This window comes from Bradyrhizobium sp. 27S5, from assembly GCF_037217225.1.
Lineage (GTDB): Bacteria > Pseudomonadota > Alphaproteobacteria > Rhizobiales > Xanthobacteraceae > Bradyrhizobium > Bradyrhizobium septentrionale.
The window spans coordinates 6,934,151-6,991,548 of record NZ_CP147714.1; the positions used below are offsets into that span (position 1 = coordinate 6,934,151).

Annotated in this window: 51 protein-coding genes and 1 pseudogene (2 of these 52 running past the window's edge); 27 read left to right on the forward strand and 25 right to left on the reverse strand. The window is 64.7% G+C overall.

The genetic code is table 11. The features are described from left to right. A protein-coding gene (gene putA / locus WDM24_RS32735) for a bifunctional proline dehydrogenase/L-glutamate gamma-semialdehyde dehydrogenase PutA (RefSeq protein WP_338828704.1) crosses the window boundary here: on the forward strand, positions 1–282 show its final stretch. Its footprint begins 2,724 nt before the window's first position; only the last 282 of its 3,006 coding nucleotides appear in the window; its start codon lies beyond the left edge, outside the window; the stop codon is at positions 280–282. A gap of 245 nt (positions 283–527) precedes the next feature. Continuing rightward, on the forward strand, positions 528–1,733 hold the full coding sequence (locus WDM24_RS32740; protein WP_338828705.1) for a CoA transferase: 1,206 nt from the start codon (positions 528–530) through the stop codon (positions 1,731–1,733). Positions 1,734–1,755: 22 nt separating this feature from the next. On the opposite strand, the gene WDM24_RS32745 is transcribed toward WDM24_RS32740, so the two are convergent. Continuing rightward, the gene (locus WDM24_RS32745) at positions 1,756–2,352 is read right to left on the reverse strand and encodes a TetR/AcrR family transcriptional regulator (RefSeq protein WP_338828707.1); all 597 of its coding nucleotides are present in this window, start codon (positions 2,350–2,352) and stop codon (positions 1,756–1,758) included. 105 nt (positions 2,353–2,457) lie between these two features. Between WDM24_RS32745 and WDM24_RS32750 the strand changes: the two genes are divergently transcribed. Next, a complete protein-coding gene (locus WDM24_RS32750) occupies positions 2,458–3,102 on the forward strand; it encodes a glutathione S-transferase family protein (RefSeq protein WP_338828708.1) in 645 nt (214 codons plus the stop codon). A 4-nt stretch (positions 3,103–3,106) separates the two neighbouring features. Here the strand turns inward: WDM24_RS32750 and WDM24_RS32755 are convergent, their stop codons facing one another. From WDM24_RS32755 to WDM24_RS32765, 3 genes are all read right to left on the reverse strand, one after another. Then, the gene (locus WDM24_RS32755) at positions 3,107–3,271 is read right to left on the reverse strand and encodes a hypothetical protein (protein WP_166298481.1); all 165 of its coding nucleotides are present in this window, start codon (positions 3,269–3,271) and stop codon (positions 3,107–3,109) included. Between the two features lie 97 nt (positions 3,272–3,368). Beyond that, the gene (locus WDM24_RS32760) at positions 3,369–4,916 is read right to left on the reverse strand and encodes a hypothetical protein (RefSeq protein WP_338828709.1); all 1,548 of its coding nucleotides are present in this window, start codon (positions 4,914–4,916) and stop codon (positions 3,369–3,371) included. 180 nt (positions 4,917–5,096) lie between these two features. After that, entirely contained in the window at positions 5,097–6,185 is a 1,089-nt protein-coding gene (locus tag WDM24_RS32765; RefSeq protein WP_338828710.1) for a hypothetical protein, read from the reverse strand. A gap of 204 nt (positions 6,186–6,389) precedes the next feature. Here WDM24_RS32765 and WDM24_RS32770 point away from each other — a divergent pair, with 204 nt between their 5' ends. The 4 genes from WDM24_RS32770 to WDM24_RS32785 all read left to right on the forward strand — a co-directional run bounded on the left by WDM24_RS32770 (position 6,390) and on the right by WDM24_RS32785 (position 9,849). After that, positions 6,390–6,764 (forward strand): Crp/Fnr family transcriptional regulator, encoded by a 375-nt coding sequence (locus tag WDM24_RS32770; RefSeq protein WP_029080332.1) that lies wholly within the window; start codon positions 6,390–6,392, stop codon positions 6,762–6,764. Next, entirely contained in the window at positions 6,761–7,570 is an 810-nt protein-coding gene (locus WDM24_RS32775) for an MBL fold metallo-hydrolase (RefSeq protein WP_338828711.1), read from the forward strand. The genes WDM24_RS32770 and WDM24_RS32775 overlap by 4 nt, the downstream gene beginning before the upstream one ends. Positions 7,571–7,698: 128 nt before the next feature. Next, on the forward strand, positions 7,699–9,012 hold the full coding sequence (locus WDM24_RS32780) for an MFS transporter (protein ID WP_338828712.1): 1,314 nt from the start codon (positions 7,699–7,701) through the stop codon (positions 9,010–9,012). Between the two features lie 222 nt (positions 9,013–9,234). Next, positions 9,235–9,849, forward strand: a complete 615-nt coding sequence (locus WDM24_RS32785) for a glutathione S-transferase family protein (RefSeq protein ID WP_338828713.1) — start codon at positions 9,235–9,237, stop codon at positions 9,847–9,849. An 84-nt stretch (positions 9,850–9,933) separates the two neighbouring features. Here WDM24_RS32785 and WDM24_RS32790 read toward each other — a convergent pair whose 3' ends face one another. The 3 genes from WDM24_RS32790 to WDM24_RS32800 are packed head-to-tail and all read right to left on the reverse strand — an operon-like array spanning position 9,934 to position 11,965. After that, positions 9,934–10,431, reverse strand: a complete 498-nt coding sequence (locus WDM24_RS32790; protein ID WP_166298486.1) for a TPM domain-containing protein — start codon at positions 10,429–10,431, stop codon at positions 9,934–9,936. A gap of 4 nt (positions 10,432–10,435) precedes the next feature. Further along, complete coding sequence (locus tag WDM24_RS32795; protein WP_338828714.1) at positions 10,436–11,335, reverse strand: YgcG family protein; 900 nt, start codon at positions 11,333–11,335, stop codon at positions 10,436–10,438. Positions 11,336–11,356: 21 nt separating this feature from the next. Continuing rightward, positions 11,357–11,965 (reverse strand): LemA family protein, encoded by a 609-nt coding sequence (locus tag WDM24_RS32800; protein ID WP_166298488.1) that lies wholly within the window; start codon positions 11,963–11,965, stop codon positions 11,357–11,359. Between the two features lie 157 nt (positions 11,966–12,122). On the opposite strand from WDM24_RS32800, the gene WDM24_RS32805 reads away from it, so the two are divergent. The 3 genes from WDM24_RS32805 to WDM24_RS32815 are packed head-to-tail and all read left to right on the forward strand — an operon-like array spanning position 12,123 to position 15,342. After that, the gene (locus tag WDM24_RS32805; protein WP_338828715.1) at positions 12,123–12,980 is read left to right on the forward strand and encodes an enoyl-CoA hydratase; all 858 of its coding nucleotides are present in this window, start codon (positions 12,123–12,125) and stop codon (positions 12,978–12,980) included. A 5-nt stretch (positions 12,981–12,985) separates the two neighbouring features. After that, positions 12,986–14,131, forward strand: a complete 1,146-nt coding sequence (locus WDM24_RS32810; RefSeq protein WP_338828716.1) for an acyl-CoA dehydrogenase — start codon at positions 12,986–12,988, stop codon at positions 14,129–14,131. A 14-nt stretch (positions 14,132–14,145) separates the two neighbouring features. Then, positions 14,146–15,342: an acyl-CoA dehydrogenase family protein gene (locus WDM24_RS32815; protein WP_338828717.1), complete on the forward strand. Its 1,197-nt coding sequence runs from the start codon at positions 14,146–14,148 to the stop codon at positions 15,340–15,342. A 101-nt stretch (positions 15,343–15,443) separates the two neighbouring features. On the opposite strand, the gene WDM24_RS32820 is transcribed toward WDM24_RS32815, so the two are convergent. From WDM24_RS32820 to WDM24_RS32855, 7 genes and pseudogenes are all read right to left on the reverse strand, one after another. Next, complete coding sequence (locus tag WDM24_RS32820; RefSeq protein ID WP_338828718.1) at positions 15,444–17,771, reverse strand: xanthine dehydrogenase family protein molybdopterin-binding subunit; 2,328 nt, start codon at positions 17,769–17,771, stop codon at positions 15,444–15,446. Positions 17,772–17,957: 186 nt separating this feature from the next. After that, the gene (locus WDM24_RS32825) at positions 17,958–18,833 is read right to left on the reverse strand and encodes a dihydrodipicolinate synthase family protein (RefSeq protein ID WP_338828719.1); all 876 of its coding nucleotides are present in this window, start codon (positions 18,831–18,833) and stop codon (positions 17,958–17,960) included. Beyond that, complete coding sequence (locus WDM24_RS32830) at positions 18,826–19,122, reverse strand: hypothetical protein (RefSeq protein ID WP_338691559.1); 297 nt, start codon at positions 19,120–19,122, stop codon at positions 18,826–18,828. Before WDM24_RS32830 ends, WDM24_RS32825 begins: the two co-directional genes overlap by 8 nt. 95 nt (positions 19,123–19,217) lie before the next feature. Continuing rightward, positions 19,218–19,780: pseudogene (locus WDM24_RS44560) on the reverse strand (NAD-dependent epimerase/dehydratase family protein). A 23-nt stretch (positions 19,781–19,803) separates the two neighbouring features. Continuing rightward, positions 19,804–21,444: a phosphoglucomutase (alpha-D-glucose-1,6-bisphosphate-dependent) gene (gene pgm, locus WDM24_RS32845; protein WP_338828721.1), complete on the reverse strand. Its 1,641-nt coding sequence runs from the start codon at positions 21,442–21,444 to the stop codon at positions 19,804–19,806. 123 nt (positions 21,445–21,567) lie between these two features. Next, a complete protein-coding gene (locus WDM24_RS32850) occupies positions 21,568–23,220 on the reverse strand; it encodes an acetolactate synthase large subunit (RefSeq protein WP_338691562.1) in 1,653 nt (550 codons plus the stop codon). 78 nt (positions 23,221–23,298) lie between these two features. Next, a complete protein-coding gene (locus tag WDM24_RS32855; protein ID WP_338828722.1) occupies positions 23,299–25,965 on the reverse strand; it encodes a M1 family metallopeptidase in 2,667 nt (888 codons plus the stop codon). Between the two features lie 233 nt (positions 25,966–26,198). Between WDM24_RS32855 and WDM24_RS32860 the strand changes: the two genes are divergently transcribed. Further along, the gene (locus WDM24_RS32860; protein ID WP_338691564.1) at positions 26,199–27,653 is read left to right on the forward strand and encodes a GH1 family beta-glucosidase; all 1,455 of its coding nucleotides are present in this window, start codon (positions 26,199–26,201) and stop codon (positions 27,651–27,653) included. Position 27,654: 1 nt separating this feature from the next. Here the strand turns inward: WDM24_RS32860 and WDM24_RS32865 are convergent, their stop codons facing one another. Continuing rightward, on the reverse strand, positions 27,655–28,722 hold the full coding sequence (locus tag WDM24_RS32865) for a maleylacetate reductase (RefSeq protein ID WP_338828723.1): 1,068 nt from the start codon (positions 28,720–28,722) through the stop codon (positions 27,655–27,657). Between the two features lie 20 nt (positions 28,723–28,742). Beyond that, entirely contained in the window at positions 28,743–29,723 is a 981-nt protein-coding gene (locus WDM24_RS32870) for a helix-turn-helix domain-containing protein (protein ID WP_338828724.1), read from the reverse strand. A 154-nt stretch (positions 29,724–29,877) separates the two neighbouring features. Here WDM24_RS32870 and WDM24_RS32875 point away from each other — a divergent pair, with 154 nt between their 5' ends. Next, positions 29,878–30,603, forward strand: a complete 726-nt coding sequence (locus tag WDM24_RS32875; protein WP_338691566.1) for an alpha/beta hydrolase — start codon at positions 29,878–29,880, stop codon at positions 30,601–30,603. 13 nt (positions 30,604–30,616) lie between these two features. Here WDM24_RS32875 and WDM24_RS32880 read toward each other — a convergent pair whose 3' ends face one another. Beyond that, positions 30,617–32,110 carry an NAD(P)/FAD-dependent oxidoreductase gene (locus WDM24_RS32880; RefSeq protein WP_338828725.1) on the reverse strand — a complete coding sequence of 498 codons (1,494 nt, stop codon included), beginning with the start codon at positions 32,108–32,110 and terminating at the stop codon, positions 30,617–30,619. 117 nt (positions 32,111–32,227) lie between these two features. Next, positions 32,228–32,677: a cupin domain-containing protein gene (locus WDM24_RS32885; RefSeq protein WP_166209191.1), complete on the reverse strand. Its 450-nt coding sequence runs from the start codon at positions 32,675–32,677 to the stop codon at positions 32,228–32,230. Positions 32,678–32,937: 260 nt separating this feature from the next. On the opposite strand from WDM24_RS32885, the gene WDM24_RS32890 reads away from it, so the two are divergent. From WDM24_RS32890 to WDM24_RS32905, 4 genes are all read left to right on the forward strand, one after another. Then, on the forward strand, positions 32,938–33,966 hold the full coding sequence (locus WDM24_RS32890) for an AraC family transcriptional regulator (RefSeq protein ID WP_338828726.1): 1,029 nt from the start codon (positions 32,938–32,940) through the stop codon (positions 33,964–33,966). Between the two features lie 97 nt (positions 33,967–34,063). Continuing rightward, positions 34,064–34,930, forward strand: a complete 867-nt coding sequence (locus WDM24_RS32895) for a S1C family serine protease (RefSeq protein WP_338828728.1) — start codon at positions 34,064–34,066, stop codon at positions 34,928–34,930. Continuing rightward, a complete protein-coding gene (locus tag WDM24_RS32900; protein WP_029080353.1) occupies positions 34,927–35,301 on the forward strand; it encodes a response regulator transcription factor in 375 nt (124 codons plus the stop codon). Before WDM24_RS32895 ends, WDM24_RS32900 begins: the two co-directional genes overlap by 4 nt. Positions 35,302–36,072: 771 nt before the next feature. Beyond that, positions 36,073–36,285, forward strand: coding sequence for a hypothetical protein (locus WDM24_RS32905; RefSeq protein ID WP_248114316.1), 213 nt, complete (start codon positions 36,073–36,075; stop codon positions 36,283–36,285). Positions 36,286–36,361: 76 nt separating this feature from the next. Here the strand turns inward: WDM24_RS32905 and WDM24_RS32910 are convergent, their stop codons facing one another. Further along, positions 36,362–37,723 carry a hypothetical protein gene (locus WDM24_RS32910; RefSeq protein ID WP_338828729.1) on the reverse strand — a complete coding sequence of 454 codons (1,362 nt, stop codon included), beginning with the start codon at positions 37,721–37,723 and terminating at the stop codon, positions 36,362–36,364. A gap of 149 nt (positions 37,724–37,872) precedes the next feature. Between WDM24_RS32910 and WDM24_RS32915 the strand changes: the two genes are divergently transcribed. After that, complete coding sequence (locus WDM24_RS32915; protein WP_338828730.1) at positions 37,873–38,964, forward strand: mandelate racemase/muconate lactonizing enzyme family protein; 1,092 nt, start codon at positions 37,873–37,875, stop codon at positions 38,962–38,964. Between the two features lie 17 nt (positions 38,965–38,981). Here WDM24_RS32915 and WDM24_RS32920 read toward each other — a convergent pair whose 3' ends face one another. Beyond that, the gene (locus tag WDM24_RS32920) at positions 38,982–39,413 is read right to left on the reverse strand and encodes a hypothetical protein (RefSeq protein WP_166209213.1); all 432 of its coding nucleotides are present in this window, start codon (positions 39,411–39,413) and stop codon (positions 38,982–38,984) included. A gap of 377 nt (positions 39,414–39,790) precedes the next feature. Between WDM24_RS32920 and WDM24_RS32925 the strand changes: the two genes are divergently transcribed. From WDM24_RS32925 to WDM24_RS32950, 6 genes are all read left to right on the forward strand, one after another. Continuing rightward, complete coding sequence (locus tag WDM24_RS32925) at positions 39,791–41,209, forward strand: M20 family metallopeptidase (protein ID WP_338691574.1); 1,419 nt, start codon at positions 39,791–39,793, stop codon at positions 41,207–41,209. A 465-nt stretch (positions 41,210–41,674) separates the two neighbouring features. Continuing rightward, the gene (locus WDM24_RS32930; RefSeq protein ID WP_248114313.1) at positions 41,675–43,468 is read left to right on the forward strand and encodes a peptide ABC transporter substrate-binding protein; all 1,794 of its coding nucleotides are present in this window, start codon (positions 41,675–41,677) and stop codon (positions 43,466–43,468) included. A gap of 28 nt (positions 43,469–43,496) precedes the next feature. Further along, complete coding sequence (locus WDM24_RS32935; protein WP_029080430.1) at positions 43,497–44,453, forward strand: ABC transporter permease; 957 nt, start codon at positions 43,497–43,499, stop codon at positions 44,451–44,453. Beyond that, positions 44,419–45,336, forward strand: a complete 918-nt coding sequence (locus WDM24_RS32940; RefSeq protein ID WP_029080358.1) for an ABC transporter permease — start codon at positions 44,419–44,421, stop codon at positions 45,334–45,336. The genes WDM24_RS32935 and WDM24_RS32940 overlap by 35 nt, the downstream gene beginning before the upstream one ends. Further along, positions 45,333–46,313 carry an ABC transporter ATP-binding protein gene (locus WDM24_RS32945; protein WP_338832490.1) on the forward strand — a complete coding sequence of 327 codons (981 nt, stop codon included), beginning with the start codon at positions 45,333–45,335 and terminating at the stop codon, positions 46,311–46,313. The genes WDM24_RS32940 and WDM24_RS32945 overlap by 4 nt, the downstream gene beginning before the upstream one ends. Next, positions 46,310–47,278 carry an ABC transporter ATP-binding protein gene (locus WDM24_RS32950; protein WP_176399233.1) on the forward strand — a complete coding sequence of 323 codons (969 nt, stop codon included), beginning with the start codon at positions 46,310–46,312 and terminating at the stop codon, positions 47,276–47,278. Before WDM24_RS32945 ends, WDM24_RS32950 begins: the two co-directional genes overlap by 4 nt. Positions 47,279–47,494: 216 nt before the next feature. Here WDM24_RS32950 and WDM24_RS32955 read toward each other — a convergent pair whose 3' ends face one another. Further along, the gene (locus WDM24_RS32955) at positions 47,495–48,469 is read right to left on the reverse strand and encodes a LysR family transcriptional regulator (RefSeq protein ID WP_338828731.1); all 975 of its coding nucleotides are present in this window, start codon (positions 48,467–48,469) and stop codon (positions 47,495–47,497) included. 106 nt (positions 48,470–48,575) lie between these two features. Then, entirely contained in the window at positions 48,576–49,196 is a 621-nt protein-coding gene (locus WDM24_RS32960; protein ID WP_248114311.1) for a TetR/AcrR family transcriptional regulator, read from the reverse strand. Between the two features lie 221 nt (positions 49,197–49,417). On the opposite strand from WDM24_RS32960, the gene WDM24_RS32965 reads away from it, so the two are divergent. From WDM24_RS32965 to WDM24_RS32980, 4 genes are all read left to right on the forward strand, one after another. Next, positions 49,418–49,825, forward strand: a complete 408-nt coding sequence (locus tag WDM24_RS32965) for an AraC family transcriptional regulator (protein ID WP_338691578.1) — start codon at positions 49,418–49,420, stop codon at positions 49,823–49,825. A gap of 78 nt (positions 49,826–49,903) precedes the next feature. Then, the gene (locus WDM24_RS32970) at positions 49,904–51,970 is read left to right on the forward strand and encodes an autotransporter domain-containing protein (protein WP_338828732.1); all 2,067 of its coding nucleotides are present in this window, start codon (positions 49,904–49,906) and stop codon (positions 51,968–51,970) included. Between the two features lie 175 nt (positions 51,971–52,145). Beyond that, positions 52,146–53,081 carry a class A beta-lactamase gene (bla, locus tag WDM24_RS32975; protein ID WP_338828733.1) on the forward strand — a complete coding sequence of 312 codons (936 nt, stop codon included), beginning with the start codon at positions 52,146–52,148 and terminating at the stop codon, positions 53,079–53,081. A 121-nt stretch (positions 53,082–53,202) separates the two neighbouring features. Continuing rightward, the gene (locus WDM24_RS32980; protein ID WP_338828734.1) at positions 53,203–54,117 is read left to right on the forward strand and encodes an ankyrin repeat domain-containing protein; all 915 of its coding nucleotides are present in this window, start codon (positions 53,203–53,205) and stop codon (positions 54,115–54,117) included. Positions 54,118–54,154: 37 nt separating this feature from the next. Here WDM24_RS32980 and WDM24_RS32985 read toward each other — a convergent pair whose 3' ends face one another. The 3 genes from WDM24_RS32985 to WDM24_RS32995 all read right to left on the reverse strand — a co-directional run. Further along, complete coding sequence (locus tag WDM24_RS32985) at positions 54,155–54,721, reverse strand: c-type cytochrome (RefSeq protein ID WP_338828735.1); 567 nt, start codon at positions 54,719–54,721, stop codon at positions 54,155–54,157. Between the two features lie 88 nt (positions 54,722–54,809). Next, the gene (locus tag WDM24_RS32990) at positions 54,810–56,519 is read right to left on the reverse strand and encodes a pyrroloquinoline quinone-dependent dehydrogenase (RefSeq protein ID WP_338828736.1); all 1,710 of its coding nucleotides are present in this window, start codon (positions 56,517–56,519) and stop codon (positions 54,810–54,812) included. A gap of 427 nt (positions 56,520–56,946) precedes the next feature. Then, positions 56,947–57,398, reverse strand: the 3' end of a protein-coding gene (locus WDM24_RS32995) for an ABC transporter substrate-binding protein (RefSeq protein WP_248114307.1). 1,039 nt of this gene lie beyond the right edge of the window; 452 of the gene's 1,491 nt are visible here — the last part of the coding sequence; its start codon lies beyond the right edge, outside the window — the gene reads right to left on this strand; the stop codon is at positions 56,947–56,949.

A 57,398-nucleotide genomic window follows, 5' to 3' on the forward strand; every position in this document is an offset into this window, starting at 1 on the left:
ATCGAGGCGACCGGTTTTGGGCTGACGCTCGGCATCCATTCCCGCATCGACGACACCATCGAGCACGTGATCGACCGCCTCCAGGTCGGCAACATCTATGTCAACCGCAACATGATCGGCGCGGTGGTCGGCGTGCAGCCGTTCGGCGGCAACGGCCTCTCCGGTACCGGCCCCAAGGCCGGCGGCCCGCATTACCTCACGCGCCTCGCCACCGAGCAGACGGTGACGATCAACACCGCCGCCGCGGGCGGCAATGCCGCGCTGATGGCGCGGGTGGAGTAGGATCATCACACGCACGTCATTCCGGGATGGTCCGAAGGACCAGACCTCAGATGCACAATTGTGCATCGGGGAATCTCGAGATTCCGGATTCGATGCTGCGCATCGCTCCGGAATGACTTGGGTTAAATGACTTGGTTGCATCGTGCCCCCGAGATGGGTCAAATGGCGGTCCGATCGGGATCATCGCCTGCGATAATTCCAGCTACCGGAAAAACACCGACAAGCGCCACGGGAGCGACGGCACGATGGAAAAAGGCATTTTTGACGGGCTCAAGGTCCTGGATTGCGCGAGCTTCATCGCGGCGCCGGCGGCCGCCACCGTGCTGTCCGACTTCGGCGCCGACGTCATCAAGATCGAGCCGCCGGGCGCCGGCGACCCCTACCGCAATCTGCCCAACCTGCCCGGCTATCCCTCGAGCGAGCACAATTTCGCGTGGATGCTGGAGGCGCGCAACAAGAAGAGCCTGGCGCTCGACCTCACCAAGCCCGAGGCGCGCGAGGTGCTCTACAAGCTCGTCGCCGAGGCCGACGTGTTCATCACCAACATGCCGCCGCAGGTGCGCCAGAAGCTCGGCATCACCCATGATCATCTCGCCCATCTCAACGACCGGCTGATCTACGCCTCCTTCACCGGCTATGGCGAAAAGGGCGAGGAGGCCAACAAGCCCGGCTTCGATTCGAACGCCTATTGGGCCCGCTCCGGCCTGATGGACCTGGTGCGCGCCGACGAGGACACCACGCCGGCGCGTTCGGTCGCCGGCATGGGCGACCACCCCTGCGCGATGGCGTTCTACGGCGCGATCGTCACCGCGCTGTTCCAGCGCGAGAAGACCGGCAAGGGCTCGCATGTCGCGACCAACCTGATGGCCAACGGCGTTTGGGCCAATGGCGTGCTGGCGCAGGCCAAGCTCGCCGGCGCCAAGTTCAAGAAGCGCAAGCCGCGCGAGGAGGCGTTGAACGCGGTCACCAATCACTACAAATGCAAGGACGGCCGCTGGCTGATCCTGTCGCTGCTCAACGAAGACCGGCAATGGCCGACGCTGGCGCGCTGCATGGACCGCGAGGACCTCATCGCCGATCCGCGCTTCGCCACCAAGCCGGACCGCCATTCGCGCTCGGTCGAGCTGATCAAGATCTTCGACGAGGTGTTCGCCGGCAAGGATCTCGCCGAATGGCGCAAGATCCTCGATGGCAACGGCCTGGTGTTCGGCGTCGTCGGCATCCTCGACGACATCCCGAACGACAAGCAGATGATCGAGAACGAGGTGCTGGTGCGCTTCGAGAACGACACCATGCTGACCGTCAACAGCCCGATCTTCATCGACGGTGCCAAAAAGGTCCAGCCGCGCAAGCCGCCCGAGGTCGGCGAGCACTCCGACGAGATCCTGCGTCAGGCCGGCTACGACGAGGCCACGATCCAGAAGCTGCGCGCTTCCGGCGCGGTGGCATAAGGGCGGCTGACACGACAGTTCGTCAGGCCTTTGCGCCGATCAGGCTCTTGATCAGCGCAAGCAGGCTCGCTGCCATCTCTCGCCGAAATCCGCGGCGGGGGATTGCGAGCTGCTGCAGCAACATTCCGATCAACGCGGACACGAACAAGTCCGCATGGCGGCGCGGCTCCGCGGAGCCGCCCGCGCGCAAGGCGAGTTCCGCGCTTTGCCGCCAGGTCTCGAACCATTCTCCGACCACGGCCCGGTAGCGCTCGTTGCGCGCGGCCGCAAGGAAGGCTTCGTAGCAGGCGATGTGGATCTCGCCCCGCGTCCTCAGCTCCTGATCGTACCAGCTCACCAGGGATTCGAGCCATGCCTCGACATCGAACGCTTTGCCTTGCAGGCTGAGCGCCAGCGCCTGCAGCCGCCCGGTCTCGCGGACCAAAGCGAAGCGAAGGGCGCCGTCGATCAGCGCATCTCGCGTCTTGAAGTGATGGGTGATCGCGCCGAGCGACAGGCCGGCCTCCGCCGCCACCGCCCGGTGGGTCACGCCGTCGAGGCCCTTGCGCCCGATGATCCGAAGCGTCGCCTCCATCACGGGACGTTCGCGGTTGCCGCTCCCAGGTTCAGTTCGCTTCATCAATTGTCGCTCAGTCCTGCTATGCAGAATCGGCAGAACAAATGTTCTGTTTTGCGAAGTATACGTACTGACGGCTAGATCGACAAGCATCTCAGGAACCCGATGATGGCCCGATATCGCCTGCATTACTTTCCGGAATCCGGCAACAGCTACAAGCTCGCGCTGATGCTGACGCTGTGTGGCGAGACGTTCGAGCCGGTATGGACCGATTTCGGCGGCGGCGTCACGCGGACCGCGGAATGGCGCGCGGATGTCAACGAGATGGGCGAGATCCCGGTGCTCGAGGTCGACGGCGAGCGCCGCACCCAGACCGCACCGATCCTGCTGCAGCTTGCCGAGCAATACGGAAAATTCAGCGGCGAAACGCCGGCGGAGAAGTTCGAGCTGTTGCGCTGGCTGTTCTGGGACAACCAGAAACTCTCGGGCTACATGGCGACCTATCGCTTCATGCGCACCTTCACGCCGTCAGCCGACCCGAAGGTGCTGAAATATTTCCGCGCGCGGCTCGACGACTTCCTCGGCATCCTCGACCAGCATGTCGGCAACAGCGCCTTCATGATCGGGGCGCGACCGACGATCTCGGATTTCTCGATGATGGCCTATCTGCATTATCCTTCTGACGAGACCGGCTACGATTTTGCGGCGAGCCATCCCAATATCAGCGCCTGGCTCGGCCGCATCGCCGCGCTTCCCGGCTGGAAATCGGCCTATGACCTGCTGCCCGGCCCGCGCCTGAAACACTACGCGTGAGGGATTATCGCTTCATCCAGGCCCAGACGATGGCCACGACGATGATGCCGATGATGACCGCAAGCCCGATCGCCCAGCTGCTGACGCGCACGGCGCTAACCGCCTGACGCTCGGCCTCGTTGGCCGCGATCTCGCGGTTGCGCTGCTTGTCCTGCTCGGGAGCATTCATCGGCCGGTCTCCGTCAAGGCTGGGCTGTTCGGGTCGTGGTCGCGAACCGCAATGTAGCATCAAGTAATGACGCCCGGGCACATCGGTTCCCGGGAAGCTACCGCCCCTTCACGAAGCACATGCCCATCCGCGAGGTCTTGCCGGCAATCTGGCAGGCGAGGCCCTCGGCACAGGTCCAGCCACGGAAGCTGCGGTCGGCCTCGGCCGGCCTCGTGCCCGGCAGATAGCAATGCGCACCCCAGCCGTCGCTGTACTCGGTGCCGGCCAGCTCGGTGCCGCCGCGCAGTTGCGGCCGGTTGGAGAAGCCGCGCGAGAAGTCCGGCGTCCTGCCGTCGCGGAAGCTCGTGAGGATATCGCGGCGACGGACCTGGTCGCCGAAGAAATGCGGCGAGGCCGGCACCACGGTGGAGTTCGATGGCTTTGCCGCCATCCAGTCGACGCCGGGGACATGGAAGCCGCCAATGCCGCGGGTCTGGTGGCAGCCGACGCAGGTGACGTCGTTGAGACGCCGCTCGAACCCGGCCAGTGACTGGATGTTCTGCAGCTTCGTTCCGTCAGCCGCGGCCTTCTGCAAGGCGCCGACGACGTCGCCGTCCGAGAACACCGCATTGCCGGCAGTCCCCTCGCCCTGCACCATGCCGAATTCGGGCTGCAGATCGCTGACATCGAAACCGATCGGGGTCGGCGCCACCGCCGAGCTTGCGAGGAAGCGATCGGGGATCAGCAGGGTGCCGCGGTCGAGCTCGGCAAAATGCGCAGGATTCAGCAGCCACGCCTTGAACTCGCGCCGCAGCGCCTCGTCGGCCAGAATGCGGTCGCGATCGATCTGGTTCTCCAGCGGCGCTTCGGTGAAGCGCTTCGCTGTGCCGTCATAGTCGAACACTTTCAGGAGATAGTCGGTGCGGAAGTCGCGCACCGCAGATTTCGGCGCGTGTGCGATCTGAAGATTGGTCTCGATGCGATCGATATTCGCGGCGCCGATCAGGTCGAGCGGGCCGTCCTTGCCGAACAGTCTCTCCATCGTCGGCGGCGCGCTGCCGGTCGCTAGCCAGCGCCGCGCGAGCTCGCGGCAGGTGAGCGAGGCATCGTTGCCGTCGCCCTTCGCCTTCAGCACTAGGTTCAGCGTCATCGGCAGCCGCTGCGAGACTGCGTTCTCGCCGATCAGCGGCACATCGGTCCGCGTCAACCGATAGATCAGCCGGATCTCGCCGCAGTCTTTCGGCGCGACATAGGCGCGGTCCATGCGGTTGACGATGCCGGCCAGCACGAAGCGAACGTCGGGAGACTCAAACAGCGCGCGGTCGAACAGCTGAAAGGCAAAGCCGTCGCCGACGCCGATGCTCTCGTTCGGCAGGCTTGCTTTATGCTTTGCGACATAGCGATCGAACTCACGATCGAGCGCCTCGCGCACCGGCACCATCGAGGGCAACGCAAACAGATCGCGGTTGGACAGCGGCGTGTCGGCGGAACGCTCCGGCGCAAGCATCCGGCCGAGGCCGAAACGGTCGTGATCGAGCTGGCGCAGGATCGCGGGATCGATGATCGCTGTGCCGCGCTCGAGCGCGCGATCCTCGGCGGCGCGTGCAGGCACCGCGCCGCAGAGCAGAACGGACATCAGCAGGAAGCATTTCAGCGCGCGGCTCATGCCCCCACTAACACCGCGCGGCAAACCCTATTCAAGAAAAAAGGCGCTTCACATCGCGGTGAAGCGCCCTGGTGTTGTCGTGTTTCGGCGAAGATAGCGTTTTCGAGCGAAGTGGACGCCGGTTCGCGCGTCCGAACAACAAACTAGAGCTTCGGTTCTGCTTCAATCAGAACCGAAGCTCTAGCGCGAAACGATCAGGCCCTTGCTGGTGACGACCACCCAACGGCCGTCCTGCTTGCGGATGGCGTCGACGCGGCCGAGGCCGGGGACGGGATCGCCGGCGTACACCTCGTAGATGCCGCCGCGGCCCTCGATCAGCGCGCCGCCATTGCCGACGTCGCGCAGCGACCAGCCGTCGACCACCGGCATGCGGCCGACCTCGGGCTTGGGGGCGGCCGGCACAGCCGCGGCAGTCGCAGGCGGGACCGAGCCCGTGACCTCGCGGACAGGCGTCGCAGCGGCGACGGTCGTCTGCGGCGTGGCGCGCAGCTTGTCGACGGTCTCGGTGAGCTTGGCGAGCTTGGCGTTCGGCTCCGCCTGGGCCTTCTCGACCTTCTCGATCCGGTCGTTGGCCTTGCTGAACTGGGCCTGGCCGGCCTTGGCGGTCTGCTCGACGCTGGCCTTCAGCGCGGCGATTTCGGATTCGAGCCGGGCGAGCGAGGCGTCGGCCGCTTCCTTTGCGGCGGCGTCCCTGGCAGCCGTATCCTGGGCGGAGGCAATGGCGGGGCTGGCGAGATGGCCGAGGCCCGCGGTCGCGAGCGCACCACCGATGGCCCCTGCCACGGTCGCCAGCGCAATCACCGCGGCCATCGCCCCGAACCGGCGCGTGCCGGCCGGCTTGGCTGCTGTCTTGGCCGCCTGCTCGGCGCCCGGCTTGGAGGCGGTCGCCTCATGGTCCCAGGTACGGTCACCGGGCGCCATGATCATCAGCTTGCCCGGGAAACGCGGCTCCTCACGCTTGCCGGTCTCGACCTTCGGCACGTCCATGTTGGTCGGCTCGACCTTAGGGTCGATCATGGGATCGATCTTGGGCTCAACCATGGCATCAACCCGGGGCTCGACCTTTGCCTCGACCTTGGGCGGCTCAACCTTCAGGGACTCGATCTTCGACGCGTCCATCCTGGGCGCGTCGGCCTTTGGCGACGTCTCTTCCTGCCCGGGCGCAAGCCGGGGAGCCTCGGCCGCGGCCATCACGGGCTCGGTTTTCGCCGCCGCTTCGACGCCGGTTTGACCGCTGACCGGCTCGCTCTGCTGCTCACTCACGTTCAAAGTCTCCAGACTAGGTTGACAATTCGGTAACTTTTATTGCTTGCGAAATGGTTACCCGGTCCCGGCATTACCTAAATTTTAGGGAGTTTTCCGGGCCGGATTGGGGCGGTGCCGCGCTGCGGCAATCTGCGCGGGCTCCGTTTGCGCGCGGCGCTTTCCCGACTAACATACCGCCATCTTCCAGCCAGAAGGCAGGAGAGCGCCATGACGATCGAGAAATGCATCAAGGAATTTGGTGTCGATGACGTCATTTTCGAGGAAGGCTCGACCGGCCGTGAGCTGTTTGTCGTGCTCGACGGCAAGGTCGACATCGCCAAGATCGATGGCGGAAACAAGACTGTTATCGTCAGCCTCGGCAAGGGCGAGTTCTTCGGCGAGATGGCGGTGATCGACGGCTCGGCGCGCTCGGCGACCGCCATCGCCTCCGCGCCTGCGACGCGGGTGATGCGGATCAACCACGCCCGCTTCGTCTATCTGGTCAGCCAGCAGCCGGCGTTCGCGCTGATGGTGATGGACGCGCTCTCGAAACGACTGCGCGCCTCCAACGCCGTCACTTACCGGTCGGCAGCCACCCCATGAGCGAGCGCAAACCAAGCCCCTTCAAGACGCTGTTCGAGACCGACGTCGCGTCGCTGATCCAGGCCGCCGACGACGTTTACCAGATCCGCTTCAAGAACCGTGCGGCAAATGCCTATTTGGTGCGCGGCAGCAAGCGGACCATCATGATCGATGTCGGGCTGTCCACCAACTATCCCGCGCTCGTCGCCTGCCTCGATCATCTCGGGGTGACGCCCGAGATGATCGACATGGTGGTGCTGAGCCACGAGCATCTCGACCACATCGGCGCGGCCTATCATTTCCACGGCAGCGCCTATATCGCCGCGCACCGGCTCGCCGCCAACAAGATCATGCTGCGCGACGACTTCTCGATGCTGCGCAAGATGTTCAACGAGCCGAACGTGCCGATCGATGTCGACATCTGGCTCGAGGAAGGCAATCTCATCGACCTCGGCAATTTCCGCCTCAACGTGATGTACACGCCGGGCCATACTTCGGCCTGCATCACGCTGTTCGATCCGGACAAGGGCTTGCTGTTTGCCTCCGACACGCTGATGCCCGGCGGCGTGATGGGCGGCGTGTTCGGCTCCGGCTCGATTGCCGACTACATCCAGTCGCTGGAACGGCTGAAGGGCCTCAATTCGAAGATCCTGCTGTCGGGTCACGGCCGGCTGTCCGACACGCCGCAGGACGACGTGCGGATCGCGCTGCAGCGCTCGCATGCCCTGCTCGAGGACACCGCGCAATTGTTCGATGCGCTGGATGCGCGCGCGAATTTCGAACCGATCATGCAGTCGGTGCGCGACCTCAACAAGCTCGACGACTGATGCCCGACCCCAGCCAAAGCCGCCCGTTGTGGCCTGCCATGACTTTGCACTAGGATCGGCTCACAACGATAAAAATCATGGGCTCGGCGATGCAGCCGTTGCTTGCCGACAACGGGGAGACGAAACGGATGCAGGTTGACGCGATGGCGCAGATGCGCCGCCGGGTGGTGATCTCCTCCACGATCGGCAATGCGCTGGAATGGTTCGACTTCACCGTTTTTGGCCTGTTCGCCGGCATCTTGAGCAAGCTGTTCTTTCCGGCGGACAATCCGCATTCCTCGCTGCTGCTGACCTTCGCGACATTCGGGATCGCCTTTGCAGCCCGGCCGTTGGGCGGTCTGGTGTTCGGGCTCTATGCCGACAAGCACGGCCGCAAGAAGGCGCTGGTCGTGATGATATCGCTGATGGCTGTTGGCACCGGCCTGCTCGGCTTCCTGCCGACCTATGGCGCGATCGGAATCGCGGCACCGCTATTGCTGCTGCTGGCGCGGCTGATCCAGGGCTTTTCCGCCGGCGGCGAGTTCGGCAGCGCCAGCGCGATGCTGATCGAGTTCGCGCCGCCTGGCCGGCGTGGCTTCTACGGCTCGTTCCAGATGGTGTCGCAATCGCTGGCGTTTGGCCTCGGTGCCGCGATGGCGATCGGTCTCAATCTCGGCCTGTCGCCCGACGCCTTCGCGAGCTGGGGTTGGCGCGTGCCGTTCATCCTCGGCATTCTGATCGGGCCGACCGGATGGTATCTGCGCCGAAGGTGCGACGAGTCGCCCGAATTCCAGGCGTATCTCGCCGAGAAGGCCGCGACGGCGCAACCGCGCAGGCAGACCACGCTCGGCCAATTGTTCTCCGAACATCCACGCGAGTTGATTGCTTCGTTTTGCCTGATCGCGGCCGGTACGGCGATCAACTATGTCAATGCGATCTTTCTGCCGACCTATGCGGTCGCCGAGCTGAAGCTGCCGCTCCTGAACGCACAGCTCGGCCTGCTCGTCGTCAGCGTCGTCAATGCAGGGGTGGCGGTGGCCTGCGGCGCACTCTCCGACCGGATCGGCCGTCGCGCGGTCCTCGTTCCGGCGCTGATCGTCTACAGCTTGCTGTTCTATGTGATCTTGCAGCGGCTCGTTGCCGCCCCGACCACCGCGAACCTCTGGGAGTTGCAGATCGTCGCGGTGCTGCTCGGAGCCTTGGCCGGGCCGATGCCGGCCTTCATGACCGAGATATTTCCCGTCGGCGTGCGCTCGACCGGAGCATCGCTGATGTACAATCTCGCCGTGATGCTGTTCGGCGGGCTGGCGCCGTTCATCAACACCTGGCTGGTCCAGGTGACGGGCGACAAGGCTGCTCCGGTCTACTACATCCTGTTCGCCGCGGCGGTCGGTCTCGTGGGTCTGTCGGTCTATCGCGGGCGACCGTTCGTGCCGGGAATCGCAACTCAACCGGCGCGATGACCCTTGCTTGGCCGGCGGCGAGCTGATCATGCAGTCGGCGCGCGACCTCAACAAGCTCGACGACTGACGTTCACGTGTGACCGGATTTGTGACATCACCTTTATTCCAGGCCTCAACCTGACATCCGCGTGAGCCCGGCGCGGCAGCAAGTCATTTGACAAATCCGCGCGCGGCCTGTTCAAACAGCCGCAACAACAACGCTGAAAAACAGGGAGCGAGGACATGAAGCTGTACGACTCGATCGGACCCAACCCGCGCATCGTGCGCATGTTCATGGCGGAGAAGGGCATCGAGATCCCCAGGCAGGCCGTCGACCTGCGCAAGGGCGAGAACCGCGAGGAAGCGCATCTGAAGCGCAATCCGCACGGCCAGATGCCGGCGCTCGAACTGGACTGCGGCAATTATCTCTCGGAGATCACCGCAATCTGCGAATATCTCGAGGAGAAGCACCCCTCGCCCGCGATGATCGGCACCACGCCGGAGGAGCGCGCCGAATGCCGGATGTGGACGCGCCGCGTCGATCTCAACATCGCCGAGCCGCTCGCCAACGGCTACCGCTTCGGCGAGGCGCTGAAATTCTTCGAGAAGCGCATTCCGGTGGCGCCCGAGGCCTCGCCGGGGCTGAAGATGATCGCGGCCAACCGCATCAAATGGCTTGATGACCAGATGGCTGACGGCCGCGACTACATCTGCGGCAAACGCTTCACCCTCGCCGACATGCTGCTCTATTGCTGGCTCGATTTCGGCAACCAGGTCGGCCAGCCGCTCGACCAGTCGAACGGCAACATCGTCGCCTGGTTCAACCGCATGGCTGAGCGGCCGTCGGTGAAGGCGTAGGCCTTCCGCTCCACTATCATTCCGGGGCGCGCGAAGCGCGAGATTCCGGGTTCGATGCTGACGCATCGCCCCGGAATGACGGGCTCAAATCACCACCGGCTTGTCCGGCAGCTCGTTCGGGCCGCCCTCTGCATGAGGGAAATGCTTCGCCAGCTCCCGCGACACCGCCGCGACGCCGTTGATCACGCCCTGCTCGAACCGGCCTGATCGAAAATCCGCTTCCATGGCGCGGCAGATCGCTTCCCAGCCGGCGTGACCGACCTTGGCGTCGATGCCGCGGTCCGCGACGATCTCGACGTCGCGGTCGGCGAGCAGGAGATAGATCAGGACGCCGTTGTTGTGATGGGTGTCCCAGATCCGCAAATGCGAGAATACGTCCAGCGCCCGTTCGCGCGCCGGCTGGTTGCGGAACAGCGGCACACCGTCGAGCGCGCCCTCTACGACGAAACGGATCTGGCCCGAATGGGTCGCCTCACCTTCCTTGATCGCGCGCTCGATGGCGTCGAGCACGCGCGGCGGAAAGTCACGCCGCACCCGCCAGCGATGTTCGAGCAGATGCCTCCCGATGCGCTTGATGCTCATGTGCCTACCAGCTCCCCGAGGCGCCGCCGCCGCCGAAGCTGCCGCCTCCGCCGCTGAAGCCGCCGCTGTCGCTCGAGCTCGAGCCGCTGCTCCAGCCACCGCCGCCGCCGGACCAGCCGCCGGAATAACCGCCGCCGCGCCGGTACGGTCCGGAGCCCGCCGCCGGGCCGCCAAAATTCAATCCGCCGAAGATCAGCGCCGCGACACCAGCGAACAAGCCGACCACCACGGCGGTGGCGAGCGAGCCGGCCAACAACCAGGTGAAGACACCGACGATGCCGCCGGTTGCGGCCGAGCCCAACAGCCGCCCCAGCATCGCGCGCAGCGCGCTCGCCACGATGATAACGACGAAGATCGCCACCGGATTGGCGAAGTCGACCAGGTTCGGCGCCTGCCAATGCTCGGCCTCCGGCGCCGGCAGCTGCTCGCCATTGACCAGCCGGATCATCCGGTCGACGCCGGCCGAAATGCCGCCGGCGAAATCGCCGGCCTTGAATTTCGGTGTGATGTCCTCGTCGATGATGCGGTGGGTGACGACGTCGCTCAGCACGCCCTCGAGGCCGTAGCCGACCTCGATGCGCAAATGTCGGTCGATCTTGGCGACCACGAGCAGCGCGCCGTCGTCGACCTTCTTGCGCCCGATCTTCCAGGCCCCGGCGACGCGGATCGAGAACTGCTCGATCGTCTCCTCGCCAGTGGTCGGTACGATCAGGACAGCAATCTGGCTGCCTTTTCGTTTCTCGAGATCCTCCAGCTTTCCGTTGAGCGCAGCAATGTCGCCCGACGACAGCGTCCCGGTCTGATCGACGACTCGGCCGGTGAGCTGAGGCACTGCGACCTCGGCCCGCGCCGGGCAGATGAGGCCCAGCAGGAAAGCGAACAGGATGACGCGAATGGCGGCCATTGCGGTCGGCGCGCGCCGCCGCTACTTCGACGGCGCCGGCGTTGGGTTGAAGTCGACCTTCGGCGCGGTCGAAATCTCCTTCTCGTTCTCGACCGTGAAGTTGGGCTTCTCCTTGTAGCCGAACACCATCGCGGTCAGATTGTTCGGGAAAGTGCGGATGCCGACATTATAGTCCTGCACCGACTTGATGTAGCGGTTGCGCGCTACCGTGATGCGGTTCTCGGTGCCCTCGAGCTGCGCCATCAGGTCGCGGAACAACGCGTCTGATTTCAGCTGCGGATAGTTTTCGGTGACGACGAGCAGCCGCGACAGCGCGCTGGTGAGCTCACCCTGCGCCTGCGTGAACTTCTGGAACGCGGCGGGGTCGTTGAGCACTTCCGGCGTTGCCTGGATGCTGCCGACCTTGGCGCGCGCGTTGGTGACGCCGAGCAGCACGTCCTTCTCCTGCTGCGCAAAGCCCTTCACCGAGTTGACCAGGTTCGGCACCAGATCGGCGCGCCGCTGGTACTGGTTCACCACCTCCGACCAGCTCGACTTGACTTGCTCGTCATTGGTCTGGATCGCGTTGTAGCCGCAATTGGTCAGGCTCAACGTCGCCAGCGCTGCCAGCACGGTCCAAAGCTTGCGCATGAAATTGGTCCTCCCGGTGGATTCTTCGCCAGCGTAGCAGATTTTCGTCCGTTAATCCCGTGTGGCGGTTTTCGCGCCACCTTTTGCGGACGATGGCCCTTGCCTATCCCTCCCCGCGCCGTTCATCATGGCGAAAAAATCGATCCGGGGAGGATCCATGACGTCTGAACAATTCGAGACGATTGTCGTCGAGCGGCCGGAGCCCGCGATCGCGCGGATCGTGATGAACCGCCCCGAGGCCCGCAACGCCCAGAACCTGCAAATGACCTACGACCTCAACGCCGCCTTCGACCAGGCGGTGCAAGACGACGCGGTCAAGGTCATCATCCTCGCCGGCAATGGCCCGCATTTCTCGGCCGGTCACGATCTGCGGCCAGCCGGGAAGAATCAGGCGGGGGTCGATTTCCCGCCAGTCGGAAATTGGGGCGGCTTCGCCGAACCGAACGCGCACGGCCGCTTCGCGCGCGAGCAGGAGATCTACCTGCAGATCACCCGGCGCTGGCGCAATCTGGCAAAGCCCATGATAGCCGAGGTGCACGGCAAGTGCATCGCCGGCGGGCTGATGCTGGCCTGGGCCTGCGACCTGATCGTCGCCAGCAGCGACGCCGAATTCTGCGATCCCGTGGTGACGATGGGCGTCTGCGGCGTTGAGTGGTTCGTACATCCTTGGGAGCTCGGCGCGCGCAAGGCCAAGGAGATGCTGTTCACCGCCGACGTCTGGAGCGCCGAAGAGGCGCATCGTCTCGGCATGGTCAATCACGTGGTGCCGCGCGGCGATCTCTCGTCGTTCACGCTGGCGCTGGCGCGTCGGATCGCGACGAAGCCCGCCTTTGCGCTGAAGCTTTCCAAGGAGGCGGTGAACCGCTCGATCGATATCATGGGACAGCCCGCCGCAGTCGATCAGGCTTTTGCGCTGCATCAGCTCTGCCATGCACACAATCTTCAGCAATTCGGAATGGTGGTCGACCCCGCCGGTCTCCATCCCTCCGTCAAGAAAACCGCCAATTTGAAGTAGACCAGATGGACCTTACCCTCAGCGACGAGCAGCGCCTGCTGCGCGAAAGTGCCGACCGCTTCGTGGCGGAGACTTTCACCGCCGACCATCGCAAGAAGACCGCGAACGAGCCGCTCGGCTTTTCGCCTGCGATCTGGAAGCAGTTTGCCGAGCTCGGCTGGCTGGCGCTTCCGATCAATGAGGCCCATGGCGGGCTCGGCGGCGGCGCGATCGAGATCGGACTATTAATGGAGGCCTTCGGGCGCGGGCTGGTGTCAGAGCCGTTTCTCTCCACGGTCGTGATCGGCGCCGCGTTGGTCGCCGAATGCGGCACCGAGGCGCAGCAGCAGGCGATCCTGCCCAAGATTGCCGAGGGCGCGCTCACGCTCGCCTTCGCGCATTCCGAGCGCGCCGCACGCTTCGATCTCGCCCAGGTCGACACCACGGCCACGAGGACCGCTGACGGCTGGCTCTTGAACGGCAGCAAGATTGCGGTGCTCGACGGTGCATCGGCCAACCAGATCGTCGTCTCGGCCCGCATCGCCAATGCCAATGGCGCGTCCGGCAAGATCGGCCTGTTCCTGGTGCCGGCAGGAACTCCCGGGCTCACTGTGCGCGATTACGCGCGGCTCGGCGGCGGACGCGGCTGCAATCTCGATCTGAAGGATGTGCGACTGCCCGCCGACGCGTTGCTCGGCGATGGCCAGGACGCGTTGCCCGCGATCGAAACCGTGGTCGACCGCGCGATGACCGCGCTCGGCGCCGAGGCGGTCGGCATCATGCAGACGCTGCTCGACACCACGCTCGAATACACCAAGATCCGCAAACAGTTCGGCCGGCCGCTGTCGGCAAATCAAGTGATCCGCCATCGCCTCGCCGACGTCGCGATGCAGGTCGACGAGGCGCGCTCGATGGCGCTGCGCGCCGCGCTGATGGCCAATGCCGAACCCGTGGCGCGCGGACGTGCGGCGTCCGGCGCCAAGGCCAAGATCGGCAAATGCGCGCGCTTCGTCGGCGAGCAAGCCGTGCAGCTGCACGGCGCCATGGGCGTCACCGAGGAGCTCGACATCGGCGCCTATTTCAAGCGGCTGCTCGCCTTCGACACGCTGTTCGGCAGCAGCGCCCATCATTATCGCCGCCACGCCGCGCTGAGCGGCCGCGCCCACGCGTAAACGGAGAGCGCAACATGGATCTCACCTTCAGTGCCGCGGAACGCGCCTTCGAGCAGGAAGTCCGCGACACCATTGCCGAGAGCCTGACGCCGGAAATGAAGCGCGCCACCACGCTGACGCCGTCGGTGTTCTCCGATCCTGATATCGGCATGGCCTGGCAGCGCGCGCTGCACAAGAAGGGCTGGGGCGCGCCGGGCTGGCCAGTGGAACATGGCGGGCCGGACTGGACGCCGGCGCAGCGCTGGATCTTCGAGGCCGAATGCGCCCGCGCCGGCGTGCCCAATGTCAACGTGATGGGCGTGAAGATGGTCGGCCCCGTCATCATCGGCTTCGGCTCGCCCGAGCAGAAGAATTTTTATCTGCCGCGGATTCTCTCCGGCGAGGACTATTGGTGCCAGGGCTATTCCGAACCCGGCTCGGGCTCGGACCTCTCGTCGTTGAAGACGCGCGCGGTGCGCGATGGCGACGACTACATCATCAACGGCACCAAGATCTGGACCACGCATGCGCATCACGCCAACCGCATGTTCGCGCTGGTGCGCACCAATGAGGGCGAGCGGCAGCAGGACGGCATCAGCTTCATCCTGATCGACATGAAGACGCCGGGCATCACGACACGCCCGATCCTGACCATCGGCGGCGACCACGAGGTCAACCAGGTGTTCTTCGACGACGTCCGCGTGCCCGTCGCCAACCGCGTCGGCGAGGAAGGCAAGGGCTGGACCTACGGCAAGTACCTGCTCGAATTCGAGCGCGGCTCCGGCATCGCATCGGCCAAGCTGCGCGAGGCGTTGAAGACGATCTCCGATCTCGCTGCGTCCGACGTCACCGGCCGCGCCATCGAGGACCCCGATATCGCGATGCGGATGTCGGAGGTCGAGGTCGACATCGACGCGCTCGAGATGACCGAGCTGCGGGTGCTGTCGGCGCTGCAGACCGGGCAGAATCCCGGCGCGGTGTCGTCGCTGATCAAGTTGCGGGTCAGCGAGATCCGCCAGGCGGTGACCCGGCTCGGCGTCGACGTGATCGGCAATGACGGACTTGCCGTCGAGCCGGCGCGGCCGTTTTACCGGCTCAACCACGAGCCCGCGATCCCGGAAGAGCTGCTGCCGGTGGTGCCGGAATATCTCAACGGGCGGGCGTATACGATCTTCGGCGGATCATCGGAGATCCAGCGCGATATCATCGCGAAGATGGTGCTGGGGTTGTAGGCCGGCCGTCATTCCGGGACATCGCAGAGCGATGAACCCGGAATCTCGCGCCACAACTTCGAGGTTCCGGGTTCGCGCTCGCGCGCGCCCCGGAATGACGGCTAAGCAGCCGTCACCTTCGCGTCCTGGATCGCCTGCCAGATCTTTGCCGGCGTCAGCGGCGTGTTGAGCTGGGTGATCCCGACCTCGCTCAGCGCATCCATCACGCCGTTGGTGATGCAGGGTGGCCCGCCGATCGCACCGGACTCGCCGCAGCCCTTGGCGCCCAGCGGATTGGTCTTGCAGGGCGCGGAGGGATCGAGCGTCACCGTGATCGGCGGAATGTCCGAGGCGCGCGGGATGCAATAGTCCTGATAGCTCGCGGTCAGCAGCTGGCCTTCCTCGCTGTAGGACACGCCTTCATACAGCGCCTGGCCGATGCCCTGCACAACGCCGCCATGCACCTGCCCCGTCACCAGCATCGGATTGACCGCAACGCCGACGTCGTCGACCGTGGTGTAGCGCACCACCCGCGTGATGCCGGTCTCAGGATCGATCTCGACCTCGCAGATATGGGTGCCGTTCGGCCAGCTCGGCCCGTCGACCTCACCCTCGCTCTCGACCGAGAGCTTGGCACCTTTTTCCTCGCTTGCGATCTCGAACAGGCTGATGCGCCTGTCGGTGCCGACCACGGTGAGGAAGCCGTCGCGATACTCGATGTCCTCGACGGAGGCTTCCAGCAGATGGGAGGCCTTGTCGCGCGCCTTGTTGATCATGTCGTTGCTGGAGACCGCGACCGCGGTGCCGCCGACGAACAGCGAGCGCGAGCCGACGCTGCCGAAACCGGTGGCCAAATCCGTGTCGCCCTGCACGACGTCGATCTTGTCCATCGAGATGCCGAGCGTGTCGGCGACCATCTGGGTGTAGGTGGTGGCGAGGCCCTGCCCCATCGCCATCGTGCCGGACCACAGGATGACGCGGCCCTCGCCGGTCGCGTGCAGCGAGACCTTCTCGGTGTGGGCGCGGCCGCCGGTCCACTCGATGTAGCTGGTCAGGCCGCGGCCATAGAGCAGGCCCTTCTTCTTCGCCGCCTTCTTGCGCGCGGCAAAGCCGTTCCAGTCGGCGAGGTCGGAAGCACGCTCCAGCATGTGCGCGAAGGCGCCGGAGTCGTACACCTGCCCAACCGCGTTGGTGTAGGGCAGCTGCGCCGGCTTGATGTAGTTGACCTTGCGGATCGCGCGCGGGTCCATGCCGATCTGTCGCGCGGCGGCATCGAACAGCCGCTCGACGATGAACACGGCCTCGGGCCTGCCGGCGCCGCGATAGGCACCGACCGGGGCCGTGTTGGTCATCACCGACTTCACCTCGAAATGCACCAGCGGCAGGTCGTAGACGCCGGTCTGCACGAACGGGCCGAGCACCAGCGGGATGATGTTGGCGGTGCCCGACGAATAGGCGCCGGTGCCGCCGATCGAGCGCACCCGATAGGCCAGCACGCGGCCCTTGGCGTCGAGCGCGAACTCGCCGGTCGAGGTCAGGTCGCGGCCATGGGTGCCGCCGACGAACTCGTCGGTGCGGTCGCCGCGCCAGCGGATCTTCTCATTCAGCTTGGCCGCCGCATAGGCGACGATGCCGTCTTCCGGATAAAGGCTGGTCTTCTGGCCGAAGCCGCCGCCGATATCGCCGACCAGCACGCGCACGCTGTCCTTCGGCCGCTTCAGGATGGATTCCGCGAGCAGGTCGCGGGTCGAGCCCGGGGTCTGCGACTGCACGTGGAGAATCAGCCGCCCGGTCTTCTTCTCGATCTCGGCGATCGTCGAGCGCGGCTCCATCGCCGACGGCACCAGGCGCTGGCTGACCAGATCGAGCGACACCTTGTGCGCGGCGCTGGCGAAGGCTGCCTCGACCTTGGCGGCATCGCCATAGCTCATCGCGGCCACGATGTTGTCGGGCGCCTCCGGCCAGACCGCCGGCGCACCGGGCTTGATCGCCTCGACCGGATCGACCACCGAGGGCAGCACCTCGTAGTCGATCTCGATCGCTTCGGCCGCGGTCTGCGCCAGCACGCGCGAGGTCGCGACCACGGCCGCGACACCCTCGCCCGCATAGCGCACCACCTCATGCGCCAGCAAGCGGCGCGGCGGCACGGTCATCGGCGAGCCGTCGGGCCGCTTGAAGATCGCGAGCGTCGGCAGCGTGCCGATATCGTCCTTCACGAGGTCGGCGCCGGTATAGACCGCCTTGACGCCGGGCATCGCCAGCGCCGCCTTGACGTCGATCGACTTGATGTTGGCGTGGGCATGCGGCGAGCGCAGCACGTGCAGCCAGAGCGCGCCGTCGGCCGGCTTGTCGTCGATGAAATGCCCCTTCCCGGTGAGCAGCCGCTGGTCTTCGAGACGCTTGACAGGCTGGCCCGCACCAAAACGCATATTGCCGGGAAGAATGTTCATCAGAGGGTCCTTGGATTGCAGAAATTTCGGCGGGTTTTAACGGATTTTCGGCGCGAGACAACACGTGGCCGTCATTCCGGGGCGATGCGCGAGCATCGAACCCGGAATCTCGAGATTCCGGGTTCGCGCTGTCGCGCGCCCCGGAATGACCAAGTGGTGAGAATCAATGCATCGCGCAAGCCAGTTTCAGCCGAGATCGCGCAACGCTGCCTCGACCACCTGGCGCTGCTCGGCCGTGAGCGGCGCCTGCGGCGGCACCGGGTCGCCGACGTCGTAGCCCTGGATCGCAAGCCCGGCCTTGATGCAGGCCGCGAGGTTGAAGCGGGCGAAGGCCTCGTTGATGCGCCAGAGCTTGCGCTGTAGCGCCATCGCCTCGTCCCAGCGGGCGCGGCGGCACAGGTTATAGAGCTCGACGCTCTGCCGCGGGATGATGCAGGCCGGGCCCGCCATCCAGCCATGGCCGCCGATCAGCATCACCGCGGCCGGAATATGGGCGGAGGCCGAGAACACTTTCAGGCTGTCGCCGCAGCGGTTCATGATCGACAGCAGCCGGCCGGTGTTGGTCGAGGCGTCCTTGATGTAGCCGATCCGCGGATGCGCGGCGAGGCGCGCGATGACGTCGAGCGTGAGGTCGGAGCGCTGGAAATTCGGATTGGTGTAGATCACCACGGGAATATCGACCGCATCGGCGATGGCGCGGAAATAGGATTCGACCTGCGCGTCGCCGACCGGGAAATACGCCTCCATGATCGCGAGAATGCCGGCAGCACCCCGCTTCTGATAGGCCTTGGCCTGCGCCACCGCATCGGCCGTCGAGGTCGAGGCGACGCCCGCCACTACCGGCACCCGGCCCTGCGCGGCCTCGATCGTGGTCGCCACCACCTGCATGCGCTGCGCGTTGTTGAGATAAGCGAACTCGCCGGTCGAGCCGAGCGGCGTCAGCCCATGGACCCCGGCCTTGATAAGATCGTCGCAGAGCCGGCCCAGCACCTCGGTGCGGACATGGCCTGCGGGATCGACCGGGGACACCAGATAGGGAAAGACGCCGTGAAAATCAGCCATTTGCGAGCCTCGTTGACGGCGAGACATAGTCGGGATCGTGCGCAAAGGGAAGCGGCTCGCCGCTGCGCAAGGCGCTGAGCACCGCTGCAAAATCGGCTTTCGCGCGGAAGCCGAGCAGCCGTTCGGCCTTGGTGGAATCGTAGATCCGGCCGATCGATCGCGGCAGGCGCCAGCCGCGCTGCGCGAACAGCGCCGGCGCATCGGGGAAAGTGCGCGCGATCACGCCGGCCGCGTCCGTCTTCAGGTCCGCGACATCGCTGCGCGCAAACGGCGTCGGCGCGCTGATCACGAACACCTCGAAGCCGCGGATCCGCTCCAGCGCCGCGACATGGGCATCGGCGGCATCCTCGACGGTAAGTCGGCGGTAGAGCAGCTCGGTCGCCTTCAGGTTCTACCATGGATGTCGCGGATGGTGTCGTCGTCCTCGGGGAAGAAGCGGCCGGTGCGCAGCACCGCGCAGTTCAGCCCATGCTCGCGACTGTACAGCCGGCACAGCCCCTCGGCGGCAAGTTTTGTAACTCCGTAGATGTTGCGCGGCTCGAGCGGCCCCGAGGTTTCGTCGAGCCGCACCGCCGCATGGCCTTCGTCGTCGCGGATCGCCTGCGAGATCATCAGCGACGTGGTCGAGGTGAAGACGAAACGATCATGGCCGGCGGCGGCTGCCGCCTGCAGCAGATGAGCGTACCGGACACGTTGACGTCGACAAAGGCCTGCGGCGAGAACCGCGCAATGTCAGGCTTGTGCAGCGCGCCGCCATGAATTACGGCCTCGATATTGTGATCAGCGAACACACGGTCGACCACCGATCGGTCGGCCACCGAGCCGACGACATCGGTCGCCTCGCCCAGGACGACGTCGAGGCCGACCACGTCATGGCCGGCCTGTCGCAGCCGCGGCGCAAAGAAACGGCCGAGCCAGCCGGAGGAGCCGGTCAACAACACGTGCATGAATTCCGCTCGGCCCCGCGGCTTCAGAACACCTTGGCGATCGCAGCCTGCGCGTCGCCCTGGATCTGCTTCAGATGATCCGGCCCGCGGAAGCTTTCGGCGTAGATCTTGTAGACATCCTCGGTGCCGGATGGACGCGCCGCGAACCAGCCGGCCTCGCTCTCGACCTTGATGCCGCCGAACGGCTGGTCGTTGCCAGGTGCCTTGGTCCTGACCGCGCGCACGGGATCGCCGGCGAGCTCGGTCATGTTGAGCTGCTCGGGCCCGAGCGCCTTCAATGCGTTCTTCTGCTTCGGCGTCGCCGCCACATCGATGCGCTCATAATAGGGAACGCCGAGCTCGGCGGTCAGCTCCTTGAACAATTCGCTGGGATCGCGGCCGGTTTTGGCGATGATCTCCGCCGCCAGCAGGCCGAGGATGATGCCGTCCTTGTCGGTGGTCCAGGCCGAGCCGTCGCGCTTGAGGAACGAGGCGCCGGCGCTCTCCTCGCCGGCAAAGCCGAAGCCGCCGCTGCCGAGTCCGTCGACGAACCATTTGAAGCCGACCGGCGTCTCCACCAGCTTGCGGTTCAGCTTCTTTGCGACGCGATCGATGATCGAACTCGACACAATGGTCTTGCCGATCGCTGCGCTCCCGCCCCATTGCGGCCGGTGCGCGAACAGATAGGCGATCGCGGTGGCGAGAAAATGGTTCGGGTTCATCAACCCGTTCGAGCGGGTCACGATGCCGTGGCGGTCGGCGTCGGTGTCATTGGCAAAGGCGACATCGAACCGGCCGCGCATCCCGATCAGGCTCGCCATCGCGTAGGGCGACGAGCAGTCCATCCGGATCTTGCCGTCCCAGTCCGCGGTCATGAAGCGGAAGGTCGGATCGACCGCCTCGTTGACGACGGCGGCGTTGATGCCGTAACGCGCGATGATCGGCTGCCAGTAATGCACCGCCGCGCCGCCAAGCGGATCGATGCCAATCTTGACGCCGGCGGATTTGATCAGCGCGAGATCGACGGTGTTGCCGAGATCGGCGACATAGGGCGTGATGTAGTCGTGCAGATGCGTGGTCGCGGCCTTGCGCGCGCGGTCATAGGGCATCCGCGCGACGCCTTTGAGGGCGGCCTCGATATAGCGGTTGGCGTTTTTCTCGACCACGGCGGTGACGTCGGTGTCGGCCGGGCCGCCATGCGGCGGATTGTATTTGTAGCCGCCGTCCTCCGGTGGATTGTGTGACGGGGTGATGACGACGCCGTCGGCAAGGCCTGTGCTGCGTCCCTTGTTGTAGCTCAGGATCGCATGCGAGATCACCGGCGTCGGGGTGTAACCACCCTGCGCGTCGATCATGATCTCGACGCCGTTGGCGGCGAACACTTCCACCGCGCTCGCCAGCGCCGGCTCGGCCAGCGCATGGGTATCGATGCCGATGAACAGCGGACCGGTGAGCCCCTTCTCGCGCCGGTAATCGCAGATCGCCTGCGTGGTGGCGAGAATGTGGTCCTCGTTGAAGGAATTCTTCAGCGACGAGCCGCGATGGCCCGAGGTGCCGAACGCAACCCGCTGCGCGGGATCACTGGCGTCGGGCTTGCCTGCAAAATAGGCCGTGACCAGCCGCGGCACATTGGCGAGCGAGGCGGGATCGATGGGTTTGCCGGCGGCGGGATTTGGTGCAGTCACGTGACCTCTCAGATCTGGTATCGCCGATCATCAGCACAGGAGTGATGCACTGGCGTGCTACCATGATGGCTTGCGTTCAATCAAGCCGAGCGCTTTTCGTTCCTTGCGAAACGCAGCACTGCGCTACGACACGTCGATCTGCTGCACCCTCTCGCGCAATTCGTCGACCAGCACGCGCTTGTTCTCGGTATAGTCGATCGGCACCACGACGAGATGCACGCCGCCGCCGGAGAAGGCCCGCTCCAGGGTCGGGACGATCGCTTCCGTGCTCTCGATCCGCGAACCCTTGGCGCCGTAGCTCTCGGCGTATTTGACGAAATCCGGATTGCCGAACGTCAGGCCGAAATCCGGGAAATTGTCGACCGCCTGCTTCCAGCGGATCATGCCATAGGCGGAGTCCTCCAGGATCAGGATCACGAGATTGAGCTTGAGGCGAACCGCGGTCTCGAGCTCCTGCGAGTTCATCATGAAGCCGCCGTCGCCGCAGACCGCGAGCACCCGGGTCTTCGGATAGAGCATCGCCGCCATCATCGCCGACGGCAGGCCGGCGCCCATGGTCGCAAGCGCGTTGTCGAGCAGCAGCGAGTTCGCGAGCAGCGTGCGGTAGTTGCGCGCGAACCAGATCTTGTACATGCCGTTGTCGAGCGCGACGATGCCGTCTTCGGGAATGACCTGCCGCACATCGTGCACGATGCGCTGCGGTGTCGGCGGCCAGCGGCCCTCGGTGGCGCGATCGGTGATCTTCGCCAAAATGCTCTCGCGCAGGCTGAGCAGTGCGCTGGCTTGCGGCAGCTTTCCTTCGACCCGGTCGGCCAGCAGCTCGAGGCTCGGACCGACATCGCCGATCACCTCACATTGCGGGAAATAGACCTGCTCGACATTCGCCGCGGTGTAGCTGACATGGATCACCTGCGGCCCCTTCGGGCCCATGATGAAGGGCGGTTTCTCGATGGTGTCGTGCCCGATCGCGATGATGAGATCGGCGCGGTCGATCGCCTCATGCACATAGTCGCGCTCGCTCAGCGCGGCGGTCCCCATGTACTGATTGGTGCCGCCCGACACCGTGCCCTTGCCCATCTGGGTCGTGAAGAACGGGATTTTGGTTCGGCGCACGAAGTCGCCGATCCCGGCGGTAGAGCGCGGGCGCGATGCCGCCGCGCCGAGCATGATCAACGGACGCTGCGCCTTCAGGATCATCTCGGCGGCGCGGTCGAGCGCGGCGGCATGCGCGATCGGAATCTCGATCGGATGCGGCGAGATCATGTCGACCGGCGCGGTCTCCTCGCGTGCGATGTCCTCCGGCAGTTCGAGCAGCACCGGCCCCGGCCGTTCCTGCGTCGCGATCCGGAAGGCGTCGCGGACCAGCGTCGGAATGGTGGCGCCGCTGACGATCTGCAGCGAGAGCTTGGTCAGCGGGCGGAAGGTGTTGACGATGTCGACGATCTGGAACTTGGCCTGCCGGCTGCTCAAGATGCCCTTCTGTCCCGTCAACATCACCATCGGCATCGCGCCAAGCAGCGCGTAGGCCGCGCCGGTGGTCAAATTAAGCGCGCCGGGGCCGAGCGTCGTCATACAGACGCCGGGCTTTCCGGTCAGCCGGCCATAGGTCGCCGCCATGAAGGCCGCCGCCTGCTCGTGGCGCGTCACGATCAGCTTGATCGAGGATTTGCGCAGGCTCTCGACGACGTCGAGATTCTCCTCGCCGGGGACGCCGAACACCCGTTCCACGCCCTCATTCTCGAGGGCCGCGACCAGCAAATCGGAACCTTTGACCATGTCAGCCTCGCATCGTTGATTGCATGCCGCCCACGGAGCATAGCCGCATCGCGCGCCGCCGGAAACTCCCTCGCCAGCTCACGGCTTGTGCGCCCTGATCCAGGCGTCGGCGGCGGGTAGCACGCGCGTGGTCAGATCGGCCGAGATCGCGATTGCCTGCAAGGCTCGCGCCACCATCACCCGTCCGCCGCTGGTCGATTTCGACGGGGCGAACGCAGCGAGCTCCGCCGCGTGGGCCTGATCGGTAAAATTGGTCATGAAGTTCGGCACGAACTGGTCACGAAAGTTCGGCCCCTGCCTTGCCAGCAGCGTGTCGAAATTGGTCTGGACGAAATCCCAGGCCAGCTGCGGCTGCTCGCCTGCGGACGCAACCGTGCTGATCATCCCGGTCACAATCGTGTCGGGCAACTCATTGGTCAGCGTCAAAGCCAGCGTCGCGCGCGCCAATTCGGCGTCGCGGGCGCTGGCCGCGGCGAAATAATAGCGCAGCCGCTCATTGGTCGCCGTGCTGTTGCGCGCCAGCGCCAGCAGCCTGTCATAGGTCGCCCGATCCGCCGTGATGCCGACGACATGGGTGACGGCATCGCGCAGCGTGGTTGGAAGCGCGTTGGGATCATCGAGGAACGCAGCAAAGCGCCGCTTCGCCTCAGTCACAACAGCGGCGTCACCGAGGTCGCCAAGCGTCGAGATCAGGCTCGCGCGCAGCAGCGCAGTGTCGTCGTCGCCCGATCCGCCGCCATCCCATCCGATCCGCTCGAACACCGGGCGCAGCTTGGCGCGGGCATAGGCCTGGATCACCCGCCGCTCGGCGCGATCGCGCGACAGCCGGTTGAGCGCGGCGAAGGTCGAGATCACCTGATCCCAGACCGCGCGATGATCGCCGGCATCGAGCGCATCGAGCAGCGCGAGATAGGATGCCGGCTCGGCGCGGCCGGCCTGCACCAGCGCCCAGCTGTCGGTCACGACATTGAGCCGGTCATCGACTTGCATTTGCGGGAATGCGTTCAGCAACGCCGCACGGTTCTTCGGGCCATACTCGACCCTGTAGTATCCGATGTCGCCGAGATTGACCTTGATCGCATCGCCGCATGCGCCTGCCGGAATATCGGCGCTGCCCTGCAGCAGGATCTCGTCAAACGGCTTGCCGCGCGCGGGTCCGACCGCAACAGGGATCTGCCAGATGCGCGACGCCAGCGGCGCCGTATCGGCCGGCGCGATCACGAAACGGTCCTGTCGCAATGTCAGGTGCTGCGCGGCGCCATCGCAGGCGGTCTCGGCCACGACTAGCGGCACACCGTCCTGCGCAGTGAAGGAGGCAGCGATGCCGGTGATGGTCTTGCCGCCGGACGTCTCGAGCGCCTGCCAGAGATCGGCGGTGGTGGAATTGCTGTAGGCATGCGCGGCCATGTATTTTCGGATGCCGTCACGGAACGCCGCTTCGCCGAGATAGGTCTCGAGCATGCGGATCAGCGCCTGGCCCTTGTTGTAGGTGATGGCGTCGAACGCCGTGACCGCTTCGCTGTGATCGGCGATCGGCTGCTGCACCGGATGCGAGGTGCGGCGCGCATCGAGCGCCATGGCAAACTGCTTCGCGCCGTAGCCGTTCAGCCAGCTCTGCCATTGCGGATAGAACTGCTGCGAGGCCTTGGTCGCCATCCAGCTGGCAAAGCCTTCGTTGAGCCAAAGATTGTCCCACCACGCCATGGTGACGAGATCGCCGAACCACATATGCGCCATCTCGTGCGCGATGATGGCGAAGATGCCGCGCCGTGCGGTCTCCGCAGAGGTCGCGGGGTCGAACAGCAGCCGGCTCTCGAAGAAGGTGATGCCACCCCAGTTCTCCATCGCGCCGCCGAACCCACCGGGCACGGCGATCAGATCGAGCTTCGGCAGCGGATATTTGACGCCGAAATAGTCGTTGTAGTAGGCGAGCAGCTTCACCGCGCTATCGAGCGCGAACCGGCCCTGCCCGCTCTTGCCCTCCGTTGTCACCACGCCGATGGTGACGCCGCCGGCATCCGCCGTAACGCGCTCGAGCTCGCCGATCGTAAGCTCGAACAGATAGGTCGACATCTTCGGCGTCGGCGCGAACGTAACTTTCTTGAGATCGCCGGCGGCCGGCGCCTCGCTTGCGATGGGCATGTTGCCGACCGCGAGCAGATTGCGCGGGATTACGACGGTCAGCGCAAAGCTCGCCTTGAACGACGGCTCGTCCCAGCACGGAAAGATCCGCCTTGCATCGGCCGGCTCGAGCTTGCTCGAGATCAGCCGCTTGATCCCGGCCTTGGTTGGATAATCGACCGAGAACAGACCGGTGCCGAATTTGTTGATCTGCGCCGTGAAGGCGATACGCAGCCTGTGGCGGCCGGCCGCGAGCGGCTGGGCAAAGGTCAGCGTCGCCGTCTGCGCCGTGGCGTCGGTCGCGACTTCCGCGCGCTGCGTACCGTCGTCGATCGTAACCTCGGCGAAGGTCGTGCTGATCGCATTCAGCGTCACCTGCGCAACCGGCGCGCGCAGCTCGATGTCGACGGTCTCGACGCCGGGCAAGGCGAGGCTCGTGAAATCCGGCGTCAGCTCGATCGCGTAGTTCAGCGGGACGACCGTCTTCGGCAGCTTTCCGGGTGTGCTGTCGAATGAAAATGTCTGCTCGGCCTGTGCGCCGGCGGCCATTGCCAGCAGCAAGCCGATCGCCGTGGCAAGACGACGCAGCAGCGCCGTTTGGACGTGGGTTGCAGGCTTGTTCATCGCGCGCGGCTCACGATATCGGAAATTTCGGGGTGGCATTGCGGAAGGACCTGACGGGCAATCTAGAGCAGAAAGTGTCGCCACAGAACTGACAACTCCGCGACATTGACATCACAACGGTTCGCATCGATTGGTGCGCGCTCGCTTCGGCCTGCCGTGTTGCTCATCGGCGGGGTGGAAGGTTAACTTACGGCCGGCATTCCAGCCGCAGCGACCGGCGACGGGAGATAATCATGTTCGGTCAATTCTCGCGCCGGCAGTTTGCGGGCCTTGCAGGCCTCTCGGCGCTCGGCCTGTCGGCGCCTGCCGAGGCCGCAAACCGTGCTCCGCGGCCGAATGGCACCAGCTTTCCGGCGGGCTTCGTCTGGGGCACCGCGACCTCGTCCTACCAGGTCGAAGGCGCGGTCAACGAGGACGGCCGCGGCCCGTCGATCTGGGACACATTCACCCACACGTCGGGCAAGATCGAGGACGGCTCGACCGGCGACCGCGCCAACGATCATTATCACCGCTACAAGGAGGACGTCCGCCTCATCAAGGAGCTCGGCGCCCGGGCCTATCGCTTCTCGATCGCCTGGCCGCGGGTGTTTCCCGACGGCACCGGCGCGCCGAACCCGAAGGGCCTCGACTTCTACAACCGCCTGGTCGACGAGTTGCTCGCCAACGGCATCGAGCCCTACGCCACGCTCTATCACTGGGACCTGCCGCAGGCGCTGCAGGACCGTGTGGGCGGCTGGCGGTCCAGCGATACGTCGAAGGCCTTTAGCGACTACGCCGGCCATGTGGCGCAGCGCTTGACCGACCGGGTGAAGAACATCTTCACCCTCAACGAGGTCGGGCGTTTCCTGCCGTTCGGCTACGCGCTCGGCGTCGACGCGCCGGGGCTGAAGCTGCCGCCGGCCGAGGTGAACCAGGCGCGCCACAACGTTGCGCTCGCGCACGGCCTCGCGGTGCAGGCGATCCGCGCCAAGGGGCGCGCCGGCACGCGGGTCGGTCCCGCCGAGAACATCACCGCCTGCGTGCCCGCGATCAACACGCCCGAGAACATCCGCGCCACCGAGATCGCGACGCGCGAGTTGAACGCGGGCTTCCTCGGCGTGCTCCTCGAAGGCAAGTACACCGATGCCTTCCTGCAATATGCCGGCGCGGACGCGCCCAAGTTCACCGCGGAGGAATTGAAGATCATTTCGCAGCCGAACGATTTCGTCGGGCTGAACATCTACGCGCCGCACTGCTATGTCCTCGCCACCGACAGTGCCCCCGGCTGGAAGCCGCTGCCGATGCCAGCCTCGTTCCCGCATATGAGCTCGGATTGGCTGCGGATCGCGCCGGAGACTATCTACTGGGCGCCGCGGATTGCCGCCAAGCTGTGGAACATCAAGAGCATCTATATCAGCGAGAACGGCACCTCCGGCGAGGACAAGGTGCATCCGGACGGGCAGATCTACGACCTCGACCGCATCATGTTCCTGCGCAACTACCTCGCCCAGTTGCAGCGCGCGACCGCCGACGGCGTCCCGGTCCACGGCTATTTCCTGTGGAGCCTGATGGACAATTTCGAATGGATCTTTGGCTACGAGAAGCGCTTCGGCCTGTACCGGGTGGATTTCGAGACCCAGGCGCGCGTGCCGAAACTGAGCGCGGCATTCTACCGTGACGTAATCGCGCGCAACGCGATCGGGGTGTGATCTATCCGGCCTGCGGCCGCGCGCCGGACCACGCGCGGCTGAGAAGGTCGCCGATACCGCGCTCCTCGATCGGCCGCGGATTCCAGTAGGGATTTTTGGTGGCGAGCGCAGCGGCCTTTGCGATGCCGTCTTCGGGCATCCCGATCTCGGCGAGCGAGCGCGGCGCGCCGAGCTTTGCCGACAGATCGAACAGGCCATCGGCGGCGTCAGCGCCGCCAAGCGCCCGGGCGGCACGGCCGATCGCCGCGCGTGCGGCCGGCGTGTTGTAGGCGATGGTGTGCGGCAGCAGCACCGCGTGGGTTTCGGCGTGCGGCAGGTCGAACAGCGCGCCGACCGTGTGGCAAAGCTTGTGGTGCAGCGCCATGCCGACGGTGCCGAGACACACCGCGCACAGCCATGCGCCATAGAGCGCATCGGAGCGCGCGTCGAGATCGCGCGGTTGCGCCACGACGTCGGGCAGCGATGAGGCGAGCTTTGCGATCGCCTCCTCTGCCATCAGCGAAGTGATCGGGTTGCCGTCCCGCGCATACAGCGCCTCGGCCGCATGCGCGATCGCGTTGAGGCCTGATATCGCGGAGAATTTGGCCGGCATCGAGACTGTCAGGTTGACGTCGTAGATCACGGCCTCGGGCAATATCTTCGGCGACGATTGCGTGGTCTTGACGCCGTCCACGGTCTCGCCGAGCACCGGCGTCATCTCCGAGCCGGCATAGCTGGTCGGCAGGATCAGTTGCGGCAGGTCGGTGCGCAGCGCAATCGCCTTGCTCAAGCCGGTCGCGGCGCCGGCGCCGATCACGACCACGCCGTCGGGCTTCACATCGCGCACCGCCTGCATCGCCTGGTCGGTCACCGCGACCGGCGTGTGCACCACGGCACCATCGAACACGCCAGCCACGCGGCCGCCGGTCAAGACAGCGAGATCGCCGAGCTCGGCCTGCTGCCGCCGGCTTGCAAGCACCAGCGCGCGGCTGATGCTGAGCCGGCCGAGTTCGTCTGCCAGCGCGGCGACCGTGCCGACCCCGAACACGACCCGCATCGGGCTGACCTGATAGGTGAAGGATTGTGCCATCGTGAATTCCGAACTCTGCGTCAGTTCCGGCGCCAGTCGCGCGGCGTGCAGCCGAAGCGATGCCGGAAGCGCCGCGTGAAATGCGACAGATCGGAAAAGCCCCAGTCGAACGCGATGTCGCCGATCGCGCGTCCGGCCATCGCGGGCTCCTTCAGGTCGCGCGCGGCGCCGTCGAGGCGGCGGTCCATCAGATAGCTGGCAAACGTGGTGCCGGCCCGCTCGAACAGCTTGTGCACATAACGCTCGCTGATGCCGATCCCGGCCGCGATGGCGGCAACGCCGAGCCCGGGCTCGCGCAGCCTGCGATCCATGGCGCGGCGCAGCGCAAGCCAGGTCGCATCGGCAAGACCGGCGCTCTCGGCAACCCCGGCGCGGCCGCTGCGCGACAGGCTGAGCGCGACGAGATCGAGCAACACGCCGAACAGCCGGGCGTTGTCCGTATCCGATGCGCGGAGCGCCGACGTGTTGAGGACCTGCGCGGTCTCGGCGATCAGATGGCCGACGAACGGATCGTCCGAGACCCGCGCCGGTGCGACGTCCGGCGCCGACGGCAGCCGTTCATCGAGCGCCTCGGCCGGTACCCAGAACGAGGCGACCTGCAGCGCGGGGCCGCGGTCGTGCAGCAGCGAGAACCGCTGCCCGCTGTCGAAGATTCCGACCTGGCCCGGCGACAGGCTGATCTCGCGCCCTGCCTGCTGGATCCGGCAGCGGCCGGCGAGCTTGAGATTGAGGTAGTAGCAGCGCCGGCTCGACGCCGCGATGTCGGCCGCCGAGCGCCGCACGACATGCTCCGGGAAGCTGACCCGGTTGACCGCGCCGTCGCCGAGCGCAACGGTCTCGACGCGGGCGAGGAAGCCCGGGGTCGCCGGAGGTTCCGGCGTCAGGTTCATGAAGGCCTGGCAGATTGCCTCGCGATAATAGGCGAACTGCTCGCCCGGCCTGGTGTCCGCGGTATTCCAGCTCAGCCTGCGCGAGCGATCCGCGGCGGCGATTTGCTGCATCAGTTCACTCCGAGCCCAATCCGGTTCGGTTACAGCCAAGCGCGTTCCGTAGGCCCGGGTCAATATCCACCAGGAACTGCTTGAACTCGGCGCGTATCCCGGGCCGTCCCGGACGCCGCAATCGATCTAACCAAACCACTCAGGGAGGTACAACATGTCGACCTATGTTCTCGTCCATGGCGCCTGGCATACCGGCGCCGAGTTTGAGCCGGTTGCGGCTGCCATCCGCAGGGACGGCCATGTCGTCCACACCCCGACCATCAGGGGCAACCGCCCCGGCGACAGGAAGGATTCGGGCCTCCCCGAGGCGATCCGATCGATCGTGGATTATCTCGCCGAGCATGACCTCAAGGACATCGTGCTGGTCGGCCACAGCTATGGTGGCATGATCATCACCGGCGTTGCCGACGCCGCGGGGGATCGCATCCGCCGGCTGGTCTACTGGAACGCCTTCGTGCCGAACAATGGCGAATGCCTCAACGACATGGTGCCGCCACACTATCGCGGCCTGTTCGATGCCATTTATGCCGAACGCGGCGACGGCTCGGTGGTGCTGCCGTTCCCGATCTGGCGCGAGGCCTTCATCAACGACGCCGACCTCGAAACGGCGCAGCGCGCCTATGACAAGCTCAACCCGCATCCCCTGAAGACCTTCCAGGACAAGATCGCGCTGAAGACCAATCCGGCCGAGATGCCAATCGCGAAATCCTACGTCAACTGCACCGAGGATACGGCGATGCCGCACAGCCTGCCCTGGCACCCGCGGCTATCGGAGAAGCTCGGGCTGTTCCGCCTGGTCCAGGTGCCGGGCAGCCACGAGCTGTGCTTCTCCAACCCCGAGCGCCTCGCGCAAGCCTTCCTCGACGCCGGCCGCGACTGAACAACATCATGCTTTAGGCCACCGCCCTGTACTCCGGCGCGGTCGCCAGGAAGCGCGCATAGGCGTCCGCGTCCGGCGGCGTGAATTTTTCGACGAGCGGGTTGCGGCGCGACGCCTTGGTGCCGATGTCGGCCAACAGCTCGTCGAAATGCTTGAAGTGGTAGGGCGCGACGCACAGCCCGCCATAGACGCCTGCCGCCGGACGCTCGACGCGCTTGAAGTTCAGCATCATCGCGATGTTGTCGTTCATCTCGGCCGCGCTCGGCTGCCGCGCGAGCTGGCCGTCGGCATAGCGCACCAGCCAGTTCGCGGCGAGATCAGCGCACAGCACGGTGCAGAAGCTCGAATTGAAGCCGACGAATCCCATGTCGGGCAGGTCGGGATTGGCGATCAGCCGATAGAGCCGGTACTGCCCGTCGGGCTCGACGAGCTTGTTCTGATACTCCTCGGGCAGGAACGGCACCCCGAGCTTGTAACCGATCGCGAGCACCGCGACGTCGGCCGCGACACGCTCGCCGCCGCTCATCACGATCGTGTTGCCGTCATAATGACCGAAGGTGCCGCGCACCGCCTTGATCCGGCCGTCGGCGACCATCGGATAGAAATCGGGGGTCGCGATCGGCACCGCGCAATTGACGCCGTCCTCGATCCGCTCCTTCGGTACCATGTCGCATTGCTTCAGCTTGAGCTGCATCTTCAGCATGCTCTCGAGCCCGCGCCAGTTCGCCCAGACCAACGGCTTTGCAACAGCATGCGCAAGCCGCGCCATCGGGCCGATGCCCCAGCTCGCGAACATCTGCTCCTGCGCGCGGATGTAGAGGATACGCTTGAAGTTGACGAGGCCGCCGACGAAATAGGGGATCCGCCAGACCGGCTCGCGAAACACGATGGTGACTTGGCTGGCGCCGGAATTGACCGCATTCACGGCGATGTCGGTCGCCGATTTCGAGCCGCCGAGCACGACGACCTTGCAGCCCTTGGCCAGCGCCGGATCGCTGTATTGCGACGAATGCAGGATCTGGCCGCCCTGCGCCTTGAAGCCGTCCTCGCCGGCGAGCGGCAGCGTCTGCGGCTCGTTGAACTGCCCGGTGCAGACCGAGACGAAGTCGAAATCCTCATGGCCGGTGGCGCCGTCGGTCGAGCGCAGTTCGAGCGTCCAGCCCGGTCTGCCGTCGGCGCGGCGCTTCATGGCCTCGACCCTGGTGTCGAACCGCATCGCGCCGTCGAGCCCGTGGCTGCGCGCGTAGTCGCGCAAGTAAGCATGGACCTGCGGGCCCTTCGGCCATTCCGGATAGGCCTCCGGCATCGCTCTGTCGGTGTAACGATAGAGATCCTTCGGGCTCTGGGTCTGCACGTCGGGATAGGAGCGCGCCGGCTCCCAGACCCCGCCGAGATCGCCGCTGCGCTCGATGATGGTCACCTTGTGACCGCGGCCGGCGAAGGCCTTGCCGGCGGCGAGCCCGGAAATGCCGGCGCCGATCACGCACACATGCTTCTGCTTGACCATGAAACCGCTCCGAATTGAATGAACAGGTCTGCTTTCCGAGCGCACGCCCTCCCGTCATCGCCGGAGCCAACTCCGGCGATTGCCGCCTTGCGCGCGTATGTCTGTTCGGTCGTCGTCCTAGTCGTTGGCTTCCGGTGGCAGAAAGTCCACCTCGTGCTGGGCGGAGATGCGCACCACCTCGGTGGGGTCCTGCAGATTGTGCAGCTTGTCGAACAGCGCCTCGAGCTTCTGCATCGGCGACACCCAGAACAGCGCCCGCGCCGGCTTGTCGGACTTGTTGAAATAGCCGTGCGGAATGCCGCGCGGCATGCGCACGAGGTCGCCGGCCTTGGCCTGCACCCAGACGCCGTCGAGCTTGAGGTCGAGCACGCCCTCCTGCACCAGGATGAACTCGTCCTGGGTCGGGTGGACGTGCACCGGCACGAACTGGCCGGGATCGCTGTTGGTCTCGAACGCGAAGGTCGAGTCGGTGACCGCCTTCGGATAGTAGACTTGGCCCAAAATATTCCAGGTCTTGCCGCCGTAGCCGGTGCCGGTTCGGGTAATGCCTTTCTCGAGCGTGCCCATGTCAACCTCTCCAGTTTTGATGCGTCTTGTGGACACGGAGCCTGTCGCCAGCCAGAAGGGCTGTCTAGCCGATAAACGAATCCGGACCCGACACGATCATGCTGCAATGCGGGAGCGCCGAGCCGGGCGTCTGCCCAATGCCGCCGCATCGGCCTGCGCGCCGATCGGGCAGATTGCGCGACGAAACGGCGTTCCCCTTTGCCCGCGAATGCACTAGGCTGCATAATGTTTTAGACCTCAAACAACTCCGGACGGCCGGCGTGACAGCGACGGGCAACGAGGTTTCGGCAAGGGCAAGTTCGACAAGGACGAGGCTCACTGGCTTCGCGCGCGTCGCAACGGCGCGCGTCGACGACGCGGCCGAAGCGATCGGCCGCATCTTCTGCCCGCACGAGCTGACGCCGGTCGATCACTCCGAACGCGATTTCTCCGCGCACCATAATTGCGCAGGCTTCGACGGGTTTTCGGTCAACTATGTCTCCTATGGCGGATCGGTCGCGATCAATCCCGGCTGCCTCGACCGCTTCTTCCTGTTGCAGATGCCGCTGTCGGGCTCGGCTGCGATCCGCACCGCTGCGCGCGAGCTCACCACCGGACCACGGCACAGCGCATCGCTGCTGTCGCCGACCGTTCCGACCGAAATGACCTGGCGCGGCGACTGCGCCCAGCTCATCGTGCTGCTCGACCGCAAGCTGGTCGAGCATCGCGCCGCGGCGCTCGGCGGCGTGGCGGTCCGGCCGGTCGAGTTCGATCCGGCCGTCGCGCTGGGTGGGCCGCTTGGGCAGACGCTCTCGGCCAGGATCGAGCAACTCGTCACGGTCGCCGAGCAGCTCGGGCCGCGCAAAACCTTGTCCGCGATCGCGGCCGCCGATTGGCGCGAGTCGTTTCTCGATGTCCTGCTCAGCGAGCAGCGGCACAGCTTGAGCTCCGCGATCGATGTCTTCAACGGCCGCACCGAGGCCCAGCCGGCAGCGTTGAAGCGCGTGCGGGCCTATCTGGAGATGCGCGCGACCGAACCGCTTGACCTCGCCGAGCTCGCGGAGATCGCCGGCACCGGCATCCGCGCGCTGCAACTCGGCTTCCGCCGCCACTTCGGCACCACCGTGTCCGAGATGCTGCTCGACATCCGCCTCGCCCATCTCAACGCCCGGCTCAAGACGGCGCGGCCGGGCGAACGCATCGTCGATATTGCATTCGACCTCGGCTTTACCCATCTGAGCCGGATGGCGAGCGCCTACCGCGCCAAGTTCGGCGAGAGCCCGAAGGCGACGCTGCAGCGGCTGAGCTGAGCGGCGGTTCCGAACGATGTGGCCGGGCCCTGCCCATCCGGCCAGTATCGCGGTCAGCCGCGACATCCCAGATTGCGGGAAGCCAACGGAGTTTCCCATGACCGAACCGACCACCCTCGCCTCGCTGTCGTCAGCCCTTTCGGAGACCATTGCGCGCGCCGCGCCCGCGGTCGTCTCCGTGCATTCGCATCGCGCGCGCGCATCCGGCTTTGTCTGGAAGACGGGCCTCGTCGTCACCGCCGACGAAGCCCTTGCCGACGAGGGCGAGGTCGAAATCCAGTTCGCCGACGGCAGCCGCAGGCCGGCGACCGTCACTGGGCGCGACCACACCACCGACGTCGCGCTGCTGCGCGTCGGCGGCGATGTCGCGCCGATCAAGCTCTCCACAGAGATCCCCGCGCTGGGATCGCTCGCGGTGATCGTCGCCGCCGACCGCGGCGCGCCGTCCGCTCGGCTCGGCATGGTCTCATTATCAGGCGCGCCCTGGCGCAGCCTGCGCGGCGGCGAGATCGACGCGCGGATCGAGCTCGACGTCCGGCTGCGGCACAGCCAGCAGGGCGGAGTTGCACTGAATGCCGCGGGCGAGCCGTTCGGCATGGCCGTGCTCGGACCGCGCCGCGTGCTGACGATACCGGCCGCGACCATCGAGCGGGTCGCGACGCAGCTGGAGAAAAGCGGCCGCATCGCGCGCGGATATCTCGGCGTCGGGTTGCAGCCGGTCCGTCTCGACGACGGCCTCGGCGCGATGGTGATGAATGTCGACAAGGCCGGGCCCTCGGCCGCCGCCGGCATCCGCCAGGGCGACGTGATCGTTGCCGTAAACGGTGAGAAACTGTCGGGCGTGCGGGCGCTGTCGCGCGGTCTCGGACCGCAAAGCGTCGGCACCGTGGTTGAGCTCACCGTGCACCGCGGCGGCGAGCCGCTGAACGTCAAGGTCACGGTCGGCGAGAGGCCCGAGACGTGAGCAGTGAGCCGGCCTCCGACATCGTCATCGCGCTCGAGATCGACGATCCCGTGCTGGCCGACCGGCTGGCGACGCTGCTCGGCAGCGTCGCCGGTCTGCGGTTGGCCGCTCCGGGCGAGCAGGCAACGGCTGCGATCGTCGCCCGCAACCGGGAGGCCGCAGGCGCCGGCGACTTCGAGCTGACGCCGCGCGAACTCGACGTGCTGGCGCTGCTGGCCGAAGGCGCATCCAACAAGATGATCGCGCAGCGGCTCGGGATCTCGGTCCACACCGCCAAGTTTCATGTCGGCTCCCTGCTGGACAAGCTCGACGCGACCGGCCGCACCGACGCCGTCGCCCATGCCGCGCGGCGCGGGGTGATTAATTTGTGAATTCCACGTTTCCGTCGTTATTGCGAGGAGCGAAAGCGATATCCGCAACCGCGGTGTCATCACTCGCGCATGCGGGTGATCCAGTATTCCAGAGGCTTCGGTGCTTGAGCCGAGAGGCCGCGGCGTACTGGATCGCCCGGTCGAGCCGGGCGATGACAGTTAGGGTGGGGACATAGCTTCGCATTCTCGCGACATGATTTGTCCGAGCTTTGCTCTTCGTTCCGCCCTCTGTTGAACAGAGGGCGCAGGGAAAGCCGGGTGCCGATCGCACCCATGGGCCCCGAGCAAAGGTAGAAGGCTCGGGGGTAGGACCACAGGTGTAACCGGGAACATCCCGGCTTTCCCTGCGCGATGGGTTACGGCTTACTTCGTGCTCTCCCCGGCGAGACTGGGCTTGCTTGTCACCGCCTCCGCAACACGCCATCGCGTGTTGCGACGAGACACCTGCCGCTAGGGCGTCAGGACCACACGACTTCACCGTCCACTTCATGGGCACTCGTCAGTTGCCCATTCAGCGTCCACCACATCTCACCGCAACACCCGTGACGATGCGCAGCGCCCCTCGATCGGGTGAGACCGGCAGACCATACACCGAGTTGTATTTCTGATAAAGCGAAATATTTTTCACGCAGCCACTGGACAACGACCCCAACTCAGTGATTTGCGAAAATTCCGTGATGCGGACGCTTAGACCAATTGCGTAAGTAGTCGTCCGGATACAGACGCCGTCGCGATCTGGCTATGCAGGCTCAGCTCACAAAAAGAAACGGCATGAAGAAGCTGATCGATCGTCATCGGGACATTGAATACACGCTCATCAACATCGAACCTGACACCTGGAGTTGGTCGTTCGACATCAACGGCAAGACCAAGCGAGGGATCACGCGCGCCAGACTCGACCTGTTGGCGCAGCGCCGGGTCTGCACGCTGATCGATCGCGAATTGAAAAGCGCAAAGCGGACGAAGCCGAGAGAGCCCGGCTAGGCCGCTCGCTTTGTCAGTCAGCGCATGCTGAAGCTTTGCTCTCCTCCTCCCACAGAGCTGAAGCCACCGCATCCGCTCAAGACGATGCGATGACGGCAGCCGCAATCTCGAGCCGCGGCCCGGCATATCGCCGGTCGTCCGGCCCGCCCTCGCCGCAGCCGACGCTCCAGACTGCGGGCCAGGAAAAGCGCTCAAGCCCGGTCGCCGAAATCGCCGTGCACGACGTCCAGCGCGTGTCGCCGCTGCGTCGCCACAGCACGCCGCCCGGTCCCATATCGGGATAGAAGGCAACATCGAGCGCGAAATCGGCGTCCGCGCCGAGATCGGGACCGATCCAGTAATGAGGACTGCGCCCCTGCTCGCGTCCCAGGATCAAGGTCAGCGTCTGTTTCGGCCCGCGCAAGCCTAGCCAGAGCGGTGCGATCATCCCGGGCGCGGGCGTGCAGAGCAGCGTTTGAGGCGCAGCGATGTCGGCTGCGGTGCGGCCCGACAATTTCAGGGCGATCATCGTTGTGGGCGCCGGCGTTCCCGAGAGTGGCGCAGGGCTCGTCCCGCGCGGCGGTGGCGACCACGAAGCCTGGTCGAGCGACGGCAGCGGCCATGCGAGCCGCTCGCGCACGACGCCTTCGGTGTCGAGCACCTGGTAGCGAAGGCCGCTCTGATCGAGCGCGGCCTGCACGCAATGCAGATACTCGACGCCTTCGGGCATCCGGTGCGCGGTGCCCGCGCCGGCCGTGCAGAGCTGCAGCACGCCGCGATGGACCTGAACGTCGAAGGCGAGGATGTGGCTGCACAGATAGGCGGTCACATCGGCGCGCACGAGGATATCCCAGAAGCGCGCACTGTATTCGTGGCCGATCTCGCGCTGATAGGCGCCGCTGTAGCCATTGATGGGGAATACCGGATGATGGCCCAGCACCAGTTTGTGCCTGGCATCCGCGTGCTGGGCGAGAACCGCCTCGAGCCAGTCGGTCTCGACATGCCCCTCGCCACCGAGCCCGCTCCACAGCGTGTGGACGAACACCATCAAGAGATCGTCGCGGCGAACCCAATAGGACAGCCCTTCCTGACCGGGCGGGCCGTTGCGCGGCAGCTTCAGCACCTCGCGAAACACCGCCTCGCTCATCGCATCATAGGTGGTGTGGTTGCCGGTGGTGTGCCACATCGGCGTCTCGCGCCGGTCGAGCCAGCCCATCTCGGTCTCGAGCCAATGCCGCCATTGTGCGCGCAGCGCGTCGGCGTCCGCCGTGAGGCCGATGATCTCGTCGCCGGGAAAGAGGATGAACTCGGGCCGCGGATGCAACCGGCGCACCACATCATTCACCGAGGCAAAGGTCCGCTCATGCAGCGCGCCCGCTACCCCCGAGCAGGAATCGGCATAGAGCACGAACTGGTGGCCCGGATTTCTCGGCAACAGAGACGGAATAGCATCATGCATGGTCGGGCCACGTCCTCGCGAGCTGCATCATAGAGGAAGGCAGACTGATCGCTCAAGGCAGACATTCGCGCGCGCGAGGTTGCGGCCGGCAGGCGGTTTTGGGATCGTGTGCCGCGCAGTGCATCCATCCGACGATAAGGAGTTCCGGCGTGGCCATCCTCAAGGATTTCACCGTGGGATTCTACAAGATCCCGCTTCCGGTCGTGCTGAGCGACAGCACGCATGGCGAGATCAAGGCGTTCGAGCTCGTCACGATCCGCGCCCGCGACGCCGACGGCGCGGAAGGCACCGGCTACACCTACACGGTCGGCCGCAATGGCGGCGCCATCGCCAATATCCTGCGCCGCGAAATCCCCGAGATCGCGCGCGAGATGGAGGCCGACGACACCGAGCAGCTCTGGTACAAAGTATGGTGGGCGCTGCATTATGGCGGCCGCGGCGGGCCGGCGGTGCTTGCGCTCTCCGCGCTCGACATCGCGTTGTGGGATCTCAAGGCGCGCCGCGCGTCGCTGCCGCTGTGGCGGCTGCTCGGCGGCTTCGACCGCCGCGTGCCCTGCTATGCCGGCGGCATCGATCTCGATCTGCCGCTCGATGGATTGCTCAAGCAGACCGACGACAACCTCGCCAAGGGTTTTCGCGCCATCAAGATGAAGGTCGGCCGTGCCAGCCTCGCATCCGACGTGGCGCGCGTGAAGGCGATGCGCGGCCATCTCGGCGACGAGTTTCCGCTGATGGCCGACGCCAACATGAAGTGGACGGTCGAGGAGGCGATCCGCGCCGCGCGCGCCCTGCAACCGTTCGACCTGACCTGGCTCGAGGAGCCGACCATTCCGGACGACGTCGCGGGACACGCCCGCATTCTGCAGGCCGGCGGCGTGCCGATTGCGGCCGGTGAAAATCTGCGCAGCCTGTGGGAGTTCAAGTCCTATATCGCCGGCGGCGCGCTGTCCTATGCCGAGCCGGACGTCACCAATGCCGGCGGCGTGACCAGCTTCATGAAGATCGCGCGGCTCGCCGAGGCCTTCAACGTCCCGGTGACCAGCCATGGCGCGCATGACATCACCGTGCATCTGCTGGCAGCCTGCCCGAACCGTTCGTATCTCGAAGCGCACGGCTTTGGCCTCGACCGCTACATCGCAAACCCACTGGTTCTGGAGCACGGACTGGCGATCGCCCCGGATCGGCCGGGGCACGGCATCGCCTTCGACTGGAAGGGACTGGAGCGGCTCAGCGCGGGATGATGGGACAGCTGGCTCTGCTATCGGTTGCAGTGGCGGATGAATGTTACATTCCTGGCGTACAGGTAAGTGTAAGGGTCCACCTGTTCGAGCGCGTGGTGCCGCATCACCCAGTCGCGAACCTCGGGCGCATAGGCCGACATCATTAATTGGGTCTCGCCGGGGTTAATGCTGCGATCGCCGTGATGTGCAGCGTGAAACATGAAGTAGCCGCTCGGGGTAATGCAGATCTTGTTGAGGGGAACGGTCCCCAGGACCGTCGTGCAGGACGACTTGCAGCGACCATCGATCACCACGCGATCATACTCCGCATTGACTTGCGAGTACTTGTAGATGTGCGCGGCGGTGTTCCCGCCAGGGTCGTGAAGATAGTAGATCTTCTCCGCGTAGGCGGAACCGGCCATTACCAACGTGAAGATGGTGATACTGACCACGGCGAGCATCCGATACATATTACTTCCCCTCTTGCTGTCCCCTCTACTTCAACGGGCATTTCGGGATGAGTACTATGCGTGGGTCGCTTTCGCAACTTCCGCCGTAGGACCCTTTGTTGGACCCTTCGCGGACACGGTTGGGCAAGCCGACGATATCCGCTCTTGAAGCCAAGCCGGAAGACATAGCTTCGAGTCGCGGATCGGGTCTGCAAGCAAGTGCCCTAGTCGCGCTCGCGGCAAGCTGCTAGCCTTTTGTGCTTCAGATTGCTCAAAGCGCGATGAGATTGGGTTGAATCGTCATCGCGCTTTGAGCTCATTGTTTGAGCATGATCTTTTCGGAAAACCGCTTCACACTTTTCCGGATCATGCTCTAGCGAGTTAAGGGACCGAAGCAAATGGACAACCGTAGTGATGTTTGGCGCAGCGTCGACACGATCAAGCCGCGATTCATCGAATTGAGCGACCGGGTCTGGGCGATGCCCGAGGTCTGCTACACCGAGGCACGCTCCTCCGCCGAACATCTGGCCGAACTGCGCCATCAGGGCTTTCGCATCACCGAGAATCTCGCCGACATTCCGACCGCGGTGATGGGCGAATGGGGTGAAGGCGGACCTGTGATCGCCTTCCTCGGCGAATATGACGCCCTGCCCGGCCTCAGCCAGGAGGCCGGCGTCGCCGAACCTCGCCCGGTCGAGAGCGGCGGCCACGGCCATGGCTGCGGCCACAATCTGCTCGGCTCTTCCGCTTTGCTGGCCGCGACCGCAGTGAAGGACTGGCTCGCCGCCAACAAGGTGCCGGGCCGGGTGCGCTATTACGGCTGCCCCGCCGAGGAAGGCGGCGCGGCAAAGGCCTTCATGGTGCGCTGTGGCGCCTTCGAGGATGCCGACATCGCCATCACCTGGCATCCGCACAGTTTCTGGGAGGTGGCGGTGACGCCATCGCTCGCCAACACAAGGGCCGATTTCAGCTTCACCGGGCGAACCTCGCATGCCGCGGCCTCGCCGCATCTCGGCCGCAGCGCGCTCGACGCGGTGGAATTGATGAATGTCGGCGTCAACTACATGCGCGAGCACATGCCGAGTGACGCGCGCGTGCATTACGCCCTGCTCGACACCGGCGGCATCGCGCCCAATGTGGTGCAGGCGCATGCCCGCGTGCGCTATTCGATCCGCGCCCGCGACCTGCCCGGCATGAACGAGCTGGTCGAACGCGTGCACAAGATCGCGCAGGGCGCGGCGCTGATGACCGAGACCAAGGTCGAGATGAAGATCATCTCCGCGGTCTCCAACATCCTGCCCAACACGCCGCTGGAGCAGACGCTGCACCGGATCATGGAAGATCTCGGCCCGCCGCATTTCGACGATGCCGACAAGGATTTCGCCGGTAAGATCCGCGCGACCCTGACCGACAAGGACATCGCCTCGGTGTATTACGCGATCGGCATGGAGCCGACCGACCGGCCGCTCGCCGATTTCCTGGTGCCGATCGACGCCAAGCGCAATCCGCTGATCGGCTCGACCGATGTCGGCGACGTCAGCTGGGTGGTGCCGACCGTGCAGGTCCATGCACCGACGGTTGCAATCGGCACGCCGTTCCACACCTGGCAGGTTGTGGCGCAGGGCAAGACGCCGGCCGCGCACAAGGCGATGGTGCAGGCCGCCAAGGCGATGGCCGGCCTCGGCGTCAAGGCGCTGCTGGAGCCGGAGCTGATCGAAGCCGCCAAGGCCGATCTCAAGAAGCGGACCACCCGAACTCCTTATATCAGTCCGCTGCCGGCGAATGTTGCACCGCCGTTGGACATGTCGGTCGCCTGACGCGCCACATTTGCTGGCCGGGCTCCTCGGGGCCCGGCCAGAGCGCCGTTCCGACTGGATCGGAACAGAGCTGGATTTTGTTTTGACGCGTTTTCTTCGCGCCAACCGGTATCGCTATCCACTTCGCTCGAAAACGCTCTGGATTTTGTTTTGGCGCGTGTTCTTGACGCGAACCGGTATCCACTTCGTTCGAAAACGGGCCTGCGTGACAAAAAAGCATCTCGGAACAAAGGATAACGAACAAATTTTCCGCACTGCGAGGCGCGCAGAGACGGGCTTTGGCACCGAAATGCCGAACCGATGTGCGGCCGCGCGAGGTTCTGCACAAGCGATAGCCAAAAGACCTATGCGCCGAGCCCCGGGAGGCGTTGACCTTGGCGGTCATTCGGTGTGCCATCCTGCCGCCAAGACGGCGGCCGGTTCCCCGGCCCGCCGCAATCACACGTGAGCCGGACCGAGGGGACTATGTTCGACAAGAATCTGCGTGGCATGATCGACGACGTAAGGGACGGGCGGATGGATCGCCGCGCCTTCGTCAAGCGAATGATTGCCGTCGGCCTCACCGCTCCGATGGCGAACCAGATCCTCAGCCTCGGCGGCGTTGCGATGGCGCAGAGCCCCAGCCCCTACAAGCCGACCAAGCGCGGCGGCGGCGGTCCGCTGAAACTGTTGTGGTGGCAGGGCCCGACCCTGCTCAACCCGCACTTCGCCACCGGCACCAAGGACCAGGACGGCTCGCGCATCTTCTACGAGCCGCTCGCGAGCTGGGATACCGAAGGCAAACTCAACCCGATCCTTGCCGCGGAGATCCCGTCGATCCAAAACGGCGGGCTGGCCGCCGACGCCAAGTCGGTGGTCTGGAAACTCAAGCCCGGCGTCAAATGGCACGACGGCAAGCCCTTCACGGCAGATGATGCCGTGTTCAACTTTGAATATTGCAGCGATCCCGCGACGGCGGCCGTGAGCGTCGGCTCCTATGGCGATGTCAGCTCGGTCGAGAAGATCGACGACCTTACCATTCGCGTCGTGTTCAAGAAGCCGACCCCGTTCTGGGCCAATGCCTTTGTCGGCGCCTATGGCTGCATCATCCCCAAGCATCTGTTCGCGGAGTACAAGGGCAGCAAATCCCGCGAGGCGCCGAACAATCTGAAACCGGTCGGTACCGGCCCCTATAAATTCGTCGAGTTCAAGCCGGGCGACCAGATCCGCGGCGAGATCAACCCCGACTACCATATGCCGAACCGGCCCTATTTCGACACGTTCGAACTGAAGGGCGGCGGCGATGCCGTCTCGGCGGCACGCGCCATCATCCAGACCGGCGAATATGACTACGCCTGGAACATGCAGGTCGAAGACGAGGTGCTGCTGCGTCTCGAGAAGGGCGGCAAGGGCAAGACCGTCTACGCCCCCGGCGGCGACATCGAGTTCATCGCCATCAACTTCACCGACCCGAACACCGAGGTCGACGGCGAACGGTCGTCGTTGAAGACCAAGCATCCGATCCTGTCCGATCCGCGCGCGCGCCAGGCGCTGGCGCTGCTGGTCGACCGCGACTCCGTCAAGAAGGCGATCTACGGCCGCGCCGGCCGCACCACGGCCAATTACCTCAATGGCCCCGAGGAGTTCGCCTCCAAGAACACCAAATGGGAATTCTCGATCGAGAAGGCAGCCGCGCTGCTCGACGAAGCCGGCTGGAAGGTCGGCAGTGACGGCATCCGCGAAAAGGACGGCAAGAAGCTGAAACTGCTGTACCAGACCTCGATCAACGGGCCACGCCAGAAGACCCAGGCGATCGTCAAGCAGGCCTGCCAGAAGGCCGGCATAGACGTCGAGCTGAAATCGGTGGTGGCCTCGGTGTTCTTCTCCTCCGACGTCGCCAATCCCGACACTTATGCAAAATTCTTCGCCGACATCGAGATGTTCCAGATCCCGATGACCCAGCCCGATCCGGCGCTGCACATGCGCCGCTATCATTCGCGCAACATCGCGACCAAGGAGAACAAGTGGCAGGGCGGCAACTTCCCGCGCTGGGCCAACAAGGACTTCGATGCCGCGGTCGATGCCGCCGAGAACGAGATCGATCCGCTCAAGCGCGCCGATCTGTACATCAAGTGCAATGACCTGATGTGGCAGGACAATGTGGTGATTCCGGTCATGCACCGCATCAAGGTCGGCGCCGCGTCGAATACGCTGCGCCCCGTCATCAGCGGCTGGGCCAACGACCTGGATAATTTGCAGGATTGGTACAGGGACGCCTGACGACGTCAGTCGAACGGATTGCTCCCTCATGAGTCAGTATATCCTTCGTCGCCTGCTGATCGCGATTCCGAGCCTGCTCGGAATCTCGCTGGTGTTGTTCGTCGTGCTCGCACTCGCGCCCGGCGACCCGTTCTCCGAGCTCGCGACCAATCCCAACGTGCCGCCCGAAGTGCAGGCCGCGCTTCGGGCCAAGTTCGGCCTCGATGACCCGATCTATCTTCGCTACCTGCATTGGCTGGCGGCGATGGCGCAGGGCGACTGGGGCTTTTCCTTTGTCAGCCGGATGAATGTCGACACGCTGATCCTGCAGCGGCTGCCGGCGACACTCTATATCATCGGCTCCGCGCAGCTGCTCGCGCTCCTGATTGCGATCCCGGTCGGCGTCTATGCCGCCACAAGGCCCTATTCGCTGTTCGACCAGATCGCCAACACCTTCGCCTTCATCGGCTTTTCGCTACCGACCTTCTTCACCGGCATCCTGTTCATCCTGGTGTTTTCGGTGAAGCTGGACTGGCTGCCCTTCGTCTACACCGACGTGCCGGGCAGCGGGATCAAATGGGCGCTGGAGATGATCCGGCAGGCCATCATGCCGGTGATGGTGCTCGGCCTGTTCCAGGCGGCGTCGATGACCCGCTTCGTGCGCTCGGCGATGCTCGACGTCATCCGGCTCGACTATGTCACCACCGCCCGCGCCAAAGGCCTCGGGCAGGCCAAGGTGATCGTCAAGCATGTGATGCGCAACGCGATGATCCCGGTCGTCACGCTGATCGCACTGCAAATGCCTGCCGTGTTCGGCGGCGCCATCGTCACCGAGCAGATCTTCCGGATTCCTGGCATCGGCTCGCTCCTGATTTCATCCATCCTCGCCAACGACACGCCGGTCATCATGGCCGTCACCTTCGTGTTCGCTTGTCTCGTGGTGCTGTTCAACCTGATCGCAGATGTGCTCTATGGCTGGCTTGACCCTCGCATCTCCTTCCGCTGAGCGGCGCGGCTATTCGCCCTGGCGCGAGACCTGGCGCCGCTATCGCCGGCACAAGCCGGCCGTGGTCAGCGCCGTGCTGCTGTCGGTGCTGATCCTGGCCGTCGTGATCGGGCCATTCATCTGGCGCGTCGCCATCAACGACGTCGACGTCGTGGCAGGCCTGCAGGGCCCCTCGCTGGCGCATCCGTTCGGCACCGACGATCTCGGCCAGGACCTGCTCGCCCGCATGATCTATGGCGGACGCATCTCGCTCGCGGTCGGCCTTGCCGCGATGCTGGTCTCGGTGTTCGTCGGCACGCTGATCGGCGCGCTCGCCGGGATGTCGCGCGGCGCGCTCGGCTACGGGTTGATGTGGCTCACCGACCTGTTCCTGTCGCTGCCGCAACTGCCGCTGCTGCTGCTGCTGATCTATCTGTTCCGCGACGGCCTGAGGGCAGTGTTCGGCCCGGAGGGCGGCATCTTCATCCTGATCGTGCTTGTGATCGGCGGCCTGCGCTGGATGCCGGTCGCGCGCCTGGTGCGCGCCCAGTTCCTGTCGCTGCGCGAGAAGGAATTCGTCGAGGCGGCGCGCGCGCTCGGCGCGAGCCCGGTGCGGCAGGTGGTGCGCCACATCCTGCCCAATGCGCTCGGACCCGTGATCATCGCCGGCACGATCGACGTTGCCGCCGCGATCATCGCGGAATCGACGCTGTCATTCCTCGGTCTCGGCTTCCCGCCTGACACCCCGACCTGGGGCCGCATTCTCTATGACGCCAAGGACTTTCTCGACATCGGCCCGCATTGGGCGCTGTTCCCGGGCGGCGCGATCTTCATCGCGGTGGTCGCCATCAACTTCATCGGCGACGGGCTGCGCGACGCGCTCGACGCGCGCAAGGTGATCTGATGGCTCTGCTCGAGATCAAGGGCCTGAAAACCCATTTCACCACCGACGACGGCATCCTGCAGGCGGTCGACGGCGTCGACATCAGCATCAACCGCGGCGAGACGCTGTGCGTGGTCGGCGAATCCGGCTGCGGCAAGACCGTCACCGCGATGTCGATCCTCAAGCTGATCGCGATGCCGCCGGGCAAGATCGTCGCAGGCGAGATCATGTTCGAAGGCCGCGACCTCGTGCCGCTGACCAGCCACGAACTCGACGACATCAGGGCCAAGGAGATCGGCTTCATCTTCCAGGAGCCGATGACCTCGCTGAACCCGGTGCTGACCATCGGCGAGCAGATCTCCGAGAGCCTGCGCCGCCACGAGGCGGTGACCAGGAAGCAGGCGCTGGAACGCACCATCGAGATGTTGAAGCTGGTGCAGATCCCCAACGCCGAAGGCCGCGTGCATCACTATCCGCACCAGTTCTCCGGCGGCATGCGCCAGCGCGTGATGATCGCGATGGCGCTGGCCTGCCGGCCCAAGCTCGTGATCGCCGATGAGCCGACCACCGCGCTCGACGTCACCATCCAGGCGCAGATCCTCGACCTGCTGCAGGACATGAAGGAACGCCTCGGCATGGCGGTGATGCTGATCACGCACGCGATGGGCGTGGTGGCGGAGACCGCGCAGCGCGTCGTCGTGATGTATGCCGGCAAGGTGGTGGAGGAAGCAGGGGTCGACGAATTGTTCGCCGATCCGCGCCATCCCTACACCCAGGGCCTGATCCGTTCGATCCCGCGCATCGATCTCGACGCCGAGCACAAGACCCGGCTGGAGGCGATCGGCGGCTCGGTGCCGATCCTGATCAATCCGCCGCCCGGCTGCCGTTTTGCGCCCCGCTGCAAACACGCCATGAGCATCTGCGCCGAGCAGGAGCCGCGGCTGCGCGAGATCGCGCCCGGCCATCGCATGGCCTGCCACCTCGGAGACGCGTCATGAGCGAACCGCTGCTGCGCGTCAGCAATCTGAAGAAGCATTTTCCGGTGCTCGGCGGCCTGTTGTCGCGCGAGGTCGGCCAGGTCTATGCGGTCGACGGCGTGTCGTTTTCGGTCAATCGCGGCGAGACGCTGGGGCTGGTCGGCGAATCCGGCTGCGGCAAGTCGACCACCGGCCGCTGCGTGCTGCGCCTGATCGAACCGACCTCGGGCGAGGTCGTGTTCGACGGAAAGAGCGTGATGGGGCTCGGCGGCGGCGATCTGCGCGCCATGCGGCGCAATATGCAGCTGGTGTTCCAGGACCCGTTCGCCTCGCTCAATCCGCGCATGACGGTCGGCACGATCCTCGCCGAGCCCTTGATCATCCATAACCTCGTGACCTCGGCCAGCGAGCGCGAGGACCGCGTCGCTCGTCTGCTGGTCAAGGTCGGGCTGAAGGCCGACCACATGCGGCGCTATCCGCACGAATTCTCCGGCGGCCAGCGCCAGCGCATCGCGATTGCCCGCGCGCTGACCCTGGAGCCGAAGCTGATCGTGTGCGACGAGCCGGTCTCGGCGCTCGACGTCTCGATCCAGGCGCAGGTGATCAACCTGCTCGAGGATCTGCAGGCCGAGCTGAACCTCACCTATCTGTTCGTGGCCCACGATCTCTCGGTCGTGGAGCACATCTCGGACCGTGTCGCGGTGATGTATCTCGGCCGCATCGTCGAGCTCGCCAAGGCCAGCGATCTCTACCGCAACCCGCAGCACCCCTACACCAAGGCGCTGCTCTCGGCGGTGCCGGTGCCGGATCCCAAGGCAAAAAAGTTGCGCATCCGGCTCAAGGGCGACGTACCAAGCCCGATGAATCCGCCGAAAGGCTGCCACTTCCACACCCGCTGCCCGATCGCCGAAGAGCGTTGCCGGCAGACCGCGCCGGAGCTGCTGGAGGGCAGCAACGGCCACTCCGTGGCGTGCCATCTGGCGTAGCGGGGATTGCTCTGCAGCGCACTCTGCTCCCCGACCGTCACCCCCGCGCAAAGGCTTCGCCTTTGTCGCTGGAGGAGCGCGCTCTTGCGCGCGTCTCGAAGGGTCGACGGCCACCAGCCGGGCCGTGCATCCTTCGAGACGCCGCTTCGCGGCTCCTCCAGCGACAACGGCGGAGCCGTTGCGCGGGGATGACGGCATAGAAAGCAAGCTTGAAGATCAGCGGCTCCGCTTCTTCGCGGCGTTCGTCTTGGCCTTTGGCTTGGCCTTCGTTTTTGCCTTCGGCCGTGAGACAGGCGCATCCGTCCCCTCCTCCGTCTCTCTCGCATCCGCCCGCAGCGTGTCGAGCAGCCAGTCGCGGAAGGCACGCATGCCCGGCGTCACCTCCCGCGACTTCAGCCAGGTCAGCCAGTAGGAGCCCGCCGGAACCTCTGCCGCGAACGGCCGCAGCAGCCGGCCGGACGCCAGCTCATTGCCAAACATCGCGATCGGCACCAGCCCGACGCCGACGCCGCGCGCCGCGGCCTCGGCCATCGCCACCGAACTGTCGAAGATCGGCCCCTGGATTTTTGGGCACGGCGCGCCGGCGACCGCAAACCACAGCGGCCATTCCTCGGCGCGATAGGAGCGCAGCAAAAACTCCTGCGCGAGATCGGACGGCTTGCGCAGCCGGCTCGCCGCATCGGGGCAGCACACCGGCGAGAGCGGCGCGGACAACAGATGGATCGCCTCGGTGCCGTGCCACGAGCCATCGCCGAAGCGCAGCGCAAGATCGAGCCCGTCGCCGGCGATGTCGACGCGGTTGTTGTTGGTGAGCAGGCGCAGGTCGACATAGGGATGCGCGCGCTTGAAGCGGTCGACCCGTTGCAGCAGCCATCCGGTCGCAAACGTCGTGACACAGCCGACGGTGACGACCTCGCGGGTGCCCTTGGCCTCGATGCGGTCGATCGCAGCTCCAATCCGGTCGAGTGCATCGGTCAACACCGGCAGCAGCGCCAACCCTTCATCGGTGAGCACGAGCCCGCGCGGCAGGCGGCGGAACAGGCTGGCGCCGAGCGACTCCTCGAGCTGCTTGACCTGGTGACTGATCGCGGTCTGCGTCACGCGCAGCTCCATCCCCGCCCGGGTGAAGCTCAACAACCGCGCGGACGCCTCGAAGGCGCGCAATGCGTTCAGTGGGAGATGCCGGCGCACGGCATCATGACCAAGTTTTTCTCATGCCTGGCTGTATAAATGATTGTTGGGCTGCCGTCACGCCGTTCGGCAGGTTCGCGCCGCCAGCAGCTCCATTCCTCGGTCGCTACAACTTCTCAAGTCTCATTCCCAATTGATCCATCAGTTTGTCGACCCATTTTCTCTCCGCTTTCTGCTGCGGGATGCCTTCTCGCATAAGGAGACGATAGGTGATGGCTCCGCTTAACAGTTCTCGCAACAGCTCCTTGTCAGGCAGACGAGGCAGTGCACCGGTTCTACGTGCCTTTTCCAGGACGTTAGAAATTGCCTGCCACCGCGGTTCGACGAACTCGTCGCGATAGATCGTCAGCACCTCCGAATGATCAGGAAGCAATCCGATCAGCCGTGCAACAAGCCTGGGCAGCTCAGGCCGGGTCAATGCAGCGACGAATGCGTCGCGCAAGAAGTCCAGCAGCTCGGAAGGAGACATGTTCGCGAACGCCTCCGGGCTGTCCCTTCCCGATCCTTTCGTGTGGCGTATTGCTGTTATGAGTAGTTCGTCCCTGCTTTTCCACCGCCGGTAGATGGTCGCGCGAGTAATCCCCGTGAGTTTGGCAATTCGCTCAAAATTCACTGCCTCGGCTCCGTTCTCGATGAACAGCTCAACAGCCGCCCTCAAGATGGCTTCGTCGGCATCCGAATCGCGAGGCCGACCGCGAGCGCGGTCTTGTGCGACGCCCTTAGTCATTCAATCCGTCCGTTATGAGCCATCCCGGGTTCCTTATGCGACGCTCGCGACCAAGAGGGAAGTAGACCACCGGAGGACCGCTCCGCCGATTTCCAACGGTATCGGGCCAGAGCGGTCTTTACATTAAAATACAATACATATATGTATTGTAATTGTGAATGTATCCTTGCTGGGATGGCGCGTAACAGCGGCCCGACCCACAAATTACGGGAACATGTCCAGTGGCCGCGAAAGGTGGGTTGTCGACGAGGCGATTGAAAATTCTGCACGAGGTGATCGAGTCCAATTTGACGGGTCAGCTAAATATCGAGAGACTCGCCCGGGAAGTTGGGCTGAGCGTCGGCTATCTCAGTCGGGCATTCAAGCTCAGCAAGGGACTTTCGCCCCACCAGTACATTCTGCATGTTCGTGTTGAGCGTGCCAAACATTTGATCGAAACCAGCGATTGGTCTCTCGTTGAAATCGCTGAGCAGGTCGGCTTTGCCGATAGCAGCCATATGGCAACGGTCTTCGCCAGATTGACTGGTGAACCACCGTCGCGATTTCGCAACAGATGGGAAGAAGATCAGATCTTTGCAAAGTTCATGTCACGAACAAAAAAGCGCATCATGAATGCAAAAGTCGATTGATCGGAATCTAAAATAGCTTCTCCCGCCAGTCCGCGTCCCAGCAATTGGGACTATCAGGACGCAAACATGGGGGAGACGATGTTCGGAAAACAACTGGCGGCTTTGATTGCAACGCTTGTCGCGGTCACCTTGCCTCAAGCTTCGGTCGGGCAAACACTCTTTCAGGGATATTTTCCGAGTCCGGATTCTGCCGTTTCACCGTCGGCACAGTCGGTCGTTCCCAATGGAGGGATTCCGCTTGCGAACATTCATGCCGTCACCGGCTTCGGAGCAGTCTACGGCTTCGGATCAAGCTCGACCCAAACGCTCGTCAGTCCACCCAATGGCAATACGCCAGCTCAGTACGAACAGCAGTTCTCGCCGCTTATCGGCGCCATAAACACTCCGGGCTCGAATTTCCCGCCGGCGACAAACTTTGCAGCGGCCGGAACGACCGCCCAAACCGCATTGCTCGGAAATCCCGTTGGTTGCACATTAAAAGTCGACTGCATTTATCAGCCGCAGGTTCAGCAATTTCAGCGAAACTATGGGAAATTTTCTCCCAATGACATTGTGCTCCAGTTTTCCGGAATCAACGATTTTAGCGTTTCAGCCTTTGGCCTCATCACGTCACAGGCTGTCCTGAACCAGGTTGTTGCTCAGGACGTGCTTTATCAGACGGCGATGGTGCAACAGAACCTGGCGTTGGGCGCCCGCAACTACATTTTTCTCGGGCTACCGGACCTTGGAACGTTCTCGGCCTTCTCGGCTCCGGCAGTGAGCCTCGCGCCATTTGGCCTGCCCGGCTTTCTCGGTGGCGGCGACCCTGCTCTGCTGACCCAGGGTTCACTGCAGGTGAACCAGCAGATGTTGGCTAACCTGATTACGCTGCACAACCAGACCGGAGCAAACATTCACTACTTCGACACCGACCTGCTCGTGAAGGAAGTTCGTTCAAATCCAACGTTCTACGGATTCACCGTGGCAGGCGTCCAACCCAATGTTTCCTGTCGGTCGCTATTTGTTGATACAGCCTGCTCAACCGGACCGTTTAATGTTCAAAACCAGTATCTCAGCTGGGACGGTATCCACTACACCTATCGGTTCCACAACATTTTGGCGCTCGCGATTACGAACCAGCTGCTGGCGCCGTATACGATGGCCACTCAAGCTGAAATGGCCCAAGCTGGCAGCCTTGCATTTGCCGGCAGCCTGCTCGGGCGGCTCGACGCCTATCGTTATTCCGATGCAGCCTCCGACGCTCAACAAACCGCCTACAATTCGTATGCGATGGCTTTGAAGGCGTCACCGAAGGTGCAGCCTGCGGATCCGCTGGCGCGCTGGTCCATTTTTGCCATGGGTACGTACACGCACGCGAACCAGAATGATCGCTTGGGAGCCGCTGGCTTCGACAATGATCTCGGCGCTGGAACCGTCGGATTTGATTACAGGTGGAGCCGGAATCTACTGCTCGGTGGCGCATTCAACTATTCGGACACTTCGTCGAACATCAATCTTGTCGGAAACGCCCACACCGAAGTGAAGTCGTATCAATTCGCTGGTTTCGCATCAGCCAACTACGCAAGTTGGTTTAGCGATCTCGTGATTTCCTACGGCGTGAACAACTACAACATCAATCGGTCTGGCGTCGTCGACGTAATTTCAGCTTCACCGCACGGTAGCAATCTTGTTGCTGCGTGGAAGGCTGGATATCTATTTGACACTCCGGCTGTCAGGGTGGGCCCAATTGGCGGACTGACCTACAGCCACGTGTGGATCGATGCTTATGTTGAAAGCGGCGACCCATTGCTCACACAGGCCGTCTCGAAACAAGGTCTCGACGGATTAACCGGGAGCGGGGGCATTCAATTCCGTCTTCCAGCGCAGGCCATGCCTCGCGGGCTCAATCCGTTCCTTAACCTGACCGTTGAACGCGACTTCAATGGGAATGCTCGTGTTATCACGACGGCTCAAACCTATGCGCTCGGCCTTCCAATCGCGACCCAAGTGACAGACGGCCATTCACAGACCTACGGCAAGATAGCTGGTGGCACCAGCGTCGATTTGGGTGGAAGATTCAGCGCACTCTTCAACGCCGAATCGACTTTTGCGCGGCAAGGCGGGAATCTTCGCGCGGTTACGGCCGGAATCAGCGCGCGGTTGTAGCGCCTCCTGTTGAACCGGCATGGCGCACCCGAGAAAGCATAAGCGCATTCAACGGGAGATGCCGGCGCACGGCGTCATGACCAAGTTTTTCTCATGCCTGGCTGTATAAATGATTGTTTGTCGATCGTCACGCCGTTCGGCAGTTTCGCGCCGCCAACGGAGAACGAGAATCGACATGCTGACGAGACGGACATTTGGATTGCGCGCGCTGGGCCTTGCGATGTCCTGCACCCTGCCGCGGCCAAGCGCCGCGGCAGAACAGAGCGCCGCGGCAGGACAGAGTGCAGCGGCGGGACCAAGCGGGCCAGCGCTGCGGCTGCAGCAGGAATTTGCACGCATCGAGCTGGCGACCAGCGGCCGGCTCGGCGTCGCCGCGCTCGACATGGAGACGGGATTGCGCGCGAGTCAGCGCGGCGACGAGCGGTTCCCGATGTGCAGCACCTTCAAGGCGCTGGCGTCGGCCGCCGTGCTGCGTCGTGTCGATCGCGGCGAATCCAGCCTCGACCAGCGCGTGCAAATCGAGGCCAAGGATATCTTGGCCAATTCGCCGGTGACCAAGGAGCATGTCGCGTCGGGCATGACGCTTGCCGAAATCTGCGAGGCTGCCATCACGCGGAGCGACAACACCGCGGGCAACATGATCCTCCGCGAGATCGGCGGGCCAGCCGGCTTAACCAGCTTCTTCCGCACCATCGGCGACAATGTGAGCCGGCTCGACCGCTGGGAGCTGGCGCTGAACGAGGGAGTATCACGCGATCCGCGTGACACCACGAGCCCGACCGCAATGCTGAAGAATCTGCAGCGCGTTGTGATCGGCGATGTCCTGCAGGCCACCTCGCGCCAGAGGCTCATCGACTGGATGGTCGCCAACAAGACCGGCGACGCCCGGCTGCGCGCCGGCGTGCCGCGCGACTGGCGGGTTGGCGACAAGACCGGCACTGGGGAGCGCGGCACCTATAACGATATCGGCGTGTTCTGGCCGCCCGGCCGCAAGCCGATCGTGGTGACGGTCTACCTGACCGGGGCGAGTGCTCCCATGGAGACATGCAACGAGGTGATCGCCAACGTCGCGCGCGCCGTTGCCAATGCGAGTACCGGACAGACCGGCTAGAGCGGCAGGACAACGCCGCGCGGCACAACGGTCGATCGCTGCGCGGCTTGGCAGCAACGAAGGATCATGCGACGCTCAATCGAATGGCGATGCTGTCAGCAGGCCATACGGAGGACACGTCTTGTATCGCCGCATCGCCCTCGCCGCGCTGCTTGTTGCCGGCAGCGTCCACGCTAGCTTCGCGGCGGCCGACCCGGCGCGGTGCCGCGAGCTGATCCGCAAATATGAAACCGACAAGGCGCAGCTCAGCGCAGTCGAGATCTCGCTGACCTTGTTCGCGGCGGCCAATGCCGATTGCATCAACCTCGCCACCGAGCTGCTCGATGGCGGCGCCTCGGTCGATGCACGGGACCGGCTGGGTGCACGGCCGCTGAGCCACGCCGCCCGCTCCGGCCATCTCGACATGGTCGACCTGCTGCTGGCGCGCGGCGCGCCGGTCGATGCACGCAACCTCGCGGGATCGACCGCGCTGTATTTTGCCGCCGAGCGCGGCCATGCCGCGATCGTGCAGCGCCTGATCGATCGCGGTGCCGACGTCAATCTCACCGGGCGCAGCGGCGCATCGCCGGTCGCGGCCGCCGCCTATGCCGGCAGGGACATGGCGGTGCGCATGCTGCTGGCACACGGCGCCGACGGCCGCAAGGCTGACGACACCGGCAAGCCACCGGTGGTGTATGCGGCGGCCGGCGGTCAGCTCGGCATCGTCAAGCAGCTGCTCGCGCTCGGTATCGACGTCAACGCGCGCTACGCCAACGATCTCACGCTCTTGATGTGGGCCGCCGGACCCGACGAGACCGTGCCGGAGGCGCAGGCGCTCGAGATCGTTTCGCATCTGCTCGACGCGGGCGCCAGGGTCGACGATCGCGATGCGCGCGGACGCACCGCGCTGATGATCGCCGCCGAAGGCAATCATCCCGCGATTGCCAAGGCGCTGCTGGCCCATGGCGCCGATGCGGCGCTGGCCGACAAGGCCGGCAAGCACGCCGCCGACCTCACCATCCTGTCGGCGCTGCGCGAGGAGCTGACGCCGCGCTAGCAATCGCGAAGGCAACGCGCCCCCTCTCCGCGCCCGCTCACAGCCCCGCCAGATACTCCACCAGCGCGGCGAGGTCGTCGGGTGACGTTGCCAGCATCAGGTCGGACATGCCGGGATTGTTGCCGCGCGCGCGGGTGCGGAAATCGGCGATGGTTTTCGCGAGATAGTCCCGTCCCATCCCGGCAAGCCGCGGCACCGTGCCATCGCCCTGGAAGCGGTCGAGATGGCAGGCCGGGCAGCCGACCGAGCGGCTGGCGCTGACCGCCTTCTCCGCGACGTCCTTGGGCGCACTGGGCTGGCCGAGATCGGGCCACGGCTTCTGCGAGAAGTATTCCGCGATCGCCAGCATGTCGTCGCGCTCGAACTGCGTCGCGATCGGCTGCATGATCTCGCTCTTGCGGTCGCCGCGCTTGAAATCGCGGAGCTGGATATAGAGATAGCCGGCCTGCTGGCCCCAGATCGTCGGAATGGTCTTGTCGATGGGTTTTCCGTTCTCGCCGTGGCAGCCGGCGCAGACCTGCACCTTCTCCTCGATCGTCTCCGCGCGCACCCCGGCCGCCATCAGCAACAGCGCGGCGCTACAAATCATCAATCTGCCGAACATCTGCTCATCCGAAGAAACAGAGGCGGGACCGAACTGGTCCCGCCTCGCCGTCACCATTTGCAGGCGCGATAATGCATCCCGCCCCGACTCAGTCGAGCGTGAAGGCGATGATATTGTTGCCGCGCTTGTAATCGAGCTGGGTGTTACCGCCCGCGCCGACCACGACATATTGCTTGCCGCCGATCATGTAGCTCGACGGCGGCGCGTTGACGCCGGCGCCGGCGCGGAAGCTCCACAGCTCCTTGCCGCTCGACGAATTATAGGCCGCGAACTTGCCGTTGCCTTCGCCGGTGAAGACCAGGCCGCCGGCCGTGGCGAGAATGCCGCCGATCATCGGCTCGGGTGTCTTGACCTGCCATTTGATCTTGCCGGTGTTGTAGTTCACCGCGGTGATATTGCCCGACTGCTTCTCGCTCGGGATCACCTTGAAGGCGCCGCCCAGCCACAGCTTGCCGTTCGGATAGGCCGAGCTCTCGACGTGGTAGGTCATCGGCTGGTGCAGGTTGATGGCGTAGGCCAGCTCCTGTCCCGGGTCGGTCGCGATCGGCGACCATTCGACGCCACCGTTGGCGCCGGGCAGCATGCGGGCGCCTTCCTTGGTCGGCAGCACCCACATGTTCTCCTGCGGCACCATCGCCTCGGAGAAGCGGATCAGGCTGCAGTCCTTGCGATCGTGCACATAGATGTGCCCGGTCTTGCCGGCATGGATGACGCCGGGAATCGTCTTGCCGTCCTTGTCCTTGACATTGACCAGCACCGTTGGGCTGACCGCGTCGAGATCCCACACGTCATGGGCGATGTACTGGAAGTGGCAGACATACTTGCCGGTGTCGAGATCGAGCGAGACCAGCGAGTTGGTGTAGAGGTTGTCGCCGGGCCGGTTCGAGCCGTCGAGGTCGGGTGACGGATTGCCGACGACAAAGTAGATCCGGTTGGTCGCGAGATCGACCGACGGGTTCTGCCACACGCCGCCGCCGAGCTTGGCAAAGGGATCGCCGATCTTGGCAAGCGTGTCCTTCTCGGCCTGGATATTGCGATGCATGTCGCGGCCGGTGGCGTCCTTGGACGCCCAGACGCCGACGGAGTTTTCGGGAATGGTGTTGAAATTCCAGAGCTGCTTGCCGGTCTTGGCGTCATAGGCGCGCACGAAACCACGGATGCCGTATTCGCCGCCATTGGTGCCGATCAGCACCTTGTCCTTGACCACGGTCGGCGCCATCGTCTCGCTGTAGCCGAGCTCGGGATCGGCGATGTTGGTGGTCCAGACCACCTCGCCGGTCTTGGCATTCAGCGCCATCAGCTTGGAATCGAGCGTCGCCAGATAGACCCGGTCGCCGAGCACCTGGACGCCGCGATTGTTGGGGCCGCAGCAATAGACGGTGATCGGACCCATCTTGTGGGCATAGTGCCAGAGCTGCTGGCCGGTCTTGGCGTCGAGCGCATAGACGTGGCTGAACGACGTCGTGACATACATCACGCCGTCGACGACGATCGGCGATGTCTCTAGCGACTCCTTGACGTCGGTCTGGAAAATCCAGGCGACGTGCAGGTTCTTCACATTGTCCCGGCTGATCTGCTTGCCCGGATAGAAACGCGTCTGGGCATAATTGCCGTTGGTGAGCAGGAAGTCTTTTGCGTTCTTGTCAGCAGCGTTGAGCTGCTCCTGGGTCACCGGAGGGACATTGGCGTTCCCCAGGACCGACTGCTTCTCCTGCTTGACTTCCTGTCCGATGGCGGCGGTGGACAACAGGCCAACGCCGACCGCTGCGGCGAATGCCGCCAGCCCTTTCACAGTCATGATTTCCCCCGTTATTTCTTGGTTGCACTATCAGGGATGGAGTTTGCTACTTCCCCTTCGAGGCCTGGCCGCCGTCACGAGCGCGCACCGCTGATGGCCTGGTTGCGCTGCAATAGATGATGAAAAAAACAACGACAGGTATCGATGGACAGGCTTCATGTTAGCGCTGTCGTTCATAAAGACAATCGATGCGCTCAATGCGAAGCGGGAACAGCATAGGTTCGCACTGCCGAACCGCAGCGATCGCGCGTCGGCATCAATCCAAGCGATATCGGTAACTTCCGGCGCCTTCAGCGTTGGCTGGACGAATTCGCCTTCGCAGCCGCAGCACGCAAAATGAGACTGCGCGTCAAGCGACGGCACCGCGCGAGACAATCGCGCCGGTTGAGGCCGCGACCTCCTCCGGCGCGACGGCCTGCGCCCAAAACTACTCCCAGGACCACGTCGAGAAATCGTTCTCGAACTGCGGCACTTCCTTCCACACGCCCTTCAGCTTCTTGCTGGCGATCGAGATGAATTGCGGCTGAAACAGGAAGCCGGCCACCGCGTCGGTCGCCAGCATGCGTTGCGCGTCGCCGAGCAGTTTGGCGCGGTCGGCCTCGGCCGGCGTCGCCATGATCTGTTGGTAGAGCGCGTTGAACGCCTCGGACTTGTAGCCGAGATAATAGTCAGGCTCGGTCAACTTCACGAGATCGAACGGCTCGACATGCGCGACGATGGTGAGGTCGTAATTGTGCGGGCCGGTGAAGACCTGCGACAGCCACTGCGCCCATTCCACGTTCTCGATCTTGGCTGTGATGCCGACCTTGGCGAGCTGGGCAGCGAGGATCTCGCCGCCCTGCCGCGCGTAAGACGGCGGCGGCAGCTTGAGGCTGAGCT

Excerpts from the sequence above, each read along its gene's own strand:
- WDM24_RS32740 (WP_338828705.1), top strand. The coding sequence starts at position 528 with ATGGAAAAAGGCATTTTTGACGGGCTCAAGGTCCTGGATTGCGCGAGC.
- WDM24_RS32745 (WP_338828707.1), bottom strand. The coding sequence starts at position 2,352 with ATGAAGCGAACTGAACCTGGGAGCGGCAACCGCGAACGTCCCGTGATG.
- WDM24_RS32750 (WP_338828708.1), top strand. The coding sequence starts at position 2,458 with ATGGCCCGATATCGCCTGCATTACTTTCCGGAATCCGGCAACAGCTAC.
- WDM24_RS32755 (WP_166298481.1), bottom strand. The coding sequence starts at position 3,271 with ATGAATGCTCCCGAGCAGGACAAGCAGCGCAACCGCGAGATCGCGGCC.
- WDM24_RS32760 (WP_338828709.1), bottom strand. The coding sequence starts at position 4,916 with ATGAGCCGCGCGCTGAAATGCTTCCTGCTGATGTCCGTTCTGCTCTGC.
- WDM24_RS32770 (WP_029080332.1), top strand. The coding sequence starts at position 6,390 with ATGACGATCGAGAAATGCATCAAGGAATTTGGTGTCGATGACGTCATT.
- WDM24_RS32775 (WP_338828711.1), top strand. The coding sequence starts at position 6,761 with ATGAGCGAGCGCAAACCAAGCCCCTTCAAGACGCTGTTCGAGACCGAC.
- WDM24_RS32780 (WP_338828712.1), top strand. The coding sequence starts at position 7,699 with ATGCAGGTTGACGCGATGGCGCAGATGCGCCGCCGGGTGGTGATCTCC.
- WDM24_RS32785 (WP_338828713.1), top strand. The coding sequence starts at position 9,235 with ATGAAGCTGTACGACTCGATCGGACCCAACCCGCGCATCGTGCGCATG.
- WDM24_RS32790 (WP_166298486.1), bottom strand. The coding sequence starts at position 10,431 with ATGAGCATCAAGCGCATCGGGAGGCATCTGCTCGAACATCGCTGGCGG.
- WDM24_RS32795 (WP_338828714.1), bottom strand. The coding sequence starts at position 11,335 with ATGGCCGCCATTCGCGTCATCCTGTTCGCTTTCCTGCTGGGCCTCATC.
- WDM24_RS32800 (WP_166298488.1), bottom strand. The coding sequence starts at position 11,965 with ATGCGCAAGCTTTGGACCGTGCTGGCAGCGCTGGCGACGTTGAGCCTG.
- WDM24_RS32805 (WP_338828715.1), top strand. The coding sequence starts at position 12,123 with ATGACGTCTGAACAATTCGAGACGATTGTCGTCGAGCGGCCGGAGCCC.
- WDM24_RS32810 (WP_338828716.1), top strand. The coding sequence starts at position 12,986 with ATGGACCTTACCCTCAGCGACGAGCAGCGCCTGCTGCGCGAAAGTGCC.
- WDM24_RS32815 (WP_338828717.1), top strand. The coding sequence starts at position 14,146 with ATGGATCTCACCTTCAGTGCCGCGGAACGCGCCTTCGAGCAGGAAGTC.
- WDM24_RS32820 (WP_338828718.1), bottom strand. The coding sequence starts at position 17,771 with ATGAACATTCTTCCCGGCAATATGCGTTTTGGTGCGGGCCAGCCTGTC.
- WDM24_RS32825 (WP_338828719.1), bottom strand. The coding sequence starts at position 18,833 with ATGGCTGATTTTCACGGCGTCTTTCCCTATCTGGTGTCCCCGGTCGAT.
- WDM24_RS32850 (WP_338691562.1), bottom strand. The coding sequence starts at position 23,220 with ATGGTCAAAGGTTCCGATTTGCTGGTCGCGGCCCTCGAGAATGAGGGC.
- WDM24_RS32855 (WP_338828722.1), bottom strand. The coding sequence starts at position 25,965 with ATGAACAAGCCTGCAACCCACGTCCAAACGGCGCTGCTGCGTCGTCTT.
- WDM24_RS32860 (WP_338691564.1), top strand. The coding sequence starts at position 26,199 with ATGTTCGGTCAATTCTCGCGCCGGCAGTTTGCGGGCCTTGCAGGCCTC.
- WDM24_RS32865 (WP_338828723.1), bottom strand. The coding sequence starts at position 28,722 with ATGGCACAATCCTTCACCTATCAGGTCAGCCCGATGCGGGTCGTGTTC.
- WDM24_RS32870 (WP_338828724.1), bottom strand. The coding sequence starts at position 29,723 with ATGCAGCAAATCGCCGCCGCGGATCGCTCGCGCAGGCTGAGCTGGAAT.
- WDM24_RS32875 (WP_338691566.1), top strand. The coding sequence starts at position 29,878 with ATGTCGACCTATGTTCTCGTCCATGGCGCCTGGCATACCGGCGCCGAG.
- WDM24_RS32880 (WP_338828725.1), bottom strand. The coding sequence starts at position 32,110 with ATGGTCAAGCAGAAGCATGTGTGCGTGATCGGCGCCGGCATTTCCGGG.
- WDM24_RS32885 (WP_166209191.1), bottom strand. The coding sequence starts at position 32,677 with ATGGGCACGCTCGAGAAAGGCATTACCCGAACCGGCACCGGCTACGGC.
- WDM24_RS32895 (WP_338828728.1), top strand. The coding sequence starts at position 34,064 with ATGACCGAACCGACCACCCTCGCCTCGCTGTCGTCAGCCCTTTCGGAG.
- WDM24_RS32905 (WP_248114316.1), top strand. The coding sequence starts at position 36,073 with ATGAAGAAGCTGATCGATCGTCATCGGGACATTGAATACACGCTCATC.
- WDM24_RS32910 (WP_338828729.1), bottom strand. The coding sequence starts at position 37,723 with ATGCATGATGCTATTCCGTCTCTGTTGCCGAGAAATCCGGGCCACCAG.
- WDM24_RS32920 (WP_166209213.1), bottom strand. The coding sequence starts at position 39,413 with ATGTATCGGATGCTCGCCGTGGTCAGTATCACCATCTTCACGTTGGTA.
- WDM24_RS32925 (WP_338691574.1), top strand. The coding sequence starts at position 39,791 with ATGGACAACCGTAGTGATGTTTGGCGCAGCGTCGACACGATCAAGCCG.
- WDM24_RS32930 (WP_248114313.1), top strand. The coding sequence starts at position 41,675 with ATGTTCGACAAGAATCTGCGTGGCATGATCGACGACGTAAGGGACGGG.
- WDM24_RS32935 (WP_029080430.1), top strand. The coding sequence starts at position 43,497 with ATGAGTCAGTATATCCTTCGTCGCCTGCTGATCGCGATTCCGAGCCTG.
- WDM24_RS32940 (WP_029080358.1), top strand. The coding sequence starts at position 44,419 with ATGGCTGGCTTGACCCTCGCATCTCCTTCCGCTGAGCGGCGCGGCTAT.
- WDM24_RS32950 (WP_176399233.1), top strand. The coding sequence starts at position 46,310 with ATGAGCGAACCGCTGCTGCGCGTCAGCAATCTGAAGAAGCATTTTCCG.
- WDM24_RS32960 (WP_248114311.1), bottom strand. The coding sequence starts at position 49,196 with ATGACTAAGGGCGTCGCACAAGACCGCGCTCGCGGTCGGCCTCGCGAT.
- WDM24_RS32970 (WP_338828732.1), top strand. The coding sequence starts at position 49,904 with ATGTTCGGAAAACAACTGGCGGCTTTGATTGCAACGCTTGTCGCGGTC.
- bla (WP_338828733.1), top strand. The coding sequence starts at position 52,146 with ATGCTGACGAGACGGACATTTGGATTGCGCGCGCTGGGCCTTGCGATG.
- WDM24_RS32985 (WP_338828735.1), bottom strand. The coding sequence starts at position 54,721 with ATGTTCGGCAGATTGATGATTTGTAGCGCCGCGCTGTTGCTGATGGCG.
- WDM24_RS32990 (WP_338828736.1), bottom strand. The coding sequence starts at position 56,519 with ATGACTGTGAAAGGGCTGGCGGCATTCGCCGCAGCGGTCGGCGTTGGC.